The organism is Amycolatopsis sp. NPDC043889 (assembly GCF_056435645.1).
In genome coordinates this window covers 115,343-173,013 of record NZ_JBWKEC010000010.1, presented here as the reverse complement: position 1 = coordinate 173,013, position 57,671 = coordinate 115,343, and the positions used below count along the sequence as shown (strand labels likewise).

Genomic DNA, 57,671 nt, shown 5'->3' with positions numbered 1-57,671 from the left:
GCCTGATCGCGGGCAGCTCGACCGCCGCGAAGGCCGTGCGGCCCGGTATCCGGGTCGCCGGTGTCGAACCCGCCGAGGGCGACGACACCAAACGCTCGCTGGAGGCCGGGGAACGCGTGTCGATTCCCGTGCCGCGGACCATCGCCGACGGCCAGGCGGCCTCCATTCCCGGCGAACTGACCTTCTCGATCAACCGGCGGCTCGTCGACGACGTCGCGCTGGTCACCGACGACCAGGTCCGGGACGCGATGCGGTTCGCGTTCGAACGGCTGAAGCTCGTCATCGAGCCGAGCGGGGCGACCGGGCTCGCGGCGCTGCTCAGCGGCCAGGTGCCCGCTTCGGGCAGGGTCGGGGTGATCGTCAGCGGCGGGAACGTGAGCCCGGAACGCTTCGCCGAACTGATCGCGGCCGGGTAGCGCTGGTGCGGTGCGGGGTGTCGCGAAAGCACGCCGTGGCCGGCACCGCCGAGTAACCCCTCGTGAGTGGTAAGGACGGTTAGAACCGTCCTTACCACTCACGAGATCCCGAGCCCACCCGCCAGCACCGGCCAGGAGTTCCGCAGCGCCCGTTGCCAGTAGGGCCAGCTGTGCGTACCGTCGCCGTAGTAGTCGACGGTCACCGGAATCCCCTTGGCCTTCAACCGATCCGTGAAACTCACCGAGGAAGCCAGCGCCTGCGGTTCGAAGATGTCGGACTGTCCCGGCGGGTCGAGCGGACCGGTCTTCCCGTTCCCGCAGGAGATGTAGAGCGCCGTGCCACGCAGGCCGTCGACGTTGTCGTATGGATTGTTCGCCGTCCAGAGCGGCCGCATCCCCCAGGAGTCGCCCCAGAGTTCGAGGTAGTTGAAGATCCCCGCGCGGGCCAGGATCCCCTGGATGAACAGCGGAGCTCCCTGGTTGAGGGTGTTCGGCACCCCGCTGTAGGACGCGGCCGCGGCGAACATGCCCTTGTGCTTGTACGAGTACGCGAGCGCGCCGTACCCGCCGATCGACAGCCCGGCGACGACCCGGCGCGTACCCGCCCGGTAGCCGCGTTCGACGATCTGCCGCACCTCCAGGGTGTGGAAGGTGTCCCAGTCGGGAGTGCTCTTGAGCCCGAAGTTCCACCATTTCGTGTACATCCCGGCGGGCCCGCCGGTCGGCATGACGACGAGGGCGTCCTTGTCCGCGGTGAACGCCTTGACGTCGGTGAACTGGTCCCACGAGCGGTAGTCGACCGGTTCACAGCAGCCGTGCAGCAGGAACAGCGTCGGCCAGGTCCGCGTCGGTTGCGCGGCCCAGCCCGCCGGGACCAGCAGGCGGACCATGCCGGTGGTGCCGAGCGCGGGCGAACTGATCTTGAGGTCGACGGTGCGCGCGTCCAGCCAGGTCTCCTCGACGACCTTCGCGCCGTTGTCGGCGGTGACCGGCGCGGGCGCCGCGCTCGCGGGGACCGGGCTTCCGAGCAGGGCGGCCATGGCCAGCGCCAGCAGACCCCACCGCCGGGTTCGCTTCATCGTTTCTCCTTGCTCACAACGGGATGTTTCCGTGCTTCTTGGCCGGGAGGGTCTGCCGTTTGGTCCGCAGCGCGTGCAACGCCCTCGCCACCTGAAGGCGTGTCTGCGACGGCGCGATGACCTGATCGACGTAACCGCGTTCGGCCGCCGGGTAAGGGTTCGAATGCCGTTCGCGGTACGCCTCGGTGAGCCGTCGCCGTTCGGCGGACCGCTGTTCCGGGGGCAGCGCGGCCAGGTCGTGCCGGTGCAGCACCCGCACCGCGCCCTCGGCGCCCATCACCGCGATCTCCGCGGTGGGCCAGGCCAGGTTGATGTCCGCGCCGAGATGTTTCGACCCCATCACCGCGTAGCCGCCGCCGTAAGCCTTGCGGATCACCACGGTCACCTTCGGCACGGTCGCCTCGGCGTAGGCGTAGATCAGCTTGGCGCCGCGCCGGATGATCCCGTGCCGTTCCTGCGCCTCGCCGGGCAGGTAACCGGGCACGTCGGCCAGGGTGAGGATCGGGATGGAGAAGGCGTCGCAGAACCGGACGAACCGCGCGGCCTTCTCCGAGGCGTCGATGTCGATCACGCCCGCACGATGGCGAGGCTGGTTCGCCACGACACCGACCGTGCGGCCCCGGATCCGGCCGAACGCGCAGATCATGTTAGGCGCGAAGCCGCTGTGCACCTCCATGAAGTCGCCGTCGTCGACGAGACGGACGATCACCTCGGCCATGTCGTACGCCTGATTCAGCGAATCGGGCACCAGCCGGTCGAGTTCGAGGTCGGCGGCGGTGAGTTCGGGCGCGGTCTCGTCGGCGTACCCCGGGACGGTGTCGAGGTTGTTGGACGGCAGATACCCGAGCAGGGTCCGCACCCAGTCGATGGCGTCGTGTTCGTCGGTGGCCCGGTGGTGGGCGTTCCCGGACACCTCGCTGTTCACCGCGGCGCCGCCGAGCCGCTGAGCGGTGACCCGTTCGCCGCTGACGGCGTGCACGACGTCCGGCCCGGTGACGAACATGTGCGCGGTCTCGTCGACCATCACGGTGAAGTCGGTGATCGCCGGCGAGTAGACCGCCCCGCCCGCGCAGGGGCCCATGATCAGCGAGATCTGCGGGATGACGCCGGACGCCAGCGTGTTGCGCCTGCCGAGTTCGGCGTAGTAGGCGAGCGAGACGACGCCTTCCTGGATCCGGGCGCCGCCGGAGTCGTTGATCCCGACCACGGGACAGCCCAGCGTCATCGCCAGGTCCATCACCTTGAGGACCTTCTCGCCGAAGACCTCGCCCATGCTGCCGCCGAACACGGTGAAGTCCTGGGAGAACACGCAGATCCGCCTGCCGTCGACGGTGCCGTGCCCGGTCACCACTCCGTCGCCGTAGGGCCGGTTGGCGTCCATCCCGAACTCGGTGCACCGATGCCGGGCGAACTGGTCGAGTTCGACGAAGGAACCCGGGTCCAGCAACTCCTCGACGCGTTCGCGCGCGGTCAGCTTCCCCTTGGCGTGCTGCCGGTCGGCGGCCCGCTTCTCGGCGGTCCGGAGCTCTTCCCGGCGGGCGGCGAGATCGGCGATCCGGAACGCCGTCGTCGGAGCGAACGGGACATCGGTCATGATCTCGCCGTCCTCGGAGCCCCGAGCCGGGCCGAGAGTGCCGAGGCGACCACCTCGACGTGCGGCGGGTCGATCATCGACAGGTGATCGCCCGGCACCCGCACGACCTCCAGATCCGGGCAGAAGGCGTCCCAGCCCAGGGTGTCGTCGGTGCGCAGGTACCGCGGATCGAGGGTGGTGGTCAGCGGATGCGGCTCCTGCGCGCGCAGCAACAGCACCGGCCCGGCATAGGGTTCCGGCTCGTACCGTTCGGCGACCCGTGCGTCCACATAGGACTCGTACTGGTGCCGCAGCACGCCGTGCCCCAGCTCGGGCACCTGTGCGGCCAACCTGCCGATCACCAGCCGGATCTGTTCGTCGTCGCCGAGCCGGGCGAGGTCTTCACGCGGGATGTCCAGCGGGACACCGTAGGTCCGCTCGATGTGCTCCGCGAACCGGTCGAACCGGTCCAGCAGGATCTCCCCGGCCGGTTTCCCCGGCGCGGGCAGCGGCAGGATGCTGTCGATCATGAACACGAGATCGACCCGCTCCCCGGCCGCGGTCAGGCGCCGTGCGGTCTCGTAGGCGAGGCAGCCGCCGAACGACCACCCGCCCAGCCGGTACGGGCCCCGCGGCTGGATCTCCCGGATCAGCTCGACATAGCACTCGGCCTTGTCCTCGACGGTGTCTTCGTCGTCGATCCGTTCGAGCCCGTAGACGGATCTGCCCTCGGGCAGCAGGCGGACGAGCCCCTCGTAGACGCTCGTCGGACCGCCCGCCGGATGGAACAGGAACACCGGATCCGTGCCGCCTTCGCGCAACGGCCGGACAGGGCAGCCTCCGCGTCCCTCGATCTCGTCGCGCAGCAGGTCGGCCATCGCGGCGATCGTCGGTGTGGCGAAGAGCCGTTCGGGAACGGCTCCCAACTGCCCGGTGAACACGGCTCGCAGCCGCTCGGCCGCTTCGGCGTCGCCACCGGCGGCGAAGAAGTCCTCGTGGACGCCGGGCTCCGCGCCGCCGAGTTCCGCCTGCCAGTGCCGGGCGATCCAGCGTTCGGCCGGATCGCGCGGCCCGACGGCCGTGACCTGCTTGGCGGGCCGGGCTCCTCCCTCGCCGAACCCCGCCTGATCGGCGAGATGGCCGGCGACTTCGGCGAGGCCCGCACCCCGCAACAGCAGCGGAATCGGCAGCGTCAGGCCGAAGTCGCGTTCCACGACTCCCCTGGCGCGCAAGGCGGCGAGCGAGTCCAGGCCGAGCCGGGTGAGCGGCGTCCGCCGGTCGATCTCGTCCGCGGAGAGGCCGAGCATCCCGGCGACGAGCCCGGCGAGGTAGTCGGCCAGCATCTCGCGGGCGGCTTCCGGGAGGACCGCCCGCAGCGCGTCCAGTCCGTCCCAAGTGGACGGTCCGGATGCCGGTTCCTCCCCCGGTACCAGGATCTCGAAGAACGGCCGTCCGGCCAGCCGGGGGAACAGGGCGAGCACCGTCCCGGCGTCGACCCTGGCGATCCCGGTCGACACGCGGTCACGGCGCAACACGGCCTCCATCGCCGCCAACGCCTCCTCCGTGCCGAGCGATTCGAGGACGGGATTACGGCTGCCGACGGCCGCTCCCGCTTCACCCCAGGCTCCCCAGCCGATGGTCGCCGCCGGCAGTCCCGCGGCGCGGCGCCACGCGACGAGGGCGTCCACCCACGCGTTCGCGGTGGCGTAGGCGGTCTGCCCCGGTGATCCGAACAACGCCGCCGCCGACGAATACGTCAGCCACCAGTCGAGTTCGTGTCCGGCCGTCGCCTCGTGCACTCGCCATGCCCCCAGCGCTTTCGCGCGCCAGACAGCCTCGACGGCGTCGTCGTCGAGGGCGACGGCGGCGCCGTCGGACAGCACACCGGCCGCGTGCAGCACCCCACGCAACGGCAGGCCGCCTTCGGTCGCGGCCGCGACCAGCGCTTCGGCCGTTCCCGGTTCGGCGATGTCACCCGTCACCACGCGGACGTCGACGCCCTGCTCGCGCAGTTCTGCCAGAAGCGGCTCGACCGCAGGGCTCGCACCACGCCGGCCGGAAAGGACGAGCCTGGTCGCGCCGCGTGCCGCAAGCCAATCCGCGGCGACCAGGCCGAGGCCGCCGAGACCTCCGGTGATCACGTAAGCGCCGTCGCGCACCACGGTTTCGTGGCCGGGTTCGCCGAGCTTCGGGCGGGCGAGCAGCCGCGTGTACCGGACGCCCTCTCGCCAGGCGATCTCGTCGTCCGGCGCGTCCGCGCGGATCTCCGCCACCAGCCTGCCGACCCACAGCCGGGCCGGGTCCGGCTCGGCGTCGAAGTCGACCTGGCTCGCCCGCAGTTCGGGGTGCTCGAAGGCGAGGACCCGGACCAGTCCGCGCAGCCAGGCCTGGCCGGGGTCGCCGCGCTCGCCGGGTTCGATGGCCGAGGCACCCGCGCTGACGAGCCACAACCGCGGCGCTTCTTCGACCAGTTCGGCGAGGACGCCGGAGAACTCGGCGACCCTTCGCGCCGCGTTCATCGGATCGGGCCCGTCCGAAGTCCCGGCGCACGCGAGGACTCCCGCCACCTCGCGGGAACTCAGGACTTCCGCGAGCGCCTTCCGGTCCCCGGGCCGAACCGTCACCAGCTCGTCCCCGGCTTCGGTGAGCCGGTCACGCAATGCCGTCAGCCACGGCGCGTCTTCGTGCAGGACGACCCAGCGGCGCGAGCCCGGCGCGGCCGACGGCAGGTCGGCCTGCCGCCAGACCGTCTCGAACAGCAGATCCGCCATCGGCACCGGCAGCGCCGAACGCTGGAACCGGCGGCAGTAGACCTCGCGGAACTCGACCAGGACGACGTCGTCGGCGTCGACCAGCTGGACACCGCCGACCAGGCCGTCGCTCGCCGGATCGAGCGAGTCGAGCACGGCGTCGACCCGGACACCGTGGCGTGGGTCACCGGCGAGGACGATCTCGCCCAAGGTCAGCGGCAGGAACACGCCGTCGGCTTCGCGGAGCGCGTCCCCGGCCGCGGCGGCCAGCGCGTGCAGGCAGGCATCGGCGATCACCGGATGCAGGACGTACGCCGGATCGTCGGCGGGCAGGGTGATCGACGCCGAAGCCCGGCCCGGCGCGGCCAGGACGTCACGCAGCCCACGGAAAGCGGGACCATAGCTCTGCCCCACGCCGGCCAGCACCCGATACAGGTCGATCGGCCGGGCGTCGTCGCCGACCGCGCCGAACGGCACCAGCGCGGTGTTCCCGTCGCGGACACGGGCGGTCGCGTGCCGCACCCAGCCGCCGTCCGCGGACCGCGCGTAGACGTCCACGCTTCCGGAGCTCAGGCTGGTCGTCACCTCGGTGTGCGCGGCGAGCGGGAGCACCCGGTGCAGTTCGAGACCACCGATGCGCAACATCCCGCCGGGCCGCAGGACCGTTTTCGCCGCCGCGAGCGCGAGTTCCAGGAATCCGGCGGCGGGGAACAGCGGGACACCCATCGCCGCGTGGTCGGCCAGCCACGGCAGCGCCTCGGTCCCGATGTCCGCGTGCCACAGGTGCCCGCCACCGGTCGGTTGTTCGATGTGGACACCCAGCAACGGATGCGCGCCCCCGGCTCGGTTCGCCGTACGCCGCGGCCAGAACCGCCGGTGCCGCCAGCGCGGACACGGCAACTCGACCGGAAGCGGACGGGGGCCACCGTCGTCGAGCAGGACGGGCAGTCCGAGGGTGTGGAGCCGGGCGAGCGTGGTCAGGAACGCCACCCGCTCGTCGACCTTGCGGCTCGCCGACGGCACCGCGAGCGCGCCGGTGCTCTGCTCGATCGCGGCCAGTGCGACCGGATGCGGCGAAATCTCGACGAACACGCCGTACCCGTCGGCGGTCGCCGCCACCAGCGCCTGGCTGAACCGCACCGGACGGCGCAGATTCGCCGCCCAGTACTCGACGTCGAACACCACTGACCTTTGTGGATCGTCGAGAACGCTGCTGTAGCAGGGAATCTCCACCGGTCGTGGGGAAAGGTCGCCGAGCTCGGCGCGGAACCGGCCGAGAACGGCGTCGACGGCTTCCGAATGGCCCGCACCCCCGACCGGCAGCCGCTTCGCCAGCCTGCCGAGGCTCTCGACGTGCGAAACCAGCGCCTCGACCTGTTCGGCACCGCCGCTGACGGTGCACTGGACCGGCGAGGCGTAGACCGCGACGGTGATCCCGGGGAAGTCCGTTTCCAGATCGGCGAGTTCGGCCGGGGACAGTTCGACCACCGCCATCGCGCCGTCGCCGGACGCGTCGACCTCGGCCAGCAGCCGGGCGCGGGTGGCCATCACGCGCAGGCCGTCGGCGACGTCCAGCGCCCCCGCGACGACGGCGGCCGCGACCTCGCCCATCGAATGCCCGAGCACCGCGGACGGGACGACGCCGTGTGCGCGCCAGAGCCCCGCGAGGGCCAGCTGCATGCCGAACAACGCGAGTTGCGTCTCCGCGAGGTCCGGCAGGTCCCGCGCGCCGGAGAACATCTCGCTCAGAGTGAACCCCGCTTCGGCCAGGAACACCGGATCGAGTGCCTCCACCTCGGCCCGGAACGCGGGCTCGGTGCGCAGCAGGACGCGGCCCATCCCGGGCCACTGGGAGCCGTAGCCGGAGAAGACGAACACGACGCCTGGCGCAGGTCCGGCCTCGCCGAGGACGACGTCGCCGCTCTCGCGTCCGGCGGCCATTTCCCGCCATGCGGCGGCCACCCGGTCGCGTCCCTCCGCGATGACCGCGCCACGGATGGGCAAGTGGTCGCGGCTCCGGGCCAGTGTCGCGGCGACCGTGTCCAGCGGGACCGACCGGTGGGCGGGGTCTTCGAGCCAGTCCGCCAGATCGGCGGCCCGCGCCCGGAGCACCTCGGCCGACCGCGCGGACAGCACGAAGATCCGCGGGCGCCCGGTCTCCGTCCCGCGAGCGGCGAACGACGCGGCAGGCCATTCTTCGAGGACGACGTGGGCGTTGGTGCCACCGAAGCCGAACGCCGAGACCCCGGCGCGCACGACGTCGGAGTAGCGCGGCCACCCGGTCCCGGTGTCCACCACCCGGAGGCCGAGACCGGTGAAGTCGACATGCGGGCTGGGTTCGTGATGATGCGGCGTCGGCGGCAGCCGCCGGTGGACCATCGCGAGGACGACCTTGATCAGCCCGGCCATCCCCGCCGCGCCCTCCAGATGGCCCAGGTTCCCCTTCACCGAGCCGATCAGGAGCGGGCGGCCGGGTTCGCGTCCGGCTCCGAGCACCTCTCCGAGCGCGCCCGCTTCGATCGGGTCGCCCACCTCGGTCCCGGTCCCGTGCGCCTCCACGTAGTCCACAGTGGACGGCTCGACGCCCGCCGCCGCGTACGCGTCCCGCAGCAAGTCCGCCTGCGCGCCGGGACTGGGCGCGACGAGACCGTTGGACCGCCCGTCGGAGTTGACCGCGCTGCCGCGGATCACCGCGAGCACCCGATCACCCGCGCGGCGAGCGGCCTTCAGCGGTCTGAGCACGATCACGCCACAGCCCTCGCCGCGGGCGATGCCGTCGGCGGCGGCGTCGAACGGTTTGCAGTACCCGTCCGGGGCCAGCACCCCGGCCCGCTGGAAGGACGCCGTGACCGCCGGTGAGAGCAGCAGGTTCACCCCGGCGGCGAGCGCCGTCCCGCATTCGCCGCGGCGCAGGCTCTGCACCGCTTGGTGCACCGCGACCAGCGAGGACGAGCACGCGGTGTCGACGGTGAGACTGGGCCCGCGCAGGTCGAACAGGTACGACAGCCGGTTGGCGGCGATGCTCGTCGCGGCACCGGTGGCGGACCAGACGTCGACGGTGGCTGGATCGGCCATCGTCAGGTGGCCGTACTCGCCCGCCGAGAGCCCGACGAACACCCCGGTCCGGCTTCCCCGGAGCGTGGACGGCGGGATCCCGGCGTGCTCCAGTGCCGCCCACGTCACTTCGAGCAGTATCCGCTGCTGGGGATCCATCGTTTCGGCCTCGCCCGGAGTGATGCCGAAGAACTCGGCGTCGAAACCGGCGATGTCACCGAGGAACCCGCCACGCGCGGGGATACCCCAGCGATCCTCCGGAACCTCGCGGATGCCGTCGCGTCCGGCGTCCAGGAGCCGCCAGTAGCGCTCAGGAGAGTCCGCGCCGCCCGGCAGGCGACAGCCGACACCGACGATCGCGATCGGTTCCTCCTCGCGGCCTTCACCGCCCACGGCCGCGGAGTCCTCCACTGTGGACAGACGGTCGGCGAGAGCGGCGATCGTCGGATACTGCCACACCAGGGTCGGCGGCAACGGGCGGCCGAGGTACCGGCCCAGCTCCGCCGCCAGTTCCATCGACTCCCGCGAGGAAAGCCCGCTCTCGTGCAGCGGACGGTCCGGATCGACGTGGTCCGCCGGCGACCCGGTCCGCTCCGCGACCCGCGCGACGAGCCAGGCGCGGATCTCCGCGGTCACCCGAGCCGCCGCGCGGTCAGCGAACCGTCCAGATAGGACTGCCGGCACCGGGCACGGCTGATCTTGCCGCTGGAGGTGCGCGGTACCTCGCCCGGGGCGAGGAAGACGACGTCGTGCGGCCGCAGACCGTGCGCGGCCGAGACGGCCCTCTTGATCTCCGTGGTCGCCACGGCGAGGTCGGCCCCGGTCTCCTTGGCACGCTCCACCAGCACGACCGCCGCTTCGCCGTCTTCGTGCTCGATCGCGAAAGCCGCCGCGGAATGCGGCCGGACCGCGGGATGTGTCTCCACGGTCTGTTCGATGTCCTGCGGGTAGTGGTTGCGGCCGTCGACGATGACGAGGTCCTTGAGCCTGCCGGTCATGAACAGCTCACCCTCGTACCGCACGCCGAGGTCCCCGGTCGCGAGCCAGCCCGCGCCGGACTCCGGGTCGATCGGCGGCAGGCCGAAGACACCGTCGGACGCGGCGGGTCGTCCCCAGTACCCCACGCCGACGTTCGGGCCGTTGACCTGAATCTCCCCCACCCTGCCGGGTTCGACCAGCGCGCCGGTGACCGGATCGGCGATGCGGACCCGTTGTCCCACCGGGAATCCGCACGAGACGAGGGTGGTGGACGCCGCGCCGGGGAGCGCCGGCGCGGCGAGCCCGGTGGCGAGCCGCTCGCGGTCGAAGGCGACCTGCCGTGGCGCCGTGCCCGCCTCGGTGACGGAGACGAGCACCGTGGCCTCGGCCAGCCCGTAGGAGGACCGGTGCACCTCCGGGCGCAGCCCGCATTCCTCGAAGGCGCCGTGGAACTTCGCGATGGTCGACGGAAGAACCGGCTCGCTGCCGTTGATCAGCGAGACGACCCGGCTCAGTTCGAGGTAGCTCTTCTCGTCCTCGGTGACCCGGGAAGCGGTGTAGGCGTAGGCGAAATTCGGTGCCGCGCTGATCGCGCCGGGGCTGGCCGAGAGCGCGCGCAGCCACCGTGCCGGACGTTCCAGGAAGGCGTGCGGATCCATCAGGACAGACGCCGCCCCCGCCGCCAGCGGCGCGCCGATCCCGAGGATCAGGCCCATGTCGTGGAAGAGCGGCAGCCAGCTGACGGTGGAGGTCGTCCCGGTTTCGATCGCGTAGGCGTCGCAAGCCTGACGGGCGTTGGTGAGCGCGTTGCGGTGGGTCAGCATCACGCCGGCCGGCGTCCGCGTGGAACCGGACGTGTACTGCAGATACGCCACTCCGTCCGGTTCCGGTCGCGGCCAGGAGCGATCACCGGCCGCGACCGGAGCTGTGGTGTCGACGGCGAGCACGGCGGGCCGCTCGAAATCCGTCGAGGCGAGGAAACCGGCGGCGTCGTCGAGTCCGTCGGTGGTGGTGAGCACGACCCTCGGCGCGCAGTCGGCGAGCACGGCGGCCAGCCTGCCCGCGTGCCCGGGGAGGTCCGGGGAGAACAGCGGGACCGCCACCAGCCCGGCGCGGATCGCGCCGAGGAAGGCGACGACGTAGTCGACGGACTGCCGGGCCAGGATCGCGGCCCGGTCCCCCGGGCCGGTGAACCCGGTCAGGCGGGTGGCGAGGGCGTCGACCCGGTCGTCGAGCTCGCGCCAGGACAGGGTGATCGCCCGGCCGTCCGCCCCGGCACGATGGTCGAGGTAGGTCACCGCGACGTCGTCGCCGAGCCGCCACGCCCAGTACCTCAGCAGCGTCGCGAACGACTCCCCGCCGCGTGCGTCGTCCGGCCCGTGGGCGGCGACGACCGATTCCGAAATGGTTTCCATGGCCCCTCGTTGTGACGACTCGTACAGGAGCGGGTGAATTCGGAACGGCGCCGTTGCCGAAAGCGGATTCCATTCCGGAGACCGTTCTTTATCTGCCCGGAACTGTATGGACGTCCCGGGAAGAGTGTCAATGAAAGGATGATGGAACGCCGCCGAAAACACGGACGTGCTCACGGGAACGTGAGAAAGAGGGCACTCCGCTTGTCACTTGGGGACGAAATGTCCGCGTGCTCAGGGGATTCGGCCGCCGGGGCGCGCCGACTCCTCGGTACCGGCGCCCTTAGCCCACGCGAGTCCGTGAAGGCCTCCTTCCCTACCCTCAGAGTAGGTAAGGAGGCCTTCACGGACCGACCCGAGACGATCAGAGCCAGCCCTGTCGTGACGCCTGCGCTCCCAGCTGGAACCGGGTCCGCGCTCCCAGCAGTTGCTGCAACCGGCTGATCCGCCGCAGCACCGTGCGCTCACTGACCCCGAGCTCGCGCGCGATCGCCTCGTCGGTCAGGCCTCCGCTCAGCAACGCGAGCAGGCGGCGCGTGGCGACGGTCGGTTCCTGCGCCGCTTCCGCGTCGTCCGGACCGCCCGCCCGCACGGGCACGGCCATCCGCCAGAACGAGCCGAACAACTCGATCAGCGCGCTCAGCAGCATCGACGGATGGACCAGCAGGGCGAGGACGTCACCGGCGTCGGAATTCGGGACCGCGATCAGCGCCCGGTTGCCGTCGGCGATCACCAGCTTCAGCGGCAGCCCGGGGAACACCCTCGCCTGCTCCCCGAGGGCGATACTCGACTGCACCTGGGCGAATCCGTCGTCGTGCTGCAACACGGACGAGTCGTAGACGACGCGGTACGCGATGCCACGCGCCATCGAACCTGGCTGCACCGTGCTCACTTCGGGCTTCGGGCTCATGTAAGACCCCGGGTCCAGCGCGACGATGTCGACGGCCGCCTGGGTCTGCATGGCTTCGAAGGTGGCGATCACCTCGTCCCGGCTGCGCAGTACCTCGACGAAGTCCGCGTCCCGGCCCGTCCGCAGCGAGTAAGCGGCGCCGAGCACCTCGGCCGCTTCCCGCGCGCGGATCGCCGCTGCCTCGTGCTGCGCCGCGAACGCCGACAGCGCCGCACGCGGCGGGCACACCTCGACCCCGGACGCGCCTGGTCGGACCAGGCCGAACCGCTCCAGCTCCGCTAGCTCGGCGCCGGGCGTGATCGGGCGCCCGTCCAGCAAAGCCCGGTACAGCTGCTCGGCCTCCATCGACAGGCCTCGAGACTCGGCGAGCATGACGCTTCTCCTCCCCCACCCCGGGATCGATCGGCGTGACATCGATGTCACGCCTGGCGGACCGGCTGTTTCCGCTCACCGGTCTTGAGGGGGAAGGCGCCCTGATCGTGCGCCTGAACCGATAACGAAACCATCACAGATCATGCCGAAGAGGCTCCCGCGCGCCCGGACCGGCCCGCGGGAGCCTCTCGTCAACGCCGCCGGAGGTCAGGCGTTGGCGGGCATGCCCTTCTCGTCCGCTTCCGGCGTCGCGGCGCCTTCCAGCAGCTCACGGACGATCTCGTTCGCCTTGCGCACCTGGGGCGTGATCATCTTGATCTTGATCTTCCCGTCGTGCCCGAGATGGCCGCCGACCTCGACCGTCTTGTCCTCACCCGGCAGCGGCAGGCCCTGGCAGCCGGTGAACTTCTTCTTGGGTGTGAGCCCGGTCTGGAAGTAGGCGACGATCGGGTCGTCGACGCAGTCGGTGTTGTACGGGAAGATCCCGTGGCTGCCTTCGTTGTCGACGCTGATCATCTTGGCGCCCGGGAGTCCGTTCGCGGTGGCGAGCGCACCCTCGTACGGCGTGGCCGCGTCGAGTTCGGTCTGCGCGATCAGCAACTTCGGGAACGTCTTGGCGTCCGGCGCCGGCTTGGCGTTGGTGGTCGGCCAGAACGCGCACAGCGGCGCGCCCGACAGGGCCATGATCGGCGCGATGAACGGCGCGTTCACGGTCAGGTCGGCCTGCCAGTAGTTCCAATAGTGCAGGTTCTGGTTCCACTGGCCGTCCTGGCAGCGGATCGCCTCGAACGCGGCGTCCCACGTCTCGACCTCGGCGCCGCCCTGGTAGGAGGCCTTGCGCTCGACCGAGTCCTTCTTCGCGATGGCCTCCAGCGCGTTGCCCTTGGCCTTGTTCAGGAACGCCTTGTTCGCGTCGGTCAGTCCAGGAGTGGCGAGAGCCTTCGCGACGACCTGCTCCAGCTTCTCCGCGTCGGTCCCGGCAGGCGCCGGTCCCTTCGCCAGCGCGGCCACCATGGAGGCCGCCGACGGGTACTGGCCGGTGTCGTACATCGCCGGGATGATGAACCACGCGGCGTAGAGCATGCCCGCGAACTCCCGGGTGCCGCCCGCCTTCTCCCAGTTGCGGCGGATCTCGAGCGGGTCGGTGCCCGCCTTGTACTTGGCGTCGTTGCGCGCGACGTAGGGCAGCAGCGCCTCCTGGAACTGGCGGTCACGGCTACGCGGCTGGAGGTCCCAGGTCTTCTCCAGCGTCGAACGGCTCGCGTCCGTAGATGAGTCGAGCAGGAACCGGTGCGCCTTGGACGGGAACGTGGTGGCGTACCAGGTGCCGAGCCACGTGCCGTACGAGTAACCGATGTAGCTGGTCTTCTTCTCCCCGAGCAGCACCCGGATGAAGTCCATGTCGTACGCGGTCTGCTCGGTGGTGATGAACTTCGTCAGCGGGTTCTTCAGGCAGCCCTCGACCTTCGCCCGGCTGATCACGTTCTGATCCGTGCTGTCCGGGACGGTGTAGCTACAGGTCAGCGGGGTGCTCTGGCCGACACCGCGGGGGTCGAAGCCGACGAAGTCGTACTGCGAGGCCAGCACGGGGCTGCGCATCGCCATCGCGGCACCCCACGGGAGGCCTTCGCCGCCGGGTCCGCCGGGGTTGACCAGTGCGATGCCCTGCCTGCCGGTGCCGGGATAGGCGGTCGCCGTCTTGGAGACGCGGACGCCGATGGTGTTGCCGTCCTGCGGGTTGTGCCAGTCGCGCGGCACCTGGACGGTGGCGCAGGCCAGGCCCTTGACCTTCTTCAGCTCCGCTTCCGTCGCCGGCGCGACCGAGGGGAACGAGCACTCGCCCCAGGCCACGGCCTGGTCGGCCAGCGCGCCGGCGAGCGCCGCGGTGTCCGGCTCGGCCTTGGCCGCGGGTGCCGCACCCGCCGCCGGAGCCAGCACCAGGCCGGAGGCCAGGAACGCACCGGCGACCACGGCCACCGTGCCCCTCCGCGTCTTTCTCGTACTACTGATCACCATGTTCCCTTTCGACAGGAGCCCCCGACGTCCGTACGTGAAGTAAAGACGGGTGATCAGCTTTCCCACACGGCCGGAAGATGGCGGATACCCGACATGGCAGGATCTCGACACCGCGCGGCTCCGGGGCGGTCTCGCGCGATCAGAGCCGTAACTCGCGTGCTCAGAGCCGTAACTCGCGTGCTCAGGCGGCGAACTCACGTGATCACAGGCGTAACTCGCGAGATCGCCGTTCAATCACGCGAGTCACGTGTCTGATCACGCGAGTCACGACTTCTCTTCACGAACATGACGTCACCCTTCGCGCAGGTGATCCCGCAGCACCCGCGCCACGCGGGCCATCAGCACCTCGGCCTCCGGCTGGACCGCGGCGGGCACCCTGGACCCGGTCAGCGCGGCGATCGCGTACATCCCGCCGTCGGCGTGTTCGGCCACCCCGACCTCGTGCCGCAGATTCAGCACGGTGCCGGTCTTCGACGACCATTTCGTGGCGTCGGAGACGAAATCGGGGCTCAGCCGCTGACGCAGCAGGTTCAGTCCCATGAGTTCACGCACCCGCGCCGCCACCTCTTCGTCCACTTTGGACGGTTTCCACAGCGCTTCGAGCAGGTTCACGAACGCGCGAGCCGAACCGGAACTCGCGCGGGTGACGTCGAGCTGCGGAACAGGATGACCTTGCCCGGTGGTGCCCGCGTTGATCGCGAGCGCGTGCGCGAGGTGGATGTCTGCCGGGGCGAAACGCTCGGCGGGCGTGTCACTGAGATCCGCGGCCGGATGCCGCGCGGTGATCCCGGGAACGCCCCATTCGCGCGTCATCCTGGTGACCTCGGCGGGAGGCGTCAGCGCGAAGAGCGCGTCCGCGGCGGTCTCGTCGCTGATGGCCATCGTCAGGTAGAGCAGGTCGTCGATCGCCACCCTGGCCGGATGCCGGAACCGGGTCAGCCCGGTCGGCCCGGGGGCGGTGGCCCGGCCCGGCTCGACGTCGATCGGCGTGGAGCCGTCCAGCTCGCCCCGGCGGATCCGCTCCAGGGTCGCCGCGGCGAGCGGGATCTTCACCAGCGAGGCGCTCGGGAACTCCAGGTCCGGGTCGATGCCGATCTCGTATCCGGTCCGCAGATCGCGCACGAGGAACGAACCGCGCAAGCCGCCGTCGTCGAGTTCGGCGCGCAGTCCGAGGAGCAGCGTCTCGGTGTTCATGTCGTCTCCTCCGCGCCGAGACACCGGGCGATGTCCGGCCACAATCGTGCCCGGAGCCGCTGCGCGTCCTCGCCGGGCCCCGTCGTGATCTCGAACCCACGCGCGAGCCGGAGCTCGCCGATCGGCCGCCAGTTCAGGCCGAGTTCGGTGGCCTGAACCGTTGAGCACAGCAGCAGATCGTCCGAACCGAACACCGCCGCGGCGGCCGCGCTGAGCGCATCGGCGACGGATACCTGCGCGGGCCGCAAGCCCACCGAGTCACGGATCCGGAAGAGCCGATCCCGGATATGCGGCACGTCGTCCTCGGGCTGGATCCAGATCCGGCGAGGCGGCCTGCCGGACCGGCCGACCCGCAGCGTTTCCAGGTGGAGGGCGCCCGCCCGCGGCCTCCCCCCGGCCGCCAGCCCGAGCGGCACCATCCAGGTGCCCTCTTCGGCGGGAACGGCCGTGACCGCCGCGCGGACCTCCTGTGTGCGCACGAGTTCCGCCCGCTCCCCCGGCGGCGCCTGCCGGAACTCCAGGAAGACGTCCAGCGCTCGCGCCGCCGCGTCGAGTTCGGCGAGCTCGCGGACGGTGCAGGTGTCCGGCATCGCCAGCCGCATCGGCCGCAGTTTGGCGCGCTGTGCGTCGTGCTCCATGGCGTCGGCCAGCGCCACCAGCCGTTTCGCCGACGGCAGCATGTCCCGGCCGAACGGGGTGAGCACGGCGCGCCGGGTGGAGCGGTCGAACAGCCGCTCGCCGAAATGCCGTTCCAGCGCGGCGATCCGGCGGCTCGCCACCGGTTGGGGGATGCGCGCGATCGCGGCTCCCGCGGTGAAGGTCCCGGCCTCGCTCACGCTCACGAACGCCCGGCAGCTCCCGATCAGGTCCACGACCACATACTATGCGGATTACGCATGAAAGAGGTCATTCATGTCTTGGACAGCATGACCGGCGCTGGACAGACTGCGGACATCGAACGATCTTGAAAGGAATCACCGTGTCCGTCACTTCTCGCCGTTGGGCCGCCCTGCTGGCGCTCTCGGTCGCGTCACTCGCCGCGTGTTCCGCACCCGCTCCCGCACAGCCGCCGGCCACCACCTCGCCGGTCGCGGCGACCGGGCGAGCCGACTTCGAACAGCTCGAACGCAGCTACCGCGCCCGGCTCGGGGTGTACGCGGTGGACACCGCGACAGGCCGCGAAGTCGCCTTCCGCGCCGACGAACGCTTCGCCTACGCGTCGACGCACAAGGTGTTCAGCGCCGGCGGTGTCCTGCAGCGGACGCCGGTCGCCGACCTGGACCGGACGGTGACCTACGAACGCAAGGACCTGGTCGTGAATTCGCCGGTCACGGAGAAACACGTGGCGACGGGGATGCCGCTGCGCGCTGTCATGGACGCGACGCTCCGGTACAGCGACAACACCGGCGGGAACTTGCTCTTCCGCGAACTCGGCGGCCCCGAAGGTCTCAACGCGGTCCTGCGCGGGATCGGCGACACCACGAGCCACGCCGACCGGATCGAACCGGAACTCAACGACACCTTCCCCGGCGACACCCGGGACACGAGCACACCGCGTGCGCTCGCCGTGAGCCTGCGCGCCTTCGCCCTCGGCGACGCGCTCCCCGATGACAAACGCAAGATCCTCGTCGACATGATGCGGGGCAGCACCACCGGCGACCAGAACATCCGCGCCGGGGTGCCGGGCTGGCCGGTCGCCGACAAGACCGGGACGGCGGCCTACGGGACACGTAACGACATCGGGGTCGTGTGGCCGCCGGGCCGGGCGCCGATCGTCATCTCGGTGCTGACCGACCGGTCGGAGAAGGACGCCGAGATCGACAACAAGCTCCTGGCCGACGCCACCGCGGCCGCGGTGAAAGCCCTCCCCTGAGCGAACCGCCGGGACGGACGAGGTTCCGTCCGTCCCGGCGGGATTCAGCGGCTCAGCGACGGCAGGGGTCGCCCGCCGGATGCGCCGAGGTTCCGTGCACGTCGGCCTGGGACTCCGCGAGCACGATCTTCGCGAGCGCGGTGTCCAGCGCGACCGCCTGCTGCTTCACCACGCCGTTCGCCACGGTCTGGCCGTTGAGCTTCAACGAACCGATGACCAGCGGGATGGTCATCGGCGCCGAGCCCACGGTGATCGACTCACCGTTGATCTTCAGCGAGGCGACGTTCGAACTGCCCGCCAGCACCGGGGCAAGGCCGCCCGGCGACGGCTGACAGGTCGCGGTCGCCTGTGACTGGATCACGCCGAGTTCGATGGTCAGCCCGAGCGTGCTGATCACCGTCTTGTCGATCTTGGCCGACGCCAGCGCGCGATCGCCCGCGGCCGGAGCCGCCGACTGGTCGTCCGGCGTGAGATCGGTCGACGCGGTCAGCACCTTGGTGTCGACCTTGATCAGGCCGGCGTTGAGCGTCGCGGCGGCGACGGTGCTGCTGTCGTCGGCACAAGGCAGGTTCGCCGGATTGGCCCGCGCCGCGGTCACCCCGAGGACGTTCGCCGCGGTGCCGGTGCAGGAGAAGACGCCGTCACGGTCGTCGTCGACGATCGTGCCGACACCGGTCGCGTCGATGAGGCCGGCACCCGATGGGGCCGAAAGAGTCACCGTGAACGTCTCGTCCGGCTCGTCGACGGTGTCCGGGTTGACCAAGACGGTCACCGGTCTGGCCGTCTGACCAGGGGCGAACGTGACCGTCCCGCTCGCCGCCGTGTAGTCGGCGGGCGCGGACGCGGTGCCGTTGGCGGTCGCGTACTGGACCGTCACCGGATTCGGGCTGGGGCCGCCGAGCAGCGACACGGTGAACGTCGCCGGTACCTGCGCGCCACCGGAACCCTCGCCGACGGTCACGTCGTTGATGCTCAGGCCGAGTACACGCACGGTCGTGGTCTCGATGTATCCCCGCGAAGCCCCGTCGACCTGGTAATCGACAACGCACTGATAGGTGCCCGGCGCGGCACCGGCGGCGGCCTTGATCGTCTCGGTGAACGTGGCGACCCCGCCACTGGTCACCTTGACGCTGCCCGGATCGTTGGTGACGGTGAGCTGCGGGTCGCAGCTGGTCACCTTCGGGGTCACCGTGACCTCGATGGACTTGATGCCGTCCAAAATGGCCTGGGAGACCTGGCCGGCCGGGACGTTGTTCAGCAGCACGCCGCCCGTGGCCGAGGTGATGGCGGAGGCCTGCCCTGTGGCGTCGAGCGCGCCGACGTTGACGGCGACCACGCGGATCTTCGCCGCCTGCAACGCCGCGATGGTCTGGGCCAGGGTGTGCCCGCCGCTCGGGTCGTGCGACGGCGCGTCGCCGAACCACGCGATGATGCGGGTGCCGTCCGGCCGGAACGCGACCGCGCCGGTGGCGAGCTGGTAGAGCGCGTTCAGGTTGGCCTCCGGCGTGTCCCCGCCACCCGAGGCCGCCCACTGGTCGATCCCCGCCTGGACGGCGGTCGTGTCCCCGGTGATGCCCTGATTGACCTTGAACGGCACCGAGTCGGTGAAGTCCTTGTACTCGGCGACACCGAACCGCGCGGTCGGCTGCGCGGCGAGGACGTCACCGGTGATGGCGCCGGCGTTCGTCCGCACGTTGCCGATCGGCCCGCCCATGCTGCCCGTGGTGTCCGCGAGCAGGACGAGGTCGGGATTCGGCGGCACGGCCGAGGTCGTCACGTTCTTGGTCACGGTCGTGCTCTGCCCCGCGTTCAGGGTGAGGTCGACCGTGGCCGGGTCCACTCCCGGCGGAGCCGCGGCGGCGACCGCGGTGGACGCGAGCATCGCCGAGACGGCGGTCAGGACGACGAGCAGTGGTCTTCGTGGCATGGATTTCCCTTTCGAGACCCGGCCGGGGCCGGAATTCCTGTGGGCTCGGTGGAGAAGACGGAATATTTCGCTTTTCGTTAGCGCGAGAGCCGGGCTTCACCCAGAGCGCCCTGTGTCAAGGCACCAACGGGCTGTTACCACGAATCCGGGCTACGCGGACCAGGTCCGCATTGCGCCGTCCAGCCGAAGTACCCCGGCATCTCTCACTCTTCAGCGTGAGCGATGCCGAAGGTTTCGGCGTTTTCCGTGATCACGCCACCGGACGGAAACCCGAATTCATCCGGTGGACGTCTGCGGATATTCACCGAATGTCGCAACGTCTCCCGCCGGCCGACACCTCGGCGAGACCTCGGACTCGGTCAGTAGACGCACTGGATGATCGCGTCGTCCAAGCGGATGTACTTCGCCGGTCCGCCGTTGTTGCCGTAGATCGGCTGGAGATAGACGGTACCCACGCAGTTCAGATTGAGCTTGGGCAGAGTGATGAGCTGATAGCCTGCCCCGTCGTCGATCCACTTCACCGTGTGGGAGATTTTCCGCCAGCCGTCGACGGGAAACTTCCGAGCGACTTCGCGGTCCTCATCGCCGACCAGCCGTTACCGGCGAAGAGCCAGCCGTTGTTGTTGCCGGTCCGCGCCACTCCCATGCCGATGTCGAACCAGGAATGCCCGTCACCGCCCTGAATCCCGCGCTCCCATACGCCATGGGGATTCGATTCGTAACCGTCGGACCATTGCACGATCCCGGCGTGCGCGGTTCCCGCGACACCCACGAGTGCCGGCGAAAACACCGACAGGGCGGCGAATATTTTCTTGAACACGAGAGCTCCCCCTCTTCGCGTGATGAACCCAGTCAGAGGACCAGAGTCCGGAACGCGAGCACAAGGTACCTTCGCGCGCACATTCGACTGCCTTGAAGTGCCTAAGCGAGGTCGGCGGGCCGCGTCCGCAGCTTGGCGGCGATCCGGGCCAGCGCCTGCTGATCCTCCGCGGTCAAGGGGTCGAGGACGAGCTCCCGCACCGAACGGACGTGCGTGGGGGCGGCCGCGACGACCACGTCGTAGCCGTCGTCGGTGAGCACGGCGAGCGTATACCGGCCGTCGCCCGGGTCCGGCGTCCGCTCCACCCAGCCCCGCCGCTCGAAGCGTTTGACCACATTGGACAGACGCGAGAGCGAGCCGTTGGCGAGGTAGGCCAGCTCGCTCATCCGCAGCCGCCGGTCCGGGGCCTCCGAAATATGACTGAGGGTCAGGTACTCGAACAGCGTCAGCCCGGCGTCGTGCTGCAGCGGCGACTCGAGTCGCCCCGGCAGCAGGAGGACCAGGGAGACCAGCCCGGTCCAGGCCTCTTTTTCGGCAGAGGTCAGCCACAGCGCTTCGTCGGGGTCCGGGGCGGCCATGGCGGAACCTTACCCAGAACGAAGTGACTTCACGCGTGAAGTGAAATCGTGGTAGCTTGACTTCAAGCATGAAGTCAACGAGAGGAACCACCATGACCCAGCCGGAGTTCTTCGCCACGCCCGGATACGGCGACCGGCAACTGGCCGAGATGCGCTACAGCCAGGCGGTGCGCATCGGCGATCGAGTTGAGATCTCGGGTCAGGGAGGCTGGGACGACGACTTGAACTTCCCCGAATCGCTAGAGGAGGAGATCGTCAAGGCCTTCGAGAACGTCGAGCGGACCCTCGCCACGGCGGGCGCCACCTGGCGCGACGTCATCGCCGTGGACTCGTACCACGTGCCGGAAACCCCGGGCTTCATCGGCGACACCCACAACCGCGTGATGGTCGAGCAGTTCCGCGAGCGCATGGGCGACCGGGCGCCGATCTGGACCGAGATCGGTGTCCCGGCCCTCGGCGCGCCGAAGATGCGGGTCGAGATCAGGGTCACCGCGATCGCCGGGAACGCCCACGTGTGAACCCCGCACTCCTTGGGTACTCCATGCCTGCGCCCATGCTCTTGGCCCAGCTGGGAAACCCGCTAAGGAGAACGCGTGGGTATCACGAGAACACGACAGGCTTACGAGTTCCCCACCGGTATCGCCCCACCACTGGGAGAGGTCCGGGCCTGGCTGCGACAGCAACTGAGCGAGGTCGGACGCACCACCATCGCGGACACCGAGCTGCTGACCACGGAACTGGTCACCAACGCGCACGAACACGCGGACGGCGTCGCCGAGCTCAGGGTCTCCGTCCCCTCGGGCCGGGACGTCGTCCGCGTCGAAGTCGACGACCACCGTCCGCGCCTCCGGCCCCACCGCGTGATCAAGGACGACCCGATGAGCCCTCACGGTCGAGGGCTGGCGCTGGTCGAGGCGATCAGTGCCCGGTGGGGTGTCACCACCGGCGCGGGATTCAAAACGGTGTGGGCGGAGATCCCCGTGCTCTGACACGATCATCGGGTGACAGCCTCGCGCCGCACCCTGGTCGCGCCGATCCCGCGACCGGGTGATCACGTTCGTCTCGTCTCCCCCGCCAGCTTTCCCAGCCACGAGCAGGTCGCCGAGACCGCGGCTGTCCTGGAAAGCTGGGGGCTGGTCGTCGAAATCGGGACACACGCGCTCGACCGCCGGGGTTTCCTGGCCGGCCGGGACGAAGACCGGCTGGCCGATCTCGACGACGCGTTCCGTGACCCGGCCGTCCGCGCCGTGATCGCCATTCGCGGCGGAGCGGGCGCGTACCGCATCGCCGATGATCTCGACTTCGACGCCGTCCGGGCAGATCCCAAGCCGTTGATCGGCTTCAGCGACATCACCGCCCTCCACCTCGCGCTCTGGCGGCACTGCGGGCTGGCGGGGATCCACGGTTCCCTGGCCGGTTCCCGCTCCGCGGCCGCGACCCGGCGGCTCCTGATGGGCGGCGAACCCGCCATCCTCCACCGCGACCCGAGGGCCATGACCGTCGAGGCCGAAGTGCCCGGCACCGCCACCGGCGCCCTCGTCGGCGGCAATCTCGGCACCGTCGCCCACGCGGTCGGCGTCGGCCTGCCTTCGCTGGCGGGCACCATCCTGTTCTTCGAAGCCGAGCGGACGATCGGCCTCGGGCAGGTCGACCGCCAGCTGACCCAGCTGATCCGGTCCGGCGCGCTCCACGGTGTACGGGGGATCGCGCTCGGCCGGTTCCCCGGCTTCGAGGACTACACCGATCGCGGCTGGACCCTCGTCGACGTCTTCAAGGACCGGCTGGGCGCGCTGGGCGTTCCGGTACTCGGCGGAATCGACGCCGGACACGGCGCGGACCCGCTTTCCCTTCCGCTGGGACCGCTTGCCGTACTGGACACGGCCGCGGGCACGCTCACCGTCGAGCCGGCGGTCGGCTCAGGAGACGCGGATCCACGACTCCCCCGAGCCAAGCGCGAAGGACTCCGTTGAACAGCTCGGGATCCTCCACATTCCAGATATGGTGCATCCCCGGCACGAGCCGGGACCGCGTCTGGGGGGCGGCCCGCGCGATTTCCGCGAGGGATCGGCGCACCGCCGGGGAATCCTTCTCCCCCGCCGTCGCGAGCAGCGGCCCGGTATAGCGGCGTACTTCCGCGGGCACACCGCCCGCGCACACCTCGGCGGCCATCGCGGACGCGGTTTCGCGGCGCACCGAGAGACCGTGCTCGACATACCGGGCGCGTGCCTCTCCGGGAAGCCCGAAGGCAGCGGCTTGGGCACGCCAGTACCAGCGGGCCCGCGAGAACGCCGACTGCAGCCCGCAGTACAAGCGCATCCCGGCGCCGGCGGGCATGAGCGGCGCGCTGGTCAGGAACGCCGAACTCACCCGGTCCGGGTGCCGCGCCAGCACACGCAACGCCGTGAGCGCGCCGAGGGACAGCCCGACGAGATCGAACCGGCCGTCGACGCCGTGCCCCGTCACTCTCGCGACGACGTCATCCGCCACCGCGTCCAGACCCGGCCAGCGCTCGCGGACCCGTTCGCCGAAGCCCGGCAGATCCGGCGTGAGCACCGTCCGATCGCCGAACGCGGACAGCTGCGGCTCCCACATCCAGTTCGCGACGTTGCCGCCGTGCAGCAACACCACCGGCCGCTCCACGGTGGCCGTCCCGGCGGAATGCACCTCGGGGAACGCGCTCACGCGAGCTCCTCTTCGAGCGAGTCGAGCCAGTCCAGTTCGACGCGCAGGTGCGCGATTCCATTGTCCAGCGTGGACAGTCGAAGCCGGGCCGCCCGGTCGGGCGCACCCGACTCCGCCCGCGTCCGTTCGAACCGCTCCAGCCGCGCCTTGGTCGCCTCGCGACGGACCGCCAGGAGGGAGCGAAAGGCGTCCTCGTCGAGATCCGCACCGAAGAACACCCGCGCGAGGAACGGATCGCGTTCGACGTGACGCTCGGGCTCACTCGCCAGCCACTCGGCGAGCGCCGTCCGCCCCGCGGCGGTGATGCGGTGTTCCTGCCGGTCCGGCGCTCCGGAGCCGGCCACCTTCTCGACCTCGGCGAGCCCGTCCGTGACGAGCCGGGCAAGGGTGCGATAGATCTGCGCCTTGTCCGCCGCCCAGAAGTGCCCGACGGTCGACTCGAAATGGCGTTTGAGGTCGTAGCCGGTCATGGGCGCGAGGGCGAGCAACCCCAGGATGAGGCGGGAGAGAACCATGCCACTAGTAGACTAGTCCTCTATGGGACTTGTCAACTAGGGCACTACTTCGATTCGACCCGCCCGAGCAGATCGGGCTCGGCGGCCAGCGCGTCGGCGGCCTCCTGCCAAGCAGGGTCACCCGGGTAGAGCTCGCTGCGAAGATAGGCCACCGTCAGCCGCTGCACCGCGGCCACTCGCGCCGGATTCTCGTCCGTCGTCTCGGCGACGTCGTAGCCGGAAATCCCGCCGAGACCGTGTTCCGCGCCGTACAGGGTGAGCAAGGTCTTGCGCCCCGGCGAAAGGAAGTACGGATCGGTGTGCCATTCCGGGCCACGGACCGTCAGATGCGCCGAGGAGTCCTTGTCGCCGGCGACCACGAGCGCGGGCGTCGTCATCGCGGAGAAATCGGTGCTGACGAAGAAGGGATAGTTCTCCGCCACGAATTCCGTGACAGCGTCGCCGCCGCGACCGGGCGCGGCGAGCAGCACCCCGGCCGAGACACGGGACTCAGCCAGGCTCACCACCGTGCCGTCACCCGGCTCGGTGTACCGCGCGCCCAGCAGCAGGCTCGCGGTATGCCCGCCCATCGAGTGCCCGGCCACGGCGACCTTGCCCCGGTCCACTCGTCCGCGCAGACCCGGCACCGCGGCCTCGATCTCGTCGAGCCGGTCGAGGATGCCGATCATGTCCTCCGCCCGCGACCGTTGGTACAGCGGCGCTTCGGGGTGATCGGACCCCAGATCCAGAGTTCTGGAACTGAGATGGGTGGGCTGGAGAACGACGAATCCGTGCGCCGCCCAGTAGTTCACGAGCGGGGCATAGCCGTTCAGCGACGAGAGGTGATTCGAAGGGCCCTGACCGTGCGACAGCAGGATGATCGGCAACCCGCCACCGGTCATCGGGGCGGAGACCCGAACCCGCAGATCCACGGCACGACCAGGAGACGGCAACGTCACCGGGGCGATCGAGATCACTGGCGTACTCATGGTGATTCTTCCCTTGTGAGACGGCACCACACTAAGCGGAGCGCTGTTCCACAAACATACGGAGCACTGTTCCGCTTTGTCAAACTCCCTTCGCCCGGTCCGCGAGAGCCCGCGCGAGCAAGGCCACCTCGGCCGAAAGTCCGGTCCAGTCACCGGAAGCCGCACCGAGGTAGCCCGCTCGCGCACGCTGGAGCAGCGCGCGGCCATCGCCATCGAGCGTCGGCGCGATGGCCGCCGCCGCGGCGTCCTTCGAGACGATCCCGCCCGTCTCGACGGTCACGACGATCCGCGCGAGCGTGAGCAGGACGTTGCGTTCGTCGCCTTCGATCTCGGACAACAGACCGGGGACGACGCCGAGCGCCGCGTCGCGGAGCAGATCCCGCGGCACCGGATCGAGGAGTGCGGCCAGCGCGGGGCCGCGCAGAACGCGATGCGCCGCTTGGGCGGTGGCCACGAGGATCACGACGTCGGGATCCTCCACCGGCCGGGGAAGTCCACCTTGGACGAAATCTTCCCGAAGCCATTCCCCGTACTGGAAATCACGGTGCGACGGCTTGCCCCCGGCCACGATCCCGGTCAGTTCGATCGGCCGCCGGTCCGCCGCATCGGGGAATCGGCTGGCGTGACCACGCCAGCCCGAAAGCCGCAACAGCAGGGACACCAGCGCGGCGCGCTCCGATTCGCCGAGCGAGCGGCGGGTGACCAGCAGCAGATCGACGTCACTGTCCGGTTTGAGCCCACCCGCCGCGGCGGAACCGTAGAGGTACAACCCGAGGACGCCGCCGGGATCCTCCCGGTCGAGATGGTCCAGCAGAGGCTCGATGCGCATGCCTCAACGATCACGCACTACGCAAGATATTTCCGCGCCCACTCGGCGAACCCGGTGAGCGGGAGGCCCAGTTCACGCGCGTATTCCGGACGTCCGGGCTGGCCGACCACGTTCAGCCACTCGTGCGAGGCGCCCATCGGCGGCATCCCGGCTGCGACCGCCTGCTCGACGGTCATATCCGGTGCCGCCAGCCGCCTGCCCAGTACTCCGGACAGGACCTCGGCGATCTCCGTCATGGTCAGGAAGTCGCTCGCCAGCTCCAGTTCGACCCCGGTGAACCGCTCCGGTTCGGCGATGACCGCGGCGGCCGCGGCGCCGATGTCGTCGACGGCGGCCAGCGAAAGGGACGTCGACGGCTTGATGACGCTGACCAGACCGCCGTCCACCCCGCACGGAAAGAGGAACTTCATGTCGGGCAGGAAGTTCTCCATGAAGAAACCCGGCTTGAGCAGGGTCCACTGCGGAAATCCGGCTTCGCGGAGACGGTCTTGGATCGCGGCCTTGGCACCCAGCGTGGACTCCATCGACGTCCAGCGCCCTTCGGCCCATCCGTCCGCCTCGACGTGCTGGCCGGCACCCGAAACGGAGGTATGCACGAACTGCGGCACCCCGGCCGCCTTCGCGCCCTCGATGAGGTTGACGCCTTGAGTCACCTCGCCGGCGAAGTCGAATCCGTCGGCGTTCATCCCCGGCATCTGTACCGAGAAGACGGCACGGGCGCCCTTGGCCGCCCGGATGACGGAATCGACGTCGTGGAGGTCACCGACGACGAGTTCGGCGCCGAGCGCTTCGACGGCTTTCGCCCTGGCCGGGTCTCGCACCAGAGCTCGGACGGGAACACCGGCCGCGAGCAGGGCACGGGCGGTCGCACCGCCCTGCCTGCCGGTGGCGCCGGTGACCAAAACGGGTGCTGAAGACATGGTGACTCCTTCGGTCGACTAAGTGGCGGGGCCCGCCACTTATCGTCCGCTACAATATGGCGGGGCCCGCCACTTACGCAAACTCCGAGGTGAAGACATGTCCGACGGCCTGCGTGCCGACGCACGGCGCAACTACGCGCGCATCCTCGCGGTGGCCGAGGAAGAGGTCGCGGCCCACGGCTCCGGCGCCTCCCTGGAGCAGATCGCACGGACCGCCAACGTCGGCTCGGCTACCGTCCGGCGCCACTTCCCCACCCGCCGGGCCCTGCTGGAGGCGGTCTCCGCGAAGCGGATCGCGGCGTTGTGCGCCCGCGCCACCGAGCTGACCGGCGAGGACGACAGCCGGCAGGCTCTCCTGACCTGGCTCGACGAGGTCGTCACTTACTGCGTCTCCGCCCGCGGTTTGGCGGCCGCGCTCGCCTACGACGGTCCCCTGGAGCACGAGAACTCCTGTTCCGTCGCCATCGAGGAAGCCGGGGGTCCGCTGGTGCAGCGGGCCGCGCGGGACGGCGTGGTCTCTCCGGACGTCACGGTCGCAGACCTGATCACCCTGATCGTCGGCATCGTCCTGGCCACCGAGCTCTACCCGGATCCCGCCGCACAAGCGGACCGGCTGTTCCGGTTGGCCGTCACGGGGCTGAGCCCCCGGACATGAAAGGGGCCGGAGCGGTCTCCCGCTCCGGCCCTCGGATCACTTCCGGCCTACCGCGTACGGCGCCCCGACGAGACCACCGCCGGCACCGGCCCGCCGTTGATCACGAACTGCGACCCCGGCTCACGGACGATGTCGCCGTTCGCGGAGTTCGTGATCGTCACGTTGGTCAAGGTCGCGCTGCCGCGGGCGCCGCTCATCGCGAGGATGCCCGCGCCGTTGTTCGACTTGTCGATCTTGACATTCGTGAGGGCCGCGGTCACGACGCCGCCACCCGTCTTGAACTGGACACCGTCGTAGGTCGAATCGTGGATCTCCGTGTCCCGCAGCACGACCCCGGGAATGTCCTTGCCCTGCGCGAAGAACGTGATCGCGCCGAACTCCTGCTGCTCGCCCCAGAACACGCCGCCACAGCGGTACAGGGCGTTGTTCGCGATGAGCGTCTCCCCGGAGAACGGCAGCGGATCGTGATCCGTCGCCAGCATGATGCCCGGGTAGTTCATCGTGTCGTGGACGAGGTTGTTCTCGATCTTGTTGCCGTAGCCGCCATAGATCGCGATCCCGTTGGCGCGCCACGGAAGCTGGATCGTGTTGTTGGCGAACACGTTGTCGTGCGCGATGTCCTGTGACGGATCCTTCACGTACTGGTTCGCCCACACCGCGAGCGAATCGTCGCCGGTGGTACGGAACGACGAGTTGACCACCTTCGAGTTGCGGGTGCCGTTGGTGAAGTTGATGCCGTCGGCGTAGGTGTTCCGGATCCGCATGCCGCTGAACTCGAGGCCGTCGCCGGGGCCCCAGAGCGCCGGCAGGTTGCTGTAGTCCCGGCCGACCCACACGCCGACGTTGGCGTGCTCGATCCACACGTTGGAGATCTTCGTACCGGTGCCGAAGCGGCCGTTGAGACCGACGCCGCCTTCCGCGCCGCCGTCGCCGCCGCGGATCCGGCCGGAACCGAAGATGGCGATGTCGGAGATCTGCGTGTTCTTGTCGATGTCGAACCCGAAGTTGCCCTCGTGCGGATGGTTGATGCCGCCCGCGTTCTGCGGCTCGATCTGCGAATACAGCTGCGCATGCCACATGCCCGCGCCGCGGATCGTCACGTCGGAGATGCCGATCTGGTTGTACTGGCCGCCGCCGTTGGGCACGTTCGGATCGTCGGTCAGGATCTTCTTCTCCTGCCGCCACTGCCCCGCCGGGATCCAGACACAGCCGATCACGCCGTTCTGGTCGTCGGTCACCGCGCGCTGGATCGCCGCCGAGTCGTCGTTCCCGTCGTTCGGCACGGCGCCGTACTCCGTGATCGACACGCAGTTCGCGGGCTTCTCCGACGCCGGGGCGACCTGCTCCAGATCGATGAGGTCGACGATGTAGAACGCCGCGTTGTCACCGCTGTCCCGCTGCAGCTTGAACTTCGTGCCCGGCGGATACGACCGCGACAGCAGCGCGTGCGACTCGTCGAACAGCCGTCGCGCGTTGGCCTGCGGGGTGTTGGTCAGGCCTTCGGGATCGTCGGTGCTGCCGTAGAGCCAGCTGTGCTTCGACGACAACGTCAGCTTCTGCGCGAAAGTCCCGTTGACGTAAAGGCTGAGCGTCGCGTCCTGCCCGCCACCACCGGGGGCGTCGGGAATGGAATTGCGCACGACGATCGAGTTCGCCTGGTTCGCCGACGTGAACTCCACGTACTGCCCCTGATTCGCCAGCCGCACGGACTTGCGGCCCGAGGATTCGGTCGCGAAGTTCGTGTGGCCGAAGGTGCGGAGCGGGTCGGCTTCCAGCAGTTGTCCTTGGTACTGCGCGGCTTCCGCCTCGTATTCGACGTACGGGACCGCCGCGCCGCGGCCCACGACGATCGCCCGCGAGAGGTCGTTGTTCGACTCGTTGGTCTCCGTGACCGTGCCGTTCGCGTCGGCCGTCGCGGTGAGGGTCGCGCCACCGTCGGCGGCGGTCCACGTGCCCGAGATCGCGACATTCGCGGTGGCGCCCGCCTCGATCGCACCGGTGGCGCCGGTCAGTGTGGTGCCGCCGACGGCCAGCCGCGTCACCGAAGCGCCCGCGCCGCTCGTGCCGCGGTTGCGCACCGCGACGGTGAAGGACACCGCCGAACCGGCCGCCGGATTGGGCGGGTTCGAGGTGATGCCGGTGACCTCGAGGTCGGGCCCCGGCGACTGGGCGACGACCAGCGGCGTCGGCGAGGTGTAGGTGTTGTTCGTTTCGTCCTGCTCGGCCATCTTGCCCGCCGGATCGGCGGTGGCGGCCACGGTGTAGGTCCCTTGTGGACGCGTGCCCGCGTCGACGGTGACCGTGGCGGACTCACCGGCGGCGAGCGCCCCGACCGCCGCGTCACCGGCGACGGTGCCGCCGAGGCTGACGTTCACGGTGGTGGCGGCCGCGTTCGCGGTGCCGGTGTTCTTCACGGTCGCCGACACGGCGAGCCTGCTGGTCTCCGTCGGGTGCTCCGGCGTCCAGGTCGTGCCGGTGACGACGAGGTCCGGGTTCGGCGCGGGAGTGCCGATCACCTGGAATTCCGCGACCTGACCGCCGGGCGCACCGGAGTTGGCGAAGAACTGAAGGCGTACCTCCGCGGCGCGTCCGCTGACCGGGATGACCACCGAATTCCGGTTGGTGGCCGGGTCGAAGCGGTGGTCGGCTCGCGCCGACAGGGTGGTGAACGCGGTGGAACCCTGCGGACGACCAAGGACCTCGAAATTCTGTGTCCGCGCACCCCAGATCGCGTCCGGGTCGAGTTTCACCACGACCGAGTCGACATCCGCGTCGACCCCGAGCTTCACCGTCAGCGCGTTCGGGTACCCCGCGGCGGATTCCCAGTACGTGGCGGTGTTGTTGTCGTTGGCGTTGGCCGCGAGGAACGAATGGACCGTCGACGTGGCCTCGATCGGTTTGCCCGCCGCCAGGTTCGCGCCCGCGCTCGTCCCGGAGCGCACGACATGGTTGCTGTCGCCGGATTCGTTGCCCGCCGCGTCCTTGGCGCGCACGAAGTACTCGACCCGGGTCCCCGTGGGCCTGGATTCGGTGAACGTGGTGCCGGTGATCGTGGTGACCGGCGTCCCGTCGCGATAGACGGTGTAGCCGTCGACACCGACGTTGTCCGCCGAGGGCGACCAGGTCAGCCGGATCTGGCCGGAGACGGGCTCGGTCAGCGCGAGACTCGCCGGCGCGCTCGGCGCCTGCGTGTCGCCGGTGTCCGGCCCGTACAGCTCGAATTCCGCGAGTTGCGCGGCGGGCCATCGCGAGTTCGCGGTGACGTGCAGCCGCACGTAGCGGGCCGGCGCGGTCATCGGGATGGTGACGGTGTTGGTGCCGGGAGCGAACGTGTAGCCGGCCGGCGCGGCGAGGTCGGTGAACGCCGTGCCGTCGGTGCTTCCGCGCACCGCCAGTGTCTGGGCGCGGGATTCCCAGCCCGCGGGCAGTTTCAGCACGATTCGCGAAAGGGACTTCGCCGTGCCGAGGTCTGCCTGGATCCACTGCGGGAACGCGTTGTTGGCGGATTCCCAGTAGCTCTCCTGGTTCCCGTCGACGGCGTTCGCGACGGGATAACCGGGCAGCGCGCTGCTCGCCGACACTGTGCGGGTCAACGGCACTTCGGCGAGCGCGGCCGGAACGGGAGTGGCGACGGGGTCGGGAGGTGGCCCGCTCGCGGCGGAAGCGAAGGAGAGTCCGGCGACGGAAAGCCCCGAGACCAGGAGACCGGCGATGAGCCGGGACAGGCGCATACGTGTCATGGCGTCTTCTCTTCTTTGAGACGGCGGGGAGGGAGCCAGAGCCGTACGAGCATGCAACAACCCGGGGACGGAATGCAAGAAGTTGACATGTTTCAGAAATTTTTCGACTGCCATCTGCGAGGAGTGCTCCCCGTTGCCCGCTGCGCTTACGCGCGTTCTCTCGGTTTTGCCGTTTTCTTTGCCTGCAGCGGACTTTGAGATCACGTATTCCGCGAATACGGAGTACAGCTGTACACTCAAATCCAGGGGCTAGCCGCGTGGAGGTCGATCCTGATGGACGTGACGAAAACCTTGAGGTCCGCACTCACCGGGACGACGAACGAGTCGAGGTCCGCCGTCCGGGAGCTGCGGCGGGAGACCGAAGACCTCGTGGCGCGCCGTGCGGGCCGGACGGCGAACCGGCTGACCGAACTGGGCGAGCGGCTCGCCGATCTGGTCCTGGTCTCCGGAAGCAGGCTCGCGGGCCTCGCCGAGCGGCACAACATGCCCGCGGGCGAGGGTGTGCGCCGGGAGGCGGGCCGGATCGGCGAGTCGGTCGAGCGGTTGTCCGCCACGCTGTCGGAACGGACGATCCTGCTCGCCGAGGAACTGCTCGACGCCAGGCCGCCCGGGAAACGCCGTCGTCGATGATCACGGAGTAGCTCGCGTGTCCGTGAAGGCCTCCTTGCCTACCCTGAAGGTAGTGAAGGAGGCCTTCACGGCCTGATGTCGCGAAAGCCGCTTTCGCGACACGCCTGACGTCACCTCACGACTCCCCGCTGACACATCGGTGCCACCGGCACTCTCGTGCCGAAAGCCCAGGTCCGGCGCCGCCCGGCGCGTCCTTCTCCCGTCTTTAGTCGCTATCGACCGCCGTATCCGCCTGCCTAGCATGGGAAAACCGATTTCGGATCCGGCCGGGCGATCCCTGGCGATCCGCCGCGGCCGCAAAACGGGTGACCCGTCGATTCCTTTCCCTGATTCCCCTGCATTGGAAGGCACCCATGCGCCTCCGAGGTCTCCTCACTGCCCTGCTGTGCGCGGCCGGGCTCACGACGGTCGCACCCGCCGCCGTCGCGGCCCCCATCATCGACGGCGAATACGCCCAGTCCGGCCCGTGGGCCGCCATGATCGAACAGAACGGCAGCCAGTGGTGCTCCGGTTCGATCATCAGCGCCCGCTGGGTGCTCACGGCCCACCACTGCGTCGACGAACCCGGCGCCGACTACTCCGTCCGGGTGGGCGACGTCGATCATCGGGCCGGAACGTACGCCGTGGTGGCCGACATCCACACCCCCTCCAGCGGCGCCGACATCGCGCTGCTGAGGCTCGACCGCTCGGTGAGCACGACGTACGCGTCCCTCGGTACTTCCGTCGCCGTCGGTGACACCGAATACGTTTATGGCTGGGGCTACAACGAAGACGGTGACCTGCAGCGCTACCTCAAGGTCGCCAGGATGACGGTGACCAGTGTCGGGAGTGGACTGATCAAGGCCCGCCGGGGCAACGGGCTGACCAACGGCGGCGACTCCGGCGGTCCGGTCTTCGTCGGCGGCAAGCAGGTCGGCGTGCACATCGCCGGCAACAAGGTGGACACCTCGACGCACACCAGCATTTCGGCGAACCGCACCTGGATCCGCGACACCTCGGGCGTCTAGGTTTCGGCGAACCGGTCCGGGAGCGGTGGCGCCACCGCTCCCGGACCGGTGAGAGGCAGGTGGAAAGTGGCATCGACGACTCCCCCGGACGGTCTCGGCGCGCAGCTGGCCAGGCTGGGACTCGGTGAGACCGCCTCCCGGATCTACCGGCGGATGCTCGACAGCGCGCCCGTCACCGCCGAGGAGCTGGCCTGGCGGGAGGACGACGCGGAGACCGTCCAGCTCGCACTGAAAGAACTGGCCGACGCGGGCCTCGCGGTGTCGTCCGGAGTGGACGGGTCCGAATACGTCCCCGCGAACCCCAGCGAAGCGCTCGCCGCACTGACCACGCGACGGCAGGCCGAACTGCACGACGCGCGGCTCGCGGTCCAGACCGCGTACCGCGCCTTCCGGCGGGCGCATTCGGGGATGCCGAACGCGCAGGACCTGCTCGAAGTGGTCACGGGCGACGCCATCATCCCCCGGCTTCAGCACCTCGCGACCACGGTGCGGCATCAGGTGCGCCGCCTCGACTCCCCGCCGTACTTCACCGGCGGCCGCCGGAATCTCCTGGAGGAGGAGCAACTGCGGCGCGGGATCACCTACCGTTGTGTCTACAGTGGAGCGTCACTCGGCGATCCCGGCTATCTCGCCGCGAACATCCTGCCGTGCCTGCGGGCAGGCGAACAGGCCCGCCTGCTGCCCGAGCTGCCGGTGAAACTGACGCTGTTCGACGACCGTGCGGCGACCATCGCGCTGACCATCCGCGAGGCCGATCGCAACCAGTCCATCGTCATCGTGCGGCCTTGCAGCCTTTTCTCCGCGCTGGAGGGCCTGTTCGAAACCTCCTGGGCGGCCGCGCTTCCACTCGACCGGCATGGACGGACGTCCGAACAGCCGATCCGGCCGGTCGAACGGGAACTGCTGCTCTTGCTCACCGCCGGGCGCAAGGACGACGAGATCGCCGCCGAACTCGGCGTCAGCAGGCGCACCCTGTTCCGCTATCTCGAGAACCTGATGGACCGCGCGGGCGTGTCCAGCCGGTTCCAGCTGGGGATCTTCGCCGCGCACAACGACTGGCTCTGAATGCCCCGCATTCAGTCCTCTGAATGCGGTAGTTGGCGATGCGAACGAGCGCATTCAGAGGACTGAATGCGGGCTTCTCACCCGGCCGGGGTCACCCGGATGGACCCTCCCCGCTGCGGCGAGGGCGCCGGGAGCGGATGGTGATCTTGGAAGGAGGGCGGAATCATGGGGAATCACCGACACCACAACGGAACCGCGCCGCTCCGGATCGCCACCGCGGGCCTGCGGGTGATCGCGGTCGTCGTCGCGGTCGCGGCCTGCGCCTGGCTCGCGCTCTGGCTCGCGTTCACCCTCTGAGTCCCGCCGGTCCCGGCTGGGCTTCCGGCGGGCTCTCGGGTTCCGGAATCGGGCGGTCCGGCCCCGGATCGGGGACCCGTTCGGGAACCCCGGGATCCGGGACCGGTTCCGGCCTGCCCGGGTCCGGCACCGGTTCGGGAATCCCGGGGTCGGGGACGCCGGGGTCCGGCGGCATGGGGTTCGGCGGCGCCGGAGGCGCGGTCATTCGAGCAGTCGTCATCGCACTACCTCCTGCTCACGCCACTACCCGGTCCGCCGCCGGACGAAACGGCCCGTTAGCCCGTCTGGGTGGCGATCCAGTCCGCGATGACGTCCGCGCGCGAGGTCGTCTCGATCCCGGCGTGCGGGCAGTCCGGCCCGGTGGCCTCCAGCGAGACCAGGCTGCCGCTCTTGCCTCCCGGGACGAAGTACGGCGCGCCCGAGTCGTACGTGCAGGCACTGGTCGTGATCGAGGGTGCCGCGCCGCGGACACCCATCGTCGTCGGGGCCACCGTCGCCACCTGGACCGTGCCTTGCTGCATCCGGGTGGCCGGAGCGGGGTTCTTGGCGGTCAGGCTGCCCCAGCCCGCCAACGTCAGCTGCTGGCCGATCTTCGGGAGCACCCGGTTCACCGTCAGCGGGGTCACCGTCGTCACCGGAGTGTCCAGTTTGATGAGGGCGACGTCATTTTCCTTCGCCTGCAGCACTTCGGTCGCCTTGCGGGCCACGCCTGATTCGATCGCCTCGTCGACGAGGCCCAACGTCACCGTCGTCGGGTACGGCACCTTGCCCGCGACGCGCTTGCGGTGCGCGTCGTGGAAGCAGTGCCCGGTGGTGACGACCCAGCCGGGCGCGATCAGCGCACCCGTGCAATAGCTGCTGTAGGTCGAGCCGTCCGGGCGCGGGATCTTCGTCATCGCGATCTTCGCGACGAACCCGAACTGTCCTGGTGGGACATCGGTGCCGTGGGCGACGTCCGACGCGGCGAACGCGGCCGGAGCGGTGGTGATGGTCAGGACAGCAGCGGCCAGCAGGGCGCGCAGACGCAATTTCTTACCCTTCGTCGATGAGGTGATCCGAGGCTAGGACCCCTGCGCGACAAGGGGAATTCCCTGACCAGGTGTCACCCGATGGCACGCCGCCCGCCGGCCGGTTCACCGCGGCGGGCGAGCCAGTGGCGATAGGGGTGGCTGCTTTCGGTGTCGGACCGGTAGGCCGCCTCGGCCGCGGCGATCAAGACGTCGCTGTCCGCGCCGAAGGCACCTTCCGTACTCCAGGCGATCAGATACCGCATCCACAGCGGATCCCCAGTCAGGGGCCGGATCGCGATCCCGGGTGAGGCGGGAAAGGTGACCTGACAGGGGGAAATCGCCCGGCCGGCGGCGATCAGGCGTTGCAGAGGCCGCAACTCGGTGCTCCGGTGCGCCGCCTGCGGCCGGAATCCCGCCCGCGCACAGGCTTCCTCGAAGCACTCCGGCCAGCCGGCACCGTCGGACGGCCCGAGCACCCACCGTTCCCCGGCCAGGTCGGCGAGGTCGACCTCGGTGCGGCGGGCGGCGGGATGGTCCGCGGCGATCGCCACGAACACCGGTTGCGTGGCCAAGGGCCGCGACTCCACCCCGGGAGCCGACGGCAGGCTGTGCCCGGGATAGTCGGCGACCACGGCGGCGTCGAGTTGCCCACCGGCCACGAGATCCAGCAACCGCAAGGGCGAGAACTCGGTGGTCACCGAAACCGCTTGCCCCCGGCCGGAATCACCGAGCCGGTCCGCCAGCTCGACGACCATCGAACCGCCGATCCCACCCAGCGCGACAGGACGTTTCTCGCCTTCCGCCAGGAAACGCGCCGAGTCCTGGTGCATCGTGTCCGCCGCGGCGAGGACGGCGCGGGCACGGACGAGCACGCATTCACCGAACGCCGTCGGGAAGACCCCGTCCCTCCCTCGGACGAACAAGATTCCCCCGAACGCGCGCTCGATCCGTTGCACGGCGGCGGTCAGCGCGGGCTGGGTGCTCCCGAGCCCGATCGCCGCGCGCGTGATGCTGCCCGCGTCGGCGACGGCGCACACCACTCGCAGGTGACGTAACTCGACGTCCATCACGCGGACCTTATGGCCACTTGGGATGTGCCGGAAGCCGTCGAAAGTCGGGATCGTTTTTCGTACTCCCCCTCGTCCCCGCAAGGAGTACGCATGCGACGCGCCTGCCTCATGGCCGCGCTGACCGCCACCCTCGTCGCCGGGCTCGTTCCCGCGACGGCGTCGGCGGCGCCCGGATTCACGACGTCGATGGAGGCCTTCGAACCAGGAGGGACCATCACCCGGGTGGACGTCACCCGGCCCGCTTCGGACCGAACCGCCGCGCCTCAGCGGATCACGAGCGCCGCCGCGGTGACCCCGATCGAAACCAACGGCCCGAGTGAGACCACCTTCGACCTGGTCTTCGTCGGTGACGGCTACACCTCGACCCAGCTGGGCACGTACTCGCAGCACGTCCGCTCCAGCATCGCGGCGCTGTTCGCCATCGAGCCGTACAAGAGCTACCGCAAGCAGTTCAACCTCTGGCAGGTCGACGTGGTGTCACCGCAGTCCGGTATCACCAACGACCCGACCCAGGGCATACGGCGCAACACCGCGCTGGGCTCGTACTTCTGGTGCGGTGGGATCGAACGGCTGTTGTGCGTCAACGAAACCAAGGCGAACCAGTACGCCGCGGCCGCGCCGGACGTCGATCAGGTCATCATGCTGGCGAACACGACGAAGTACGGCGGCGCCGGTGGCGGGGTCGCGACCTCTTCGGGCGGCAACATCCAGGCCAGCCAGATCGTCGCCCACGAACTCGGGCACTCCATCGGCGGGCTCGCCGACGAATACGACTACGGCACCTGCGACGCCCGCGAACCCCGGGAGCCCAACGCTTCCGCGCTCACGGCTCAGCAGATGAAGGACCGCCGGGCCAAGTGGTACACCTGGCTCGGCAAGCCCTCCCCCGACGGCGGCACGGTCGGTGTCTTCGAGGGATCCCGCTACTGCAAGACCGGGATGTACCGCCCCAGCGTGAACTCACTCATGCGCACCCTCGGGCAGCCTTTCAACCCGCCGAGCACCGAAGCGATGATCGCGGGCTTCCACCGCGAAGCCGCTCATCGGCACTGATTCCTCGTCATGGCCTCTTGGCCGGGCCGCCGGCGTGATCGGCGAGCCCGGTCGCCATGTCGCGCATGAAGCGGCGAAGGTACCAACGGAAGATCCACGCGTTGCCCTTGCCGACGCGATACGTTCCGTGCCAGCGGATCCGCGTTCCGCCACCGGGCGTTTCGCACAGATCGACCGAAGCCTGGTAATCGAGCATCACCGGGACGTCCACGCCCTCGTAGGCGAACCGCCGTTCGGGGTCGAGGGCGGTGATCCGCTCCTTGGTGACCGTCTTGCCGGTGCGGAAGGCACGCACCGCGCCGACACCGTCGCGTCCGTCGGCGGAAAGTCCTTGCGACGCGGCGACTTCCAGGGAACCCACCCGTGACCAGACCGGCCAGCTGCGGGCGTCCAGCAACAGTGCCCACACCGCGGCGGGCGGCGCCGGCGATTCGGCGGTGACGTCGTACGACTGCACTCCAGAACTACTCACACGCCTCACCCTAGGAACGGGCGGGCGGGGCCACCATGCGCCGGATTGCGCGGCGGCGGTCAGGAATTGCGGTACTCCGACGGACGCGAGCCGGTGTGCTTCAGGAAAGCGGCCGACAAGGCGCCCGGAGTGGCGAACCCGCATCTACCCGCGATCCCGGCGATCGGGAGATCGGTGTCGCGCAGCAGCCTTCGCGCTTCCTCCATCCGCAGCCCGCCGAGAAAACGGTGCGGGGTCTGGCCGGTCTTTTCCTTGAAGACGCGGATGAAGTGGTAGACGCTCAAATGTACTTCCCCGGCGATTTCGGCGACGGTGAGCGGTTCGGCCAGCCGCTCGCGCATCATCGCCACCGCGGCGCGGACACGGTGGTCCTCCCGGCCCGCGCTCGGCGGCTCCGGCTTCCGCGCGTGGCGGGTGAGCAGGTGCACGGCGAGGAAGGCGGCCGCGGATTCGGCGTAGAGATCGTCCTGCTCCCTGGCGTTTCCGACCGCGCGGACCAGCTCGTCGAGCAGCGAATCTCCCTCGGCCACGGAGGCCGCCATCGCCTCGTGGTCCACCGCTCGGCCACCCAGCCGGGCGGCCACCGCCTCCACCGTGGTGCCCGGGATGTGCACCTGCAGGCTTCGCATCGCTTCGTCGCCGCGGTAACGGCGCTGCAGCGGCAGGCCGGGAACGGCGAGTTCAAGCCGTCCCGGTCCCCACTGATGCCGGTTCCACCGGCCTTCGCCGCGGGTCTCCATCACCGCCCGCCCCGAAAGCGGCAGGACCAGATGCAGATCCGCGACGGCGGGCAGCCGCATGTCCTCGGCGACGGGAACGTGGTCGAATCGCTGGACGAGCAGCGATTCCCAGCCGGAATCCTCCCAGCTGCAATACGTCCGCCGGACATAGCGGGACATGTCGAAACCGGTGTACGGCTCAAGGTCGAATCGCTCGGAATCGAACACCACGCCTTCGAGGCTAGCCGAGCAACTCCTTCACGCGCGGGACGACCTTCTCGCCGTAAAGCCGGATCGAGTTCAGGCGCTGCTCGTGCGGAAGCGCGCCGACGCTGTATTTGAGCTGGAATCGCGACAGGCCGAGGGCCCGCACCGCCCATGCGATCTTCCGCGCGACGGTTTCCGGGGAGCCGACGAACAGCGCGCCGCGCGGTCCGGCCATGGCGTCGTAGTCGGCCCTGGACATCGGGCCCCAGCCTCGTTCGGCGCCGATCTTGGCGAAAGCGGCCTGGTGATGCGAGAAGTGCTGGGCGACGGCGAGTTCGTCGGTCTCGGCGACGTGGCCAGGACTGTGCATCGAGATCGGCAGCTCCTGGTGGCCCGCCTCCTTCACCGCGCGCCGGTACAGTTCCGCGAGCGGGGCGAACCGCTCCGGCGACCCGCCGATCACGGCCATCACCAGCGGCAGACCGTACGCGGCCGCGCGGACCACCGACTGCGGGGTGCCGCCGACGCCGACCCAAGCGGGCAGACTGCCCGATTCGGTGACCGGGAAGGCCTGCGCGCCTTCCAAGGCCGGGCGGACGGTCCCGGACCAGTCGACCGGCTTCTCCCCTTGCAAATGCGTGAACAGGTCGAGCTTCTCAGCGAAGAGCGCTTCGTAGTCCTCCAGGGAGTAGCCGAACAGCGGGAACGACTCGGTGAACGAACCCCGGCCGAGCGTGACCTCGGCGCGCCCCCGGGAAACGGCGTCCAACGTGGCGAACCGCTCGTACACGCGCACCGGGTCGTCCGAACTGAGCACCGTGACGGCCGTGCCCAGCCGGATCCGTCCGGTCTGCCCCGCGATCGCGGCCAGCACGACGTCCGGTGAGGACACCGCCATCTCGGCGCGGTGATGCTCGCCGACGCCGAAGTAGTCCACGCCCACCTGGTCGGCGAGGACGCCCTCGGCCACGACCTGGCGGATGGCCTCGGCCTGGCTCACCGGCTGGCCGTCGGCGCCGTTCTCGACGTCGCCGAACGTGTCCAGGCCGAAGGTCGGCGCTTGCGGGGTGCCCAGGATCTCGTAACCCATGTCCAACTCCTCAAGTAGTTGAACGCTCAAACGTCGGGCCCGGTGATCGTATTCCGCGCTGGTCCGGGGACTGCCGCGGGCTCTTGAGCCACCGGTGCGCGAGTGGCGATTTCGCGTGTCCGGAGGGACGACACACGTGCTTGGAGGGACGACACGCGAAACCGGCCGTTCGGTCCGACCACCCGCACCGCCAGGCTCAGGCGCCGGCGATGTCCCGCGCCAGCTGACGGGCATCGGACATGGTGAACTTGCCGGTGATCTGGGTTTCCCCGCCGGTGATGGCGGACTGGATCATCGGCGCGGTCAGCACCCGGCTCCTCAGCACCATCGCGACCTGCTTGCCGACGTTCGCCGCGGTCCAGTCGGCCCACGTCCGCGCGCCCGCGTCGGTGAAGCTGAGTCCGACGAGCGGGCCACCCGACTGCGAATCGAGCCGAGCGTTCGCCCGGCTGAGGTCGGCCCCGGTGAGGAAGGCCGGGCCGAGCAGGTATTTGGTGCCCTGCACGCGGTCACAACTGACCAGCGGGAGCGCCGGATCATCGCGGCCGTCGAGCGGATCCGTTCCCTCCGAGCAGTCCAGTGCCGCCGCGGCGGCCTGCTGCTCCGCGGGATCAGTGCTCTGCCGGTTGGTCGCCGCGCCCGCGGCCGGACCAGGTGGCACCTCCGCGAGGACCGGGCGGAACCGCAGCCGCGACCCGTCCTTGATCGCGAAACTGTCACCTTCGGGCTCGGCCTGGCCGGAAACCCCGCCCTGGCATCCGGTGACACCGAGCAGGACGAGGGCGACCGCTATGAGGATGTTCCGCACGGAGGCATTCTGCCGTGTTCACTGCCCGCGCGCGGGCGAAACGGCTCGACGCCGCACGGTCCGCTCGAGAATCCCCAGCGTGGCCCTGAGCGCGGACTCGGGAACCACGGGAACGTGATGCGCTCCCTCCACTCCGCACCGACCTCCGACCAGTCGTAGTAGGACGTCACGAGCGTGCCGCCCTCGGCGGGCTCCAGCCGGTAGCCGTAGACATGCCGGGCATGCGGCCGGACCCGGCCTTCGACGGTCCAGGCGATCTCCTCGTCCGGGACGAGGGTCGTGATGACGACTTCGACGTCGTACTTGCCCAAAGGCACGTCCCCGAGCGCTTCCCGGTGCATGTGCACGACGAACCGGTCACCCGCCTGCTCGACTGGATCCCCTTCCGCGTCGAGGAGCATTCCGGACGCGTCGATGTCGACGGCCCGTGTCCGCGCCGCCCACCACCGGCTGGGCCGCACGCCGCCGTTCGACCCCGAAGAAGGCGAACACTTCAGCGGCGCCTGGTCCGAAGCCCATCGTGTCTTCCAGCGGACCTTGCCGGACGGCTGCGGGAACCCCGTCCGCTGGAGAGGTTCGACCGGATGTGGACCGCGAGCGAACTCGCCCGCCGTTGGGCCGCGCAGCGCTCCCCGGCCGCGATCATCTCGCCGAACATCGCCTGCTGGAGGAAACGGCGCTGGCCCGCGACGCCGACGCGGCAGCCGAGGCGCTGACCCGGCATCTCACCCTGACCGCGGCCGCGCTGACGGAAGAGTCGTAGGACCACTGTCGGAAAATCACCCAGACCGACCTAGCCTTTGTCATCACATTGGGTGTTTCCTTGCTCGCAGACCGTCGTTGATCGACGCTTTGGGGGCCGCCGATGTCCTTCCGATGGGTACTCCGACTCATCCCGGTGACGTTGCTGGTGACCGCAGTGGCGGTGGCCGTCCTCGCACCGGCGAGCGCGGCCCCCGCCGCCGGGCCACCACTGGCCCGGCTGTGGCCGACACCCCAGCAGCTGACACCGCGACCGGGTCTGGTGACCATTCCGCGCACCGTCGTCGAAGTCGTCGGAGCGGGCACCGATCCCTCCGCGCTCGCCGTCGTGGACCAGGTCCTTCGCGCGGCGGGCGCGAGCACCATCGTCAAGATCACCGACAACGACCAGGCTGCCGTCGACCGGGAACGCGGCAACGGCGGGCTCGTCGTCTTCGTCGGCGGCCCGACCGAAAGCAGGGCGACCGCGCTCGCGCTCGCCGCGCTCCGCGTCGACGGCCCGGACGGTCTGTCGCCCGGCGGATACGTCCTCGCCGCCGACCGCGGCGTGATCGCACTGTCCGGTGTGGACACTTCAGGGACGTTCTACGCCGCGCAGTCGCTCCGGCAGCTCTTCGCTTCCGGCAAGAGCCGCGCGTTCACCCTGCGAGACTGGCCCGCGGCACCCCTGCGCGGCGTGATCGAGGGCTTCTACGGCGCGCCGTGGTCACACGCCGATCGGTTGGCGCAGCTGGACTTCTACGGCCGCACCAAGCAGAACATGTACGTCTACTCCCCGAAGGACGACCCGTTCCTGCGCGCCCGCTGGCGCGACCAGTACCCGCCCGAGCAACTCGCCCTCCTCTCGGATCTGGTGAGCCGCGCGGCCGCGAACCACGTCGAGTTCACCTACGCCCTCTCCCCCGGTCTTTCGGTGTGCTATTCCTCGGACGCCGACAAGAACGCGCTGGTCACGAAGTTCCAGTCACTGTGGGACGTCGGGGTGCGGTCGTTCGCGATTCCGCTCGACGACATCTCCTACACCCGCTGGAACTGCGACGCCGACGCCGCGAAGTTCGGCACCGGCGGCGCGGCCGCGGGCGCGGCGCAGTCGTTCCTGCTCAACCGGGTACAGCAGGACTTCATCGCCACCCATCCCGATGTCGAGCGGCTCCAGACCGTCCCGACCGAGTACTACGACCTCGCCGATTCCCCGTACAAGACCGCGCTGCGCACCCAGCTCGACAAGGCGGTGATCGTCGAGTGGACCGGGGTCGGCGTGATCGCCGGGCAGATCACCGAAAAGCAGGCCAGGCAGGCGAAAGAGGTCTTCGGGCACGACATCCTGATCTGGGACAACTACCCGGTCAACGACTACATTACCGAACGTCTGCTGCTCGGCCCGTACATCGGCCGCGAGCCCGGGGTCGCGAAGTACCTGTCCGGGATCACCGCCAACCCGATGGTGCAGGCCGAGGCGTCCAAGATCGCCGAGTTCACCTCGGGCGACTTCCTGTGGAACCCGGATCGTTACGACCCGGACGAATCCTGGCTCGCCGCCATCGCCGACCTCGGCGGGCCCGCCGCGCCGGCGCTGAAGGTGTTCGCGGAGAACAACTATTCGAGCCTGCTCGTCCGGCTCGAAACCGGGAAGCCGGATCCCGATTCACCGGTGTTGCGCCCGCTGCTCACCGCTTTCTGGTCCGCGCTGGAGAAGAAGGATCCCTGGGGCGCGGCGGCGAAACTGGATCACTATCTCACCGCGATGGCCTCCGATCCCGAAGATCTGCGACGCGGGATGGCTTCGAACCCGAATTTCCTCGCCGAAGTCGGGCCGTGGCTCGACCAGGTCGGGCTCTACGGCCAGGCAGGCAAGCACGCGGTGAAGATGCTGCTGGCGCAGTTCGACGGCGACGGTGCGAAAGCCTGGGCCGAGCGCGGGGAACTCGTCGCCGCGCTCAAGAAGGCGCAGGCGATCCGCGTCCCGACCTCGCGCGGGCCGCGCAATCCGAGCACCTGCACGGACGTCTGCGTGCCGTTCCTCGACAGCGCGCTGGCCACCGCCGACCGCTGGTTCGGCCTGCCGGGGATCCGGCCGCGGCCGACTACGTCGCTGGGGACCTACACCGACAACGTTCCCGCCAGGATGGTCGACGGCGATCCCGAGACCTACTACTGGAGCGACTGGGCCCCGCGCGTCGGCGACACCATCGGGGTCGACCTCGGCACCGCCCAGCGGGTGTCCCATGTGGACATCGCGATGGGCAAGCCGACCAGTCCGGACGACTTCGTCCACGACGGCGTCCTCGAATACTCCGCCGACGGCACACGCTGGACGACGGTGAAAGCGGTCACGGAGCCGGTTATCTCGGCGGATCTCCCCGAAGGTGCCGAGGCCAGGTTCGTCCGCGTGCGCACGACCGGCCCGCAAACCTTCTGGGTCGTGGTCCGGGAGTTCACCGTGTCCACACCGGACAGTCCCCGGTACACGGTCACCGGCGCCCCGGCGGGGGCGAACCTGGCCGCCGCCGCGGACAACAACGCCGATTCGCTCTACACGGCGGCGTCGGCGCCGATGCCCGGCGACGCGCTCGTCGTCACGGCCGCCGCGCCGAAACCGCTGGACAAGGTCGTCGTCCTGGCGGCGGAAGCCGGCGCGGGCGCCGACGTCCAGATCGCGGACGCCTCGGGTGGCTGGCTCACGATCGGCAGGATGTCGGGCGGCTACACGGAACTGCCCGCCGAAGGCATCGTGACCGCCAAGGTCCGGCTCCTCTGGTCTCCGGGCGGCGCGGCGCCGAAGATCGCGGAAATCGTTCCGGTCAGTCCACCGCGACCGTGATGGCCGCCGTGTGCACGCGCCCGCCGTGGGAGAATTCGAGGAACAGCCGATATTCCCCGCGTTCCGAGAACAGCGAGTGGAAGGTCAGTTCGCCGTCGACGAGCGCCGCGCCGAGCGGCTGCACCGGATGCAGGTGCGTGGCCGACAACAGCATGGTGTGGAATCCGGTCATATGGCCGTTGGCACCCAGGTGCGGGTCGACCGCGGTGACGAGCGCGCCGTCGGGGCCGCGGAGAGCGAAGCGGAGGACCTGCGCCCGCATCGCCGGGATCCGGGCCTCCCCGTCCACGCGCGCCACGCGGTATCCCGTGGGCGTCACGGTGTCGCCCGCCGGAGCGGGCACCGGAACGAAGGTGGTGTCGCCCGGCACGGTGAACGGGACACCGAGCACCACCGGATGCTTCGGATCCTTGGTGTCGAGCGGCACGAACTCGGCGAACATCCGGTAGGCGCCGCCGTCGGTCAGCGCGAGGCTCGTGTGCCAGATGTCGCCGTCCAGCGTCGGGTGCACGTGCTGGAAGACGTTCATGTCGTCGCGCACGGCGAAGAAGTGCATCTGTTTGGTCTGGTTGTCCAGGAAGCGGGTGACCGGCCGCCCGTCGGGCCCGAGGATCCGGAACGCGACCGGCACCTCGGGACCCCGGACGGCCGGCGTGGTCACCCGCTCGAACCGGTACCCGCTTTCCGCCTCCGACAGCCCGTCGCTGTGCGCGGCGGGAAGCAGATCCGCCGTCACGACGGGCTGTCGGTGGGCAGAGTGCGCGGAGCCGGGTGTCGGCCGGAGCGCGACGGACACCGCGGCCACACCGATCACCAGTGCCAGCGCGAGGAACAACCAATCCGTGAACCGGGGCTTGCGCACGCCTGCCCTCCGGTCACTTGCCGCCGAGGTTCGGCTTCACCACGACCAGGCCCTGTTCGATGCCGTTGACGATGACGATGCCGCTGGAGAAGTACGGGTAGTTGCTCCACGCGCCGTTGAACCTCGCCACGTTGCCCGCCGGGTAGATGTCGAAATAGCCGACCTCGGACAACCGTGCCGAAGCGACGCCGCTGACGTCCAGGATGCGCAGACCGGCCTGGTAGTTCGCCTGGTAGGAGTACTGGCCCTTGACGTACTGGTTGTGGTCGATCGCGGTGGCGGGCGAACTGTAGACGCCGGTGTGCACGGGGGCGGACAGCTTGGCCAGGTCCCAGACGTAGGTCTTGGTGCGCTTGTCGGTGCCGCGCGACTCGTCCAGTTCGTCGTCGAGCAGGAAATAGCGCTGATCGCCGGTCAGCCAGCCCTGGTGCGAGTACTGCGCGCCCGAGTAGCCCTTGCGCGAGATCTGGACCGGCCTGGCCTTGTCGGTGACGTCGACGATGGTCAGCGTGTCCTCGTTGGCGTTGAAGCAGATCTCCCTGCCGCTGTACGCCGTGTCCGGTCCGCGGTAGACGACGCACTGAGTGTCGTGGGTGTAGCCGTCCTGCGACACGCAGCCCGCCTTGGCCGGCGCCTTCGGGTTCTGGATGTTGACCATATGCGGTCCGCCGCTGCACGTGTTGGAGCCGATCGCGTAGGCGAAACCGGTCTCCTCGTTGATGGCGATGTTGTGCGCGGGACCGAATTCCCGGTACAGCGCGTCGGCGGTGAAGGTCTGCGGTGTGGTGACGGTGCGCAGCCTGGTCAGGTCGAACACCTGCATCCCGTGCCCGGTGATGAAGTCGGCCACGATGAACGCGTGGTTCTTGTACACCTTCATGTCCCGCCACGAGCTGCTGCCGCCGTTCGAGGGCAGGTTGCCGAGGAACTTCGGCGAGGTCGGGACGCTCAGGTCGACGAACGCGGTGCCGTTGGTCCGCCCGACGATGGCGTATTCCTTGCCGGACGACGGGTCGGTCCAGCCCCAGATGTCATTGCCGTTACCGCCGCCGAGGCCGGACAACGGAAGCACGCTGAGCAGGTCGACGTTCTTGCACGGGTATTTGTCGGCCATGCCGTTGACGCACGGGACACCCGCCGCGGTGCCGGTGACGGCGTGCCGTTCCGCCGGGACGTGGTCGGCCAGGAAGGTCCGGGCCGCGGCCTGCCCCTCCGCCGTCTCGGGATCGTGCGCGGACGCCGCCGTCATCGAAAACACCAACGCGGAGGCCGTCACCACGGCCAGCCCCATCATGCGCACGAGTTTCATAGAGGTGCTCCTCACCGGGTTTCGGTCGGCTTCCGACGGTAGGAGCACCCGCTCCCGATGTATCCCCTCCGAAGGTCGGGGGTTTTTAACCGTTTACCGGGAGGTCCCGAAATGCTTCCCTGATCTCGGAGACCAGCAGGTCCGGCTGTTCCAGTCCCGGGAAGTGCCCGCCGCGGTCGAGTTCGGTCCACCGGTGCAGATTCCGGTAGCGGCGCTCCGCCCAGCGTCGCGCGGTCGGCCACGGGTCGGCGGGGAAGAGCGACACGGCGGCGGGCACGGTCACCGGCCGCGCGTTCTCCTCCTCCGCGCTGCGCGGCACCCACCGCATCGCCTCCCAGTACCAGCGAGCGCTCGGAGCACCGGTGCCGGTCAGCCAGTACAGCGCGATGTTGTCGACCTGCTCCGCCAAACTCACCCCGCCGCCGTACTCCGGCCGGTCGTCGGCGTAGGCGGCGAACTTCTCGCCGAGCCACGCGGCGAGCCCCGACGGCGAATCGAGCAGGGAGTAGCCGAGCGTCTGCGGGCGCGTGCCCATGAGCATTCCGAAGCCGTATCCGTCGGACAGGTGCAGATCACGCCGATCCAGCATGCGTCGTTCGGGTGCGCTCGGCGCCGTCCGGTCCTCCGGCAACGGCGACGCCGAGGGCATCGTCAGGTGCAGGCCCGCGACCCGTTCGGGAACCTGGCGCGCCAGTTCCGTGCTGACGACGGCACCCCAATCCCCGCCGTGGGCCCCGAACCGCCGATAGCCGAGCGCGCTCATCAGAGCGGCCCAAGCCCGGGCGGTCCGGCCAGGGTGCCAGCCGCGCTCGCTGGGCCGTTCGCTGAAACCGAAGCCCGGCAACGAAGGCACGACCACGTCGAAGGCGTCGCTCGCGGAACCGCCGTGGGCCACCGGATCACTGAGCGGTCTGATCACCTTTTCGAATTCGAGGATCGAACCCGGCCAGCCGTGGGTCAGGATCAGCGGGAGCGCCGTGCGCTCGGGCGAACGGACATGCCAGAACCCGATTTCCAGACCGTCGATCCGGGTCCGGTAGTGGGGAATCGTGTTCCACCGGATCTCCCTTGCCCGCCAGTCGTGTTCCCGCCACGCCCGGAGCAACGCCGTCAACCGGGCCAGCTCGATCCCCTGGGTGGCGTCGGAAACCGTCTCGGCTTCGGGAAGGCGCACCCGGGCCAGGCGAGCGTGGAGGTCGGCCAGCTCGCGATCGGGCACGCGGATGGTGAAGGGTTCGATATCGGGCACAGCGCCGAAACTACGGGCGGGTCACGAGGTTTCCCATGCTCGGAATTGACGTTCGGCGGTCAGGGATTGCGCAGTTGCCGCAGCCGGGCATCGCGGGAGCCGCTTGGAGACACCGAGCGAACGACAGTCGCACTCATCAGACCGGTGTGACCGCTGCTGCGCGTGGGACGCGCGTAGGTAGTGAAGGCCTCCTTGCCAACCCTCAGGGTAGGGAAGGAGGCCTTCACGGAGCATCGGGGCGTGCGCATGACGAGGGGCCCGTCGCCGGTGTGGCTGGCGGGCTCCTCGGGGTTCAGCGGTGGTGCAGGGTGTTGCGGCGGGGTTGTCGGAGCGGATCTCGGTATTGGGGCGGGATGAATTCCGGTAACCCGTCAGCCGCCATGCGGACTTCCCAGTCGCCGTGGTGGATCAGCCGGTGATGGAAACCGCACAGCAGCACCAGATTCCGAAGATCCGTCGGGCCACCATCTGCCCAATGGTGAATGTGATGAGCGTGGCAGTGCTTCGGCTTCCGGTGGCACCCGGGGAATGTGCAACCCCCGTCGCGGATGTTCAACGCACGTCGTTGGCCTGGCGTGACGAACCGCCGCAGCCGTCCCACATCGAGAGGCTCTCCGGCGGCACTCATCACCACGGGCAACATCAGACAGTCGCAGGCCGCCAGCCGGGCTTCGCGGGCGGTCATCGTCCCCACGAAATCCAGGCACGCGGTCCCGAGGCCGGTTTTGAGTTCGTCGAGTCCGATGGTGACGTTCACGAGGGTGCGGTAGCCGCTGGTGCCGGGCTGATCGGGACACGCGATCGCCAGGTCGAGGATGTCGGCCCAGGCGTCTCCCAGGCGTTCGCATTTCATCCGCAGATCCGCTTGGCCGAACTCGTCCACCGGCCGCGGCTGGGCATACGCCTCCAACGCGGCCGCGGTGCGGGCACCGGTCTCGTCATCGAGCAGACCAGTCAGCTTCCAGAACCCGTCTTTCCGGCGCTCCAGGGTGATCTCCCGGCGCGGCTCCTTCGGTTCCGGATCCTTCGGCTCATTCCCGTCCGGATCCAGCAAGCCGAGCAGATTCACTTCAGCGTCCGCCAACTGGCGGGGACCGGCGTCGCGGGCGAGGGTGGCGAGAATCTTCTCCGCACTCGCCCGATCCTCCGCGGAGGTGTCGGCAGGGAGTTTCTTCAAGATCTCCAGGATCTGATCGATCCGCTCATCCCCCACCAAGCCTTCGGCGGCGACAACGGCAGTAGCCGGTGCCACAGCAGGAACCTCGGTGCCATCCAAAGCACGGGTCGGGTTCAACGCGATCGCCCGAGCCACCACCGGACGCGCCTCACCGCGCGACAGCCCCGCCACATCCGCGAACCAAGCGGCCGTCGACCCATATCCGTACAAGTCTTTCGCACCACGAGACTCGATCTCCGCCAGAAACTGCCCCAAACCGGCGGTAGCCATCCGAATCATTCGCAGAGACTGCTGCACGCCATGGGCAAGCTCCAGCTTGCCGGCGCGCCACAGTTCCTGCGGCAACTCGGGAAGAAAGGTCTCGGGCACCCCTCAAGAATACCGCAATAAATCGAACAAGCGTTCGTAATTTTAAGCAACCGCCAAAAGGAATATCCAACACTGAAGAGTGATTTGACCACGTCGCTTCTTGCGCTCGCGTGACCGAAGTGCGGCGCCATGAGGGATGAGCCGAGCGAGGGGGGGGGCATGACCCGACCACGAAGACCACCATCCAAGTAAGCCGAGTAAGCGCTTACTCTCAACCCTGGCAACCCCTGCGACACCGATCACCGGAACTCAGGGAATCTCCCCGATGCGCCCGGCAAGAACCGAAGCGACAGTGAACCGGACATGTTCCGACAAGAAGGAGAACAGCACGCAGTGACTTCACCGGCAGCACAGCTCGAATCAGCACTCGCCGCCACCGTCACCGAGAAAACGGCACGCGGCTCGACAGATGTTCTACCGTCCCGCCAAGGATGGCATCCCGGCGCCAGGGTCGGAGCCGCCGCCGAACACGGAGCGCTCCTCGCCTACAACGACGACGGATCCACCGGCATCTGCGTTCTCGAGAACGGCAGAGGCAGGTGGCTGAACTTGCGATCCGAAGGCCAAGCCCAGGATTTCACCGATCGCCCGTATTCGATATGGCAGTGGATGCCCGCCTACAACGGCCGGCCCGTCCGGCTGCTGGGCGCACTCACCCGTGATGCGGCCAGACTGGAGTTGCGGGCGAACGACGGCACGGTGGCCGAAGCCGACATCGTGGACGGCACCTTCGCGGCGGAAATAGCCGTGGACATGGTCAGCCTCCGCGACGCGAAGGGAAGGCTGGAAAGCCACGAACCCGACTCCGACGAAGGCCGTGCGGAGTTCGAGCGACTCCTGGCGGACTCGCGAACGGAAATGACGCAGCTCAAGGTCCGGGTCTACGACAGCGCCGGAGCTCTCCTCTACGACGGCACGGCGATCAACGCCACAGACTAGAAGAAGCCGTTCGATGGGCTCCACACCAAGGAGCCATCGAACGGACCTACGAGACCAGCCGCCTGAGCAGCGCCCCGGCGTCCTCAGCAAGACCATCGGCGAGATGGTGCAGCAACGCCTGCTGGAACAAGCCGTCGAAAGCGGCATAAGCAACCGCTCGCGTCACGACCGGCGACGCCTCGGCGAGTTCGGCATAGCGCTCCACGACGCGCCAGATCATCGCCTGCCGCTGAGTGTCGATGTCGAGCACGTCGGCGCGGAACGCGGCCTCGAACAGGCTCTGGTTCCGCAGGTCGTACCACAGCCGGTGCATCACGGCGTCCGCCCGCAGCGTGTCCGCCATCGCGACACCGAAGCCCCGCTCGAGTTCCTGGGCCGACCGCGCCATGGCCACGGCCTCGTCGTAGCGGGTCACGCACACTTCTTCGAACTTCCGGACCGCGTAGGTCAGCAGTTCCACCTTGTCGCTGAAGTAGTAGTGCAGCACTCCGTGCGAGAAGTTCGACTTCTGCGCGATCTTCCGGAGGCTCGTCCTCGCGTACCCCAACTCGGACAACGCCTGCAGCGCGGACTCCGCCAGTTCCGCCCGCCGCTGGGCGAACTTGTCCACGCTCCGGCGTGCGATCCGCTCGCTCGTCTCGGTCACCACGAGTTCCTGTCCGGTCCGGGAGCCCGCGCCTGCCGCGGGTCCCACAGTCTAGCGTCGCCGAATTCTTGACGACTGTCCAAGAAAATCTTGACGACTGTCCAAAACGGGCTCAGGATGTGACCCACACCGCAACCGCGGACCGTCTCAAGGAGGAGAAGTCCATGGGTTCGTACGCCCTTTCGGACCGAAAAGCCCTGGTCACGGGCGGGGCGCAGGGCCTGGGCGCCGGAATGGCCGAAGCGCTGGCGCTGGCGGGCGCCTCGGTGGTCATCGGCGACGTCCAGGAGGATCTCGGGCGCGCCACCGCCGACCAGATCAAGCAGAAGGACGCCAACGCGGGCTTCGTCCGGCTTGACGTCACCGACGACCAGAGCTGGGAGCAGGCGGTCGCCGCGGTCATCGGCGAACTCGGCGGGCTGGACATCGTGGTGAACAACGCCGGGGTCGAGATCACCGGGCTCGTCGCCGACCTCGACCCCGCCGACGTGCGCAAGATGCTCGACGTCAACGTGCTCGGCACGGCCCTCGGCGTGAAGCACGCCTTCCGCGCGATGCGGCCCGGCGGCCCCGCGGGCACCGGCGGCGCCGTCGTGAACATCGCCTCGGTCGCCGCGACCATCGCCTTCCCCGGTATCGCGGGCTATTCGGCGACGAAGTCGGCCGTCGACCGGCTCACCAGGGTCGCCGCGATGGAGGCCGGGAAGCTCGGCTACGGCGTACGCGTCAACTGCGTCTATCCCGGCCTCGTACCCACCCGGATGGGCAATCAGCTCGCGCAGGACGTCGTCGAGGTCGGCCTGTTCCCCAGCGTCGAAGAGGCCATCGGCGCCGTCATCGGGCAGACCCCGGCCGGACGGCTCGGCGAGGTCTCCGACATGGCCGACGCCGTCGTGTTCCTCGCCTCCGACGCCGCCCGCTTCATCACCGGCGCCGGGCTCCCGGTCGACGGCGGAATGGGCATGTGAACAGCACGAACCCGAAAGGAAACACCATGAGCAGCCCCAAGCCCGTCGTGGTCTACGGCGCCTCCGGCTACACCGGACGGCTGATCTGCGAATACCTGCGCGAGTACAACGTCCCGTTCGTCGCCGCCGGTCGGGACAAGGCCCGTATCCAAGAGGCGATCGACCACGTGCCCGGCCTCGACACCATCGACCACGAGGTCGTCGAGGTCTCGCACGACGTCGAAGCGCTCACCGAACTGTTCCGCGACGCCAAGGTCGTGTGCAACACCGTCGGCCCGTTCAGCGAGTACGGCCACGAAGTCGTCGAAGCCTGCCTGCGCACCGGAACGCATTACCTCGACACCACCGGCGAACAGGACTGGCTGATCGCCGCCGAAGAGCGCTACGGCGCGCGGATGGCCGAGAAAGGCCTGCTGCTCTCTCCCGGCATCGCGCAGATGTACACCACCGGCGAGATCGCGGCGAACCTGTGCCTGGAGACGCCCGGACTGGACACTTTGGACATCCTGGTGTTCTGGAAGGGTTATCCCACGGTCGCTTCGACGAAGACCATCCTGGTCAACGCCGCGCTGTCCGCCGCGTACTACCTCGAGCAGAACGAGTACCGGCCCTGGCCGGCCGACGGCGGACTGCAGGACGTCACCGTGCCCGGTCATCACGAAACCGGGCTGGCCCTGCCCTGGGGCGGCACCTCGCATCCGGTGTGGTTCAAGAACGACGCCCGGGTGGCCAACGTCAAGGCCGTCGGCGGAGTCTTCGACCGCGCGCTCATGCAGGGGGTGCCGCAGATCGTCGCGGCCGTGCTGGAACAGGTCAAAGACCTGCCGCTGGACGAGAAGATGCGCGTGCTGGAGGAGCAGGCCGCGGCGGTACGGGACGAGATGCCGCCGCGGGAGAACCAGCGGCTCAACACGTCGCTGGATTCGGTGCACGCCTCGGGACCGCTGGGCCGCGCGCACTGTGTCATCCACGGCACCTGCAACTACAAGCAGACCGGGTTGATGCAGGCCCATGGCGCCTACTCTCTGCTGCGACAGCCGCCGAAGCGCGTGGGGTTCGCCTCCGGGTGCCAGGCTTTCGGCCACCGCGAACTGCTCGGCGTGCTACGAAGCTTCGGGCTGGTTTCGAATCCGGTCTTGACCGTCCACGACTGACCGGAAGGACGAGCGCGTGCGACTGACCGACTACCTCGACAAGGGCGCTTCACTCGATTCGGCTGCACCCTGCCTGACCATGGGTGACACCTCCCTCAGCTACGGCGAAGTGCGGGAGCTGTCGTGGCAAGTGGGGCGGGCGCTGGCCCGGTCCGGCGTCAAGCCGGGCGACAAAGTGGCGATCCTGTCCGGGAACGATCCCCTGTCGTTCGGCTGTGTCTTCGGGATCAGCCGGGCCGGTGCCGTGTGGTGCCCGGTCAACCCGCGCAACGAGGCCGCCGAGAACAGGGAACTGCTCGACCTGTTCGACTGCACCTGCCTTCTGGTGCAGGAGTCCTTCGCACCGCTCGTCTCCCGGATGCTTCCCGAGCTGCCGAAACTGACCACGGTGGTCTGTCTCGACGGCTCGATGCCCGGCGCCGTCCCGTTTTCCGACTGGCTCGGCAGCGCCGAGCCCTGGGAGGAAACGCCGCCGGACGACATGGTCCTGCTCGTCGGCACCGGCGGAACCACCGGACACCCCAAGGCGGTGATGCTCAGCGGCACCAACGTGGAGACGATGTCGGCGCTCACGCTGATGAGTTACCCGTTCACCGGGCGCCCGCGCTATCTGGCGCTGGCGCCGCTGACACACGCGGCGGGCGTGCTCTGTTTCCCGGTCATGACCCTTGGCGGTGAGATCGTCGTCATGCCCTCGCCGGATCTCGGCGAGTTCCTCGCGCTGGTGGAACGCCGCCGGATCACCCACACCTTCCTGCCACCGACGCTGATCTACCTGCTGCTCGACACTCCGGCGCTGGACGACGCCGATCTTTCGTCGCTGCAGTGCCTTTGGTACGGCGCCGCGCCGATGTCGGCCACCAAACTCGCCGAAGCGATCACCCGGATCGGCCCGGTCTTCGGGCAGCTGTTCGGGCAGAGCGAAGCCCCCATGATGGTCTCCACCCTCGCCCCCGCCGAGCACGTCCATCCCGACGGATCCCTTGCCCTGGAACGGTTCACCTCGGCGGGCAGGCCCACGCCGCTCACCCAGGTCGCGATCATGTCCGGCACGGGCGAGCTGCTCCCGCCCGGCGAACGCGGCGAGATCGTCGTCCGCGGTTCGCTGGTGATGCTCGGCTACTACAAGAATCCGGGCGCGACGGCGGAAGCGAGCGCGCACGGCTGGCATCACACGGGCGACATCGGCTACCTCGACGAGGACCATTACCTCTACATCGTCGACCGCGCCAAGGACATGATCATCACCGGCGGCTTCAACGTCTACTCGGCCGAGGTCGAGCAGGCGCTCATGGCGCACGAAGCGGTGCAGGACTGCGCCGTGATCGGCCTGCCGCACGAGAAATGGGGCGAGCAGATCACCGCCGTGGTCCAGCTGCACTCCGGGAGGACGGCGGCGGCGCAAGAACTCCGCGCCGCCGTCAAGGAGCGGCTGGGCAGCATCAAGACGCCGAAGGAGATCCTGGTCTGGCCGGATCTCCCCCGGTCCAAGATCGGCAAGGTACTCAAGACCGAGATACGGAAAGCCTTGCTGGACAGCGCTTAGCGCCGAGCGAGCTCCTCCGCGGCCGGCAGCGGCCACTCGTAGCGTTCCTTGGCGATGCGGAGGTGGACCCACGTCTCCGCGGTCACGACGTCGGGCCTGCCGCTGATCTCTTCGAGCGCCCGGTCGAGCGCACGGGCGGACTGCGCGGCGATGGTGGCGACGACGTCGAACCGGCCGATGGTCCTGGCGAGGAACTCGGTGTCCTCCCGCGCGGCGAGCGCGGCGGTCACGCAATCCCCGGCGCCCCGCACGTTCAGGCCGATCCCGCAGACGAGGCCGGCGTCCGGCCGGGCGCGGCTGAGCACCGGCGCGATGCGGATGACGTCGTGCTCGACCAGGAAGCGCACACGGGTGCGCGTGGCCGACGGCGACAGCCCGACGTGCTCGGCGATGCGCGCGTAACTTTCCCGCCCGTCGGCCTGCAACCGCAGCATGATCGCGAGGTCGCGGTCGTCGAGCCGCAACCAGGGCGGCAGTGGACGGCCGGGCATGAACAGCCCCTTGACCACGTCCACGTAGACGAGGGTGTTGACCTGTTCCACCTCCGGCAGGCCGCGGATGTCGGCCACCGTGCGATAGAGCTCGGGCGAGTCGGGCAGGCGCAGCTCGGCGACGGTCTGGTGATCCCCGCTCACCGCGGAGACGAACGCCGCGGCGGGCAGCGCCGCGATGGCGTCCGTCGTCGCCTGCGAGCGGCCCGAAGTGCGGATCGCGAGATGCGCGTACGCGGTCAGGCCGAGGAACTCGGGATGGACCGCCGCGACCACATTCAGCGAGCCGTCAGCCTTCAGTTGCTCCAGCCGAGCGGACACGGCCGACCTCGAAGCTCCGACGCGCTTGGCCAGATCGGCGACGCTCATCCGGCCGTCCGTGCGCAAAGCCGCGACCAGCGCGTCGTCCACGACGATCTCCTCTGCTGAATTTCCGACGGCGAGACGCACCATATCACCAGCGGAAACACGCCAAGAACAGCCGAGATTGCACGTTGTATTCATGATCGCGTGCAGATCGATCGTGAACACTATCCGTACACGACCGATCTGATTGCGCTGACGGTTTTCGTCGCTTACCGTCGCCCCACTTCACCGTCGAAAACCCCAGGAGTCCGCCCGATGCGCCTGTTGCCCCTCGATCGTTCAGTCCTCGACGCGCGAGCGACGATCCTGCGTCCCGATGAGCTGGTGACCGTCGACGACGCCACCGAAGGCGCGGAAGCGGTCCTCGTGTTCGGCGAGGAGATCGCCGCGGTCGGTTCCCTGGACGAATGCCGTGCCCGCGCGGCGAGCCTCGGCCGTCCCGATCCGGAGGTGCGACGGCTGCCGGGCACACTCCTGCCGGGATTCGTCGATCCGCACGCGCATCCCTTGATGTACGGGCAGATGATGACCTGGGCCGACTGCGGTCCCGAGCGCGCGTCGACCATCCCCGCCATCGTCGCGCTGCTGCGTGAGGCGGCCGAGAACACCCCGGCGGGAAGGCCCGTCCGAGGTTACGGCTACGAGCACCGCAACCTCGCCGAGAAACGCCATCCCCGCAAGGAAGAACTCGACGCCGTCGCCGACGATCGCGAGGTCTACCTCATGAACGCCAGCGGGCACGGCGGTGTGGTGAACAGCTTCACGTTGCGGCGCAACGGCGTCACCCGGGACACCCCGGATCCCGACGGCGGGGTGTTCTTCCGTGACGAGCACGGCGAACTCACCGGGGAGCTCTCGGACGCCGCGTGCAACATCCTGACCGGGGTCACCGGGGTGAAGGTCGGGCGGCACGGGCCGAACTTCCACCTCGAGGACGAGCCGGAGGAGCACGCGCGGCAGCTGGCCGCCGTGCAGGAGAAGTTCCTCGCCGCCGGAGTGACCGCGATCGGCGACGCCCAGGTCACACGCCGCGAGTTCGACATGTACCTACGACTGGACGAAGCCGGCCTGCTCAAGACGCGCGTCCACATGTACCTGCTGTCCCATCTGCTCGACCAGGCCCTGGAAATGGGACTGCACGGCGCTTTCGGCACCACTCGCCTCGCTTTCGCGGGGATCAAGTTCTACGCCGACGGCACGCTCGGCGGCTGGACCGCGTACTTCCCGGACGGCTACGTCGGCGATCCGTGCCGCACGGGGCAGCTCTACCACGACCCGAAGGACTACTCCGCGCTCATCGACAAGGCTCACGAGGCCGGGCTCCAGACCGCGACCCACGCCCAGTCCCCGGATGCGATCGCGATGGTGCTCGACGCCATCGAGGACGCGCAGCAGCGGAATCCCCGGCCCGATGCCCGGCACCGCATCGAGCATTGCGGGCTGCCGTCCCCGGAGCAGATCAAGCGGATGGCCGCGCTCGGCGTCCACCCGGTCAACCAGCCCCAGCACTACTACAACTGGGGCGAAGGCGTCACCGACGCCGTCGGCACCCCCGGCGAGCGGTTCAATCCCCTCGGCGAGTTCCAGGCCGCGGGCGTGCCGGTCACGCTGAGCTCGGACGCCCCGGTCGCGGAACCGAATCCGCTCGAAGCCATCCAGACCGCGGTGACCAGGACGACCCGCCGCGGCCACCGGCTCGGCGGGGACGACCTGCTGATCGACGTCCGGTCGGCCGTCGCCGCGCATACGATCGCCGGCGCCCGGGTGCTCGGCCGGGAACGCGACCTCGGCTCGATCACCCCCGGCAAACGCGCGGATTTCGTGCTGCTGGACGAGAATCCCCTGACCTGCGACCCGAGCCGGATCGCGGGCATCGGCGTGCTGGAAACCTGGATCGACGGCGAGGTGGCCCGATGACCGTCCGAACCGACACACAGTCACTCCGCCGTGCCCGCCGGGCCGGGCTCGCGGCCTTCGTCGGCACCACGATCGAGTGGTACGACTTCTACATCTACGCCACGGCCGCGAGCCTCGTCTTCGGCACCGTGTTCTTCCCCGCGACCGGCGACCGGCTGACCGGCGTCGCGGCGGCCTTCGCGACGTACGCCGTCGGGTTCTTCGCGCGGCCGCTCGGCGGCATCGTGTTCGGGCACGTCGGTGACCGGGTCGGCCGCAAGACCGCGCTCGTGGTCACGTTGACCATGATGGGCGTGGCGACCTTCCTGGTCGGCTGCCTGCCCGGCTACGGCCAGATCGGCACGTGGGCGCCGATTCTGCTCGTGGTGCTCAGGTTCATCCAAGGGCTCGCCGTCGGCGGCGAGTG

The 57,671-nt window shown here is 69.4% G+C and carries 50 protein-coding genes and 1 pseudogene (2 of these 51 running past the window's edge); 19 read left to right on the top strand and 32 right to left on the bottom strand.

Translation table 11 applies throughout. The features are described 5' to 3' along the window. On the top strand, positions 1-416 hold the 3' portion of the coding sequence (locus AC0685_RS20870) for a pyridoxal-phosphate dependent enzyme (protein WP_478227064.1). 547 nt of this gene lie to the left of the window's left edge; the window shows 416 of its 963 coding nt (coding positions 548-963); the start codon falls outside the window, past its left edge; its stop codon occupies positions 414-416. A 98-nt stretch (positions 417-514) separates the two neighbouring features. Here the strand turns inward: AC0685_RS20870 and AC0685_RS20865 are convergent, their stop codons facing one another. From AC0685_RS20865 to AC0685_RS20830, 8 genes are all read right to left on the bottom strand, one after another. Next, entirely contained in the window at positions 515-1,495 is a 981-nt protein-coding gene (locus AC0685_RS20865) for an alpha/beta hydrolase (RefSeq protein WP_478227063.1), read from the bottom strand. A 13-nt stretch (positions 1,496-1,508) separates the two neighbouring features. Then, positions 1,509-3,089, bottom strand: a complete 1,581-nt coding sequence (locus AC0685_RS20860; RefSeq protein WP_478227062.1) for an acyl-CoA carboxylase subunit beta — start codon at positions 3,087-3,089, stop codon at positions 1,509-1,511. After that, the gene (locus tag AC0685_RS20855) at positions 3,086-9,508 is read right to left on the bottom strand and encodes an SDR family NAD(P)-dependent oxidoreductase (RefSeq protein ID WP_478227061.1); all 6,423 of its coding nucleotides are present in this window, start codon (positions 9,506-9,508) and stop codon (positions 3,086-3,088) included. Before AC0685_RS20855 ends, AC0685_RS20860 begins: the two co-directional genes overlap by 4 nt. Continuing rightward, positions 9,505-11,265 (bottom strand): fatty acyl-AMP ligase, encoded by a 1,761-nt coding sequence (locus AC0685_RS20850; protein ID WP_478227060.1) that lies wholly within the window; start codon positions 11,263-11,265, stop codon positions 9,505-9,507. The genes AC0685_RS20855 and AC0685_RS20850 overlap by 4 nt, the downstream gene beginning before the upstream one ends. A 361-nt stretch (positions 11,266-11,626) precedes the next feature. Next, on the bottom strand, positions 11,627-12,544 hold the full coding sequence (locus AC0685_RS20845) for a helix-turn-helix transcriptional regulator (protein ID WP_478227059.1): 918 nt from the start codon (positions 12,542-12,544) through the stop codon (positions 11,627-11,629). 207 nt (positions 12,545-12,751) lie between these two features. After that, positions 12,752-14,521, bottom strand: coding sequence for an alpha/beta hydrolase (locus AC0685_RS20840; protein ID WP_478227058.1), 1,770 nt, complete (start codon positions 14,519-14,521; stop codon positions 12,752-12,754). A 330-nt stretch (positions 14,522-14,851) separates the two neighbouring features. Then, on the bottom strand, positions 14,852-15,754 hold the full coding sequence (locus AC0685_RS20835; RefSeq protein WP_478227057.1) for a serine hydrolase: 903 nt from the start codon (positions 15,752-15,754) through the stop codon (positions 14,852-14,854). Beyond that, positions 15,751-16,632, bottom strand: coding sequence for a LysR family transcriptional regulator (locus tag AC0685_RS20830; protein WP_478227056.1), 882 nt, complete (start codon positions 16,630-16,632; stop codon positions 15,751-15,753). The genes AC0685_RS20835 and AC0685_RS20830 overlap by 4 nt, the downstream gene beginning before the upstream one ends. A 101-nt stretch (positions 16,633-16,733) precedes the next feature. On the opposite strand from AC0685_RS20830, the gene bla reads away from it, so the two are divergent. Continuing rightward, positions 16,734-17,627 carry a class A beta-lactamase gene (gene bla / locus AC0685_RS20825; protein ID WP_478227055.1) on the top strand — a complete coding sequence of 298 codons (894 nt, stop codon included), beginning with the start codon at positions 16,734-16,736 and terminating at the stop codon, positions 17,625-17,627. 52 nt (positions 17,628-17,679) lie between these two features. Here bla and AC0685_RS20820 read toward each other — a convergent pair whose 3' ends face one another. The 4 genes from AC0685_RS20820 to AC0685_RS20805 form a co-directional block, all read right to left on the bottom strand. Then, positions 17,680-19,554, bottom strand: coding sequence for a Calx-beta domain-containing protein (locus AC0685_RS20820; protein WP_478227054.1), 1,875 nt, complete (start codon positions 19,552-19,554; stop codon positions 17,680-17,682). Between the two features lie 359 nt (positions 19,555-19,913). Then, a complete protein-coding gene (locus AC0685_RS20815) occupies positions 19,914-20,075 on the bottom strand; it encodes a hypothetical protein (RefSeq protein WP_478227053.1) in 162 nt (53 codons plus the stop codon). Next, positions 20,072-20,374 carry a hypothetical protein gene (locus AC0685_RS20810; protein WP_478227052.1) on the bottom strand — a complete coding sequence of 101 codons (303 nt, stop codon included), beginning with the start codon at positions 20,372-20,374 and terminating at the stop codon, positions 20,072-20,074. Before AC0685_RS20810 ends, AC0685_RS20815 begins: the two co-directional genes overlap by 4 nt. Positions 20,375-20,475: 101 nt before the next feature. Then, positions 20,476-20,952: a MarR family winged helix-turn-helix transcriptional regulator gene (locus tag AC0685_RS20805; RefSeq protein WP_478227051.1), complete on the bottom strand. Its 477-nt coding sequence runs from the start codon at positions 20,950-20,952 to the stop codon at positions 20,476-20,478. Between the two features lie 92 nt (positions 20,953-21,044). On the opposite strand from AC0685_RS20805, the gene AC0685_RS20800 reads away from it, so the two are divergent. The 3 genes from AC0685_RS20800 to AC0685_RS20790 all read left to right on the top strand — a co-directional run bounded on the left by AC0685_RS20800 (position 21,045) and on the right by AC0685_RS20790 (position 22,922). Continuing rightward, complete coding sequence (locus tag AC0685_RS20800) at positions 21,045-21,470, top strand: Rid family hydrolase (RefSeq protein WP_478227050.1); 426 nt, start codon at positions 21,045-21,047, stop codon at positions 21,468-21,470. A 75-nt stretch (positions 21,471-21,545) separates the two neighbouring features. Continuing rightward, positions 21,546-21,941, top strand: coding sequence for an ATP-binding protein (locus AC0685_RS20795; protein WP_478227049.1), 396 nt, complete (start codon positions 21,546-21,548; stop codon positions 21,939-21,941). A gap of 12 nt (positions 21,942-21,953) precedes the next feature. Continuing rightward, positions 21,954-22,922, top strand: coding sequence for a S66 peptidase family protein (locus AC0685_RS20790; protein ID WP_478227048.1), 969 nt, complete (start codon positions 21,954-21,956; stop codon positions 22,920-22,922). Here AC0685_RS20790 and AC0685_RS20785 read toward each other — a convergent pair. The 5 genes from AC0685_RS20785 to AC0685_RS20765 all read right to left on the bottom strand — a co-directional run bounded on the left by AC0685_RS20785 (position 22,846) and on the right by AC0685_RS20765 (position 26,866). Further along, positions 22,846-23,634 (bottom strand): alpha/beta fold hydrolase, encoded by a 789-nt coding sequence (locus tag AC0685_RS20785; RefSeq protein ID WP_478227047.1) that lies wholly within the window; start codon positions 23,632-23,634, stop codon positions 22,846-22,848. The two genes, AC0685_RS20790 and AC0685_RS20785, sit on opposite strands and share 77 nt — an antisense overlap. Continuing rightward, a complete protein-coding gene (locus AC0685_RS20780; RefSeq protein ID WP_478227046.1) occupies positions 23,631-24,149 on the bottom strand; it encodes a PadR family transcriptional regulator in 519 nt (172 codons plus the stop codon). Before AC0685_RS20780 ends, AC0685_RS20785 begins: the two co-directional genes overlap by 4 nt. Positions 24,150-24,193: 44 nt before the next feature. After that, positions 24,194-25,117 carry an alpha/beta hydrolase family protein gene (locus AC0685_RS20775; protein ID WP_478227045.1) on the bottom strand — a complete coding sequence of 308 codons (924 nt, stop codon included), beginning with the start codon at positions 25,115-25,117 and terminating at the stop codon, positions 24,194-24,196. A gap of 79 nt (positions 25,118-25,196) precedes the next feature. Beyond that, entirely contained in the window at positions 25,197-25,946 is a 750-nt protein-coding gene (locus tag AC0685_RS20770; RefSeq protein WP_478227044.1) for an aminoglycoside adenylyltransferase domain-containing protein, read from the bottom strand. A 17-nt stretch (positions 25,947-25,963) separates the two neighbouring features. Then, a complete protein-coding gene (locus AC0685_RS20765) occupies positions 25,964-26,866 on the bottom strand; it encodes an NmrA family NAD(P)-binding protein (RefSeq protein WP_478227043.1) in 903 nt (300 codons plus the stop codon). Between the two features lie 97 nt (positions 26,867-26,963). Between AC0685_RS20765 and AC0685_RS20760 the strand changes: the two genes are divergently transcribed. Then, positions 26,964-27,521 (top strand): TetR/AcrR family transcriptional regulator, encoded by a 558-nt coding sequence (locus AC0685_RS20760; RefSeq protein WP_478227042.1) that lies wholly within the window; start codon positions 26,964-26,966, stop codon positions 27,519-27,521. A 47-nt stretch (positions 27,522-27,568) separates the two neighbouring features. On the opposite strand, the gene AC0685_RS20755 is transcribed toward AC0685_RS20760, so the two are convergent. Continuing rightward, positions 27,569-31,261 carry a CARDB domain-containing protein gene (locus AC0685_RS20755; protein WP_478227041.1) on the bottom strand — a complete coding sequence of 1,231 codons (3,693 nt, stop codon included), beginning with the start codon at positions 31,259-31,261 and terminating at the stop codon, positions 27,569-27,571. A gap of 273 nt (positions 31,262-31,534) precedes the next feature. Between AC0685_RS20755 and AC0685_RS20750 the strand changes: the two genes are divergently transcribed. The 4 genes from AC0685_RS20750 to AC0685_RS20735 all read left to right on the top strand — a co-directional run bounded on the left by AC0685_RS20750 (position 31,535) and on the right by AC0685_RS20735 (position 34,260). Continuing rightward, entirely contained in the window at positions 31,535-31,891 is a 357-nt protein-coding gene (locus AC0685_RS20750; RefSeq protein ID WP_340682450.1) for a hypothetical protein, read from the top strand. A 353-nt stretch (positions 31,892-32,244) separates the two neighbouring features. Then, a complete protein-coding gene (locus AC0685_RS20745; RefSeq protein ID WP_478227040.1) occupies positions 32,245-32,898 on the top strand; it encodes a S1 family peptidase in 654 nt (217 codons plus the stop codon). A gap of 66 nt (positions 32,899-32,964) precedes the next feature. Further along, positions 32,965-33,963, top strand: coding sequence for a helix-turn-helix transcriptional regulator (locus AC0685_RS20740; RefSeq protein WP_478227039.1), 999 nt, complete (start codon positions 32,965-32,967; stop codon positions 33,961-33,963). Positions 33,964-34,128: 165 nt separating this feature from the next. Continuing rightward, the gene (locus tag AC0685_RS20735) at positions 34,129-34,260 is read left to right on the top strand and encodes a hypothetical protein (RefSeq protein WP_478227038.1); all 132 of its coding nucleotides are present in this window, start codon (positions 34,129-34,131) and stop codon (positions 34,258-34,260) included. Here AC0685_RS20735 and AC0685_RS20730 read toward each other — a convergent pair. The 3 genes from AC0685_RS20730 to AC0685_RS20720 all read right to left on the bottom strand — a co-directional run bounded on the left by AC0685_RS20730 (position 34,250) and on the right by AC0685_RS20720 (position 36,337). After that, positions 34,250-34,480: a hypothetical protein gene (locus AC0685_RS20730; protein ID WP_340682453.1), complete on the bottom strand. Its 231-nt coding sequence runs from the start codon at positions 34,478-34,480 to the stop codon at positions 34,250-34,252. The two genes, AC0685_RS20735 and AC0685_RS20730, sit on opposite strands and share 11 nt — an antisense overlap. 55 nt (positions 34,481-34,535) lie before the next feature. Further along, positions 34,536-35,288 (bottom strand): trypsin-like serine protease, encoded by a 753-nt coding sequence (locus AC0685_RS20725; protein ID WP_478227037.1) that lies wholly within the window; start codon positions 35,286-35,288, stop codon positions 34,536-34,538. A 74-nt stretch (positions 35,289-35,362) separates the two neighbouring features. Then, a complete protein-coding gene (locus AC0685_RS20720; protein ID WP_478227036.1) occupies positions 35,363-36,337 on the bottom strand; it encodes a LysR family transcriptional regulator in 975 nt (324 codons plus the stop codon). Between the two features lie 93 nt (positions 36,338-36,430). On the opposite strand from AC0685_RS20720, the gene AC0685_RS20715 reads away from it, so the two are divergent. Next, positions 36,431-37,393, top strand: coding sequence for a M64 family metallopeptidase (locus AC0685_RS20715; RefSeq protein ID WP_478227035.1), 963 nt, complete (start codon positions 36,431-36,433; stop codon positions 37,391-37,393). 7 nt (positions 37,394-37,400) lie between these two features. Here AC0685_RS20715 and AC0685_RS20710 read toward each other — a convergent pair whose 3' ends face one another. The 5 genes from AC0685_RS20710 to AC0685_RS20690 all read right to left on the bottom strand — a co-directional run bounded on the left by AC0685_RS20710 (position 37,401) and on the right by AC0685_RS20690 (position 41,150). Then, positions 37,401-37,850, bottom strand: a complete 450-nt coding sequence (locus tag AC0685_RS20710; protein WP_478227119.1) for an SRPBCC family protein — start codon at positions 37,848-37,850, stop codon at positions 37,401-37,403. A 74-nt stretch (positions 37,851-37,924) separates the two neighbouring features. Continuing rightward, positions 37,925-38,815 carry a helix-turn-helix domain-containing protein gene (locus AC0685_RS20705; protein WP_478227034.1) on the bottom strand — a complete coding sequence of 297 codons (891 nt, stop codon included), beginning with the start codon at positions 38,813-38,815 and terminating at the stop codon, positions 37,925-37,927. 10 nt (positions 38,816-38,825) lie between these two features. Next, the gene (locus AC0685_RS20700) at positions 38,826-39,881 is read right to left on the bottom strand and encodes an LLM class flavin-dependent oxidoreductase (protein ID WP_478227033.1); all 1,056 of its coding nucleotides are present in this window, start codon (positions 39,879-39,881) and stop codon (positions 38,826-38,828) included. A gap of 196 nt (positions 39,882-40,077) precedes the next feature. Continuing rightward, positions 40,078-40,689 (bottom strand): SecDF P1 head subdomain-containing protein, encoded by a 612-nt coding sequence (locus AC0685_RS20695; RefSeq protein WP_478227032.1) that lies wholly within the window; start codon positions 40,687-40,689, stop codon positions 40,078-40,080. Beyond that, positions 40,671-41,150 carry an SRPBCC family protein gene (locus AC0685_RS20690; protein ID WP_478227120.1) on the bottom strand — a complete coding sequence of 160 codons (480 nt, stop codon included), beginning with the start codon at positions 41,148-41,150 and terminating at the stop codon, positions 40,671-40,673. The genes AC0685_RS20695 and AC0685_RS20690 overlap by 19 nt, the downstream gene beginning before the upstream one ends. On the opposite strand from AC0685_RS20690, the pseudogene AC0685_RS20685 reads away from it, so the two are divergent. After that, positions 41,113-41,452: pseudogene (locus tag AC0685_RS20685) on the top strand (FCD domain-containing protein); the annotation flags it as partial. The gene AC0685_RS20690 and the pseudogene AC0685_RS20685 sit on opposite strands and share 38 nt — an antisense overlap. A 135-nt stretch (positions 41,453-41,587) precedes the next feature. Further along, positions 41,588-44,272 carry a beta-N-acetylglucosaminidase domain-containing protein gene (locus AC0685_RS20680; protein ID WP_478227031.1) on the top strand — a complete coding sequence of 895 codons (2,685 nt, stop codon included), beginning with the start codon at positions 41,588-41,590 and terminating at the stop codon, positions 44,270-44,272. Here AC0685_RS20680 and AC0685_RS20675 read toward each other — a convergent pair. From AC0685_RS20675 to AC0685_RS20660, 4 genes are all read right to left on the bottom strand, one after another. Continuing rightward, positions 44,253-45,134: a hypothetical protein gene (locus AC0685_RS20675; protein ID WP_478227030.1), complete on the bottom strand. Its 882-nt coding sequence runs from the start codon at positions 45,132-45,134 to the stop codon at positions 44,253-44,255. The two genes, AC0685_RS20680 and AC0685_RS20675, sit on opposite strands and share 20 nt — an antisense overlap. Before the next feature lie 13 nt (positions 45,135-45,147). Further along, complete coding sequence (locus tag AC0685_RS20670) at positions 45,148-46,443, bottom strand: choice-of-anchor B family protein (protein ID WP_478227029.1); 1,296 nt, start codon at positions 46,441-46,443, stop codon at positions 45,148-45,150. 85 nt (positions 46,444-46,528) lie between these two features. Further along, positions 46,529-47,692, bottom strand: coding sequence for an epoxide hydrolase family protein (locus tag AC0685_RS20665; protein WP_478227028.1), 1,164 nt, complete (start codon positions 47,690-47,692; stop codon positions 46,529-46,531). 292 nt (positions 47,693-47,984) lie between these two features. Then, positions 47,985-49,238 carry an HNH endonuclease signature motif containing protein gene (locus tag AC0685_RS20660; RefSeq protein ID WP_478227027.1) on the bottom strand — a complete coding sequence of 418 codons (1,254 nt, stop codon included), beginning with the start codon at positions 49,236-49,238 and terminating at the stop codon, positions 47,985-47,987. A gap of 333 nt (positions 49,239-49,571) precedes the next feature. Between AC0685_RS20660 and AC0685_RS20655 the strand changes: the two genes are divergently transcribed. After that, positions 49,572-50,177, top strand: coding sequence for a hypothetical protein (locus AC0685_RS20655; protein WP_478227026.1), 606 nt, complete (start codon positions 49,572-49,574; stop codon positions 50,175-50,177). Between the two features lie 46 nt (positions 50,178-50,223). On the opposite strand, the gene AC0685_RS20650 is transcribed toward AC0685_RS20655, so the two are convergent. Continuing rightward, the gene (locus AC0685_RS20650) at positions 50,224-50,823 is read right to left on the bottom strand and encodes a TetR/AcrR family transcriptional regulator (protein WP_478227025.1); all 600 of its coding nucleotides are present in this window, start codon (positions 50,821-50,823) and stop codon (positions 50,224-50,226) included. Positions 50,824-50,987: 164 nt separating this feature from the next. On the opposite strand from AC0685_RS20650, the gene AC0685_RS20645 reads away from it, so the two are divergent. From AC0685_RS20645 to AC0685_RS20635, 3 genes are read left to right on the top strand one after another with little or no spacing between them, the layout of a single operon-like run. Then, positions 50,988-51,791 carry an SDR family NAD(P)-dependent oxidoreductase gene (locus AC0685_RS20645; RefSeq protein WP_478227024.1) on the top strand — a complete coding sequence of 268 codons (804 nt, stop codon included), beginning with the start codon at positions 50,988-50,990 and terminating at the stop codon, positions 51,789-51,791. Positions 51,792-51,817: 26 nt separating this feature from the next. Beyond that, positions 51,818-52,945, top strand: coding sequence for a DUF5938 domain-containing protein (locus AC0685_RS20640; protein WP_478227023.1), 1,128 nt, complete (start codon positions 51,818-51,820; stop codon positions 52,943-52,945). Between the two features lie 16 nt (positions 52,946-52,961). Then, positions 52,962-54,491: an AMP-binding protein gene (locus tag AC0685_RS20635; RefSeq protein WP_478227022.1), complete on the top strand. Its 1,530-nt coding sequence runs from the start codon at positions 52,962-52,964 to the stop codon at positions 54,489-54,491. On the opposite strand, the gene AC0685_RS20630 is transcribed toward AC0685_RS20635, so the two are convergent. Next, positions 54,488-55,393 (bottom strand): Lrp/AsnC family transcriptional regulator, encoded by a 906-nt coding sequence (locus AC0685_RS20630; RefSeq protein WP_478227021.1) that lies wholly within the window; start codon positions 55,391-55,393, stop codon positions 54,488-54,490. The genes AC0685_RS20635 and AC0685_RS20630 overlap by 4 nt on opposite strands. Positions 55,394-55,603: 210 nt before the next feature. Between AC0685_RS20630 and AC0685_RS20625 the strand changes: the two genes are divergently transcribed. After that, positions 55,604-57,265: an amidohydrolase gene (locus AC0685_RS20625; protein WP_478227020.1), complete on the top strand. Its 1,662-nt coding sequence runs from the start codon at positions 55,604-55,606 to the stop codon at positions 57,263-57,265. After that, a protein-coding gene (locus AC0685_RS20620) for an MFS transporter (protein WP_478227019.1) crosses the window boundary here: on the top strand, positions 57,262-57,671 show its 5' end (the start). The gene runs 871 nt beyond the window's last position; only the first 410 of its 1,281 coding nucleotides appear in the window; the start codon lies at positions 57,262-57,264; the stop codon falls past the right edge of the window. Before AC0685_RS20625 ends, AC0685_RS20620 begins: the two co-directional genes overlap by 4 nt.

Excerpts from the sequence above, each read along its gene's own strand:
- AC0685_RS20735 (WP_478227038.1), top strand. The coding sequence starts at position 34,129 with ATGGGGAATCACCGACACCACAACGGAACCGCGCCGCTCCGGATCGCC.
- AC0685_RS20780 (WP_478227046.1), bottom strand. The coding sequence starts at position 24,149 with ATGGTTCTCTCCCGCCTCATCCTGGGGTTGCTCGCCCTCGCGCCCATG.
- AC0685_RS20860 (WP_478227062.1), bottom strand. The coding sequence starts at position 3,089 with ATGACCGATGTCCCGTTCGCTCCGACGACGGCGTTCCGGATCGCCGAT.
- AC0685_RS20835 (WP_478227057.1), bottom strand. The coding sequence starts at position 15,754 with ATGAACACCGAGACGCTGCTCCTCGGACTGCGCGCCGAACTCGACGAC.
- AC0685_RS20640 (WP_478227023.1), top strand. The coding sequence starts at position 51,818 with ATGAGCAGCCCCAAGCCCGTCGTGGTCTACGGCGCCTCCGGCTACACC.
- AC0685_RS20625 (WP_478227020.1), top strand. The coding sequence starts at position 55,604 with ATGCGCCTGTTGCCCCTCGATCGTTCAGTCCTCGACGCGCGAGCGACG.
- AC0685_RS20730 (WP_340682453.1), bottom strand. The coding sequence starts at position 34,480 with ATGACGACTGCTCGAATGACCGCGCCTCCGGCGCCGCCGAACCCCATG.
- AC0685_RS20745 (WP_478227040.1), top strand. The coding sequence starts at position 32,245 with ATGCGCCTCCGAGGTCTCCTCACTGCCCTGCTGTGCGCGGCCGGGCTC.
- AC0685_RS20765 (WP_478227043.1), bottom strand. The coding sequence starts at position 26,866 with ATGTCTTCAGCACCCGTTTTGGTCACCGGCGCCACCGGCAGGCAGGGC.
- AC0685_RS20720 (WP_478227036.1), bottom strand. The coding sequence starts at position 36,337 with ATGGACGTCGAGTTACGTCACCTGCGAGTGGTGTGCGCCGTCGCCGAC.
- AC0685_RS20845 (WP_478227059.1), bottom strand. The coding sequence starts at position 12,544 with ATGCTCGCCGAGTCTCGAGGCCTGTCGATGGAGGCCGAGCAGCTGTAC.
- AC0685_RS20645 (WP_478227024.1), top strand. The coding sequence starts at position 50,988 with ATGGGTTCGTACGCCCTTTCGGACCGAAAAGCCCTGGTCACGGGCGGG.
- AC0685_RS20800 (WP_478227050.1), top strand. The coding sequence starts at position 21,045 with ATGACCCAGCCGGAGTTCTTCGCCACGCCCGGATACGGCGACCGGCAA.
- AC0685_RS20770 (WP_478227044.1), bottom strand. The coding sequence starts at position 25,946 with ATGCGCATCGAGCCTCTGCTGGACCATCTCGACCGGGAGGATCCCGGC.
- AC0685_RS20755 (WP_478227041.1), bottom strand. The coding sequence starts at position 31,261 with ATGACACGTATGCGCCTGTCCCGGCTCATCGCCGGTCTCCTGGTCTCG.
- AC0685_RS20865 (WP_478227063.1), bottom strand. The coding sequence starts at position 1,495 with ATGAAGCGAACCCGGCGGTGGGGTCTGCTGGCGCTGGCCATGGCCGCC.
- AC0685_RS20805 (WP_478227051.1), bottom strand. The coding sequence starts at position 20,952 with ATGGCCGCCCCGGACCCCGACGAAGCGCTGTGGCTGACCTCTGCCGAA.
- AC0685_RS20670 (WP_478227029.1), bottom strand. The coding sequence starts at position 46,443 with ATGAAACTCGTGCGCATGATGGGGCTGGCCGTGGTGACGGCCTCCGCG.
- AC0685_RS20775 (WP_478227045.1), bottom strand. The coding sequence starts at position 25,117 with ATGAGTACGCCAGTGATCTCGATCGCCCCGGTGACGTTGCCGTCTCCT.
- AC0685_RS20850 (WP_478227060.1), bottom strand. The coding sequence starts at position 11,265 with ATGGAAACCATTTCGGAATCGGTCGTCGCCGCCCACGGGCCGGACGAC.
- AC0685_RS20760 (WP_478227042.1), top strand. The coding sequence starts at position 26,964 with ATGTCCGACGGCCTGCGTGCCGACGCACGGCGCAACTACGCGCGCATC.
- AC0685_RS20820 (WP_478227054.1), bottom strand. The coding sequence starts at position 19,554 with ATGCCACGAAGACCACTGCTCGTCGTCCTGACCGCCGTCTCGGCGATG.
- AC0685_RS20750 (WP_340682450.1), top strand. The coding sequence starts at position 31,535 with ATGGACGTGACGAAAACCTTGAGGTCCGCACTCACCGGGACGACGAAC.
- AC0685_RS20700 (WP_478227033.1), bottom strand. The coding sequence starts at position 39,881 with ATGGGTTACGAGATCCTGGGCACCCCGCAAGCGCCGACCTTCGGCCTG.
- AC0685_RS20715 (WP_478227035.1), top strand. The coding sequence starts at position 36,431 with ATGCGACGCGCCTGCCTCATGGCCGCGCTGACCGCCACCCTCGTCGCC.